This is a genomic window from Paraburkholderia silviterrae (assembly GCF_004353915.1).
Classification (GTDB): Bacteria; Pseudomonadota; Gammaproteobacteria; order Burkholderiales; family Burkholderiaceae; genus Paraburkholderia; species Paraburkholderia silviterrae.
Genome location: NZ_SMRP01000001.1, coordinates 57,672 through 109,593 on the forward strand (window position 1 = coordinate 57,672; position 51,922 = coordinate 109,593).

Below are 51,922 nucleotides of genomic sequence, written 5' to 3' on the forward strand. Positions count from 1 at the left end.
GAGCCGCTCGAGCGCGCGCAGCACCGTGTTGTAGCTGCCGCCCTGCACCGCGATGCCGATATCGCGTGCATCGGCCGAGAAAAATTCGTTGAGCTGCCGCTCTTCGATGAACTTCACGGCGGCCGGCCAGCGCTCGTGAATCTTCTCGCGCTCATGCAGGAAGCTCGCGGGCGGCAGCACGATGCGCTCGACGTCGCGCTTTGGGTGTTCGAGCGCGTCCTTGATGGTGAAGGCCGAGCGGCGGTTCTCGGACGCCACGAACTGGCCGTGCACATGGCAGGCGCGAATGCGCAGTTGCAGCATGACGGGCGTGCTGCTCGCCTCGGAGAGGTCGAAGCCGTCCTTCACCGCCTGCACGATCGAGGGCAGATTGGGGCGCGGATCGAGCAGCCAGATCTGCGACTTCATGGCGAACGCGTGGCTGCGCTCCTGCATGATCGAGGAGCCCTCGCCGTAGTCTTCGCCGACGATGATGAGCGCGCCCCCGGTCACGCCGCCCGAGGCGAGATTCGCGAGCGCGTCGGACGCGACGTTCGTGCCCACCGTGGCCTTGAAGGTGACCGCGCCGCGCAGCGGATAGTTGACGGAGGCGGCCAGCGACGCCGCGGCGGTGGCCTCGCTCGCGCTGTTCTCGAAGCGAATGCCATGGTCGCTCAGGATGTCCTGCGCGTCCGCGAGCACGTCCATCAGATGCGAGATCGGCGCGCCCTGGTAGCCGGCCACGTACGCCACGCCCGATTCGAGCAGCGCCTTCGTCACGGCGAGAATGCCTTCCCCGCTGAACACCTCGCCCGCGCCAAGGCGCAGCTTCTTCACTTCCTCGACAAACGACCGCTCTGCCATGACCGTCCCCTTCGATGATCTGTCTCTGCCGCCCGGCGCACCCATGCCGCGCGTCAGGTCAGTATAGTTTAGAGCTAAATATTTCCAAAATCATAGTTAACCCGGCAAGACGGCGTCTGGCGGGACGCGCCGGCGCGCCCGGTTGCGGGGACGGACGCGCGGCGTGGGAAGAGACGGCAAGCCTGCAGGGCCTGCTATTAGCGTGAACAGGCCCTAGATCACCAGCCGCGAGACTTTCACGCCTTCGAGCGAGACCCCGGCCATCAAGCCGGCGTTGGTCAGCACGAACGCTTCGACGGGGCTGGTCGCCGTCGAGGTGTCGATATTGCCGTTCGCCCCCACGGTGACGAGCGCGACCGTGGCGTCGGCGCCGGCCGACCAGCCCTGGCTGTTCACGAAGTCGTTGAGCGCGCCCTGGTTCATGAACGCGAAGATGATGTCCTTGGACTGCGCACCGATCTGCAGGCCGAACGAGCCCCCGAGCGTGCTGTAGTAGCCCTCGGTCCGCCCGTTCACGCGCAGCGCGCCGGTGCCGTATTGCGCGCCGATCCAGAATCCCGCCGCGATCACGCCCGGAAAGACGAGCACGCCGCTCGACTTCGAAAGCAGCTCGCGCGACCCGGTCACCGTGCTGTAGAGGCGCGTGAGCGTGGCGTCCACGCTCGCGTCGATGGAATTGCGCTTGGCCGCGTTCTGGGCGGCGCTGCTTCCCGAACCCAGCGGGGTCGTCGTACAGCCGGCGAGCGCAAGCCCGCTCGCGGCGAGCGCGGCGCTGGAGTTGAGGAGAAATTGACGTCGGCGCATTGAGGTGTCCCTGTCAAGACGAATCCGTGAAGAAGATGCCCGCGCACAAATACTGCGCGAAGCGCGAAAGGATAGCGTGCGTGGTCGCCGGCCGCTGCATCGGCACGCCTCGCAGGCCCCGCGCGGGCAGCCACGGCGGCCATGCCCGCCTTCCCCTGGCGATATAGGACAATGCGCCGCGCATCGAGTTCGCGCCGTCCAGCCGAAAATCCCCGGCGCCCTCGCCTGCTGCAGCGCAATACTGCAACGCAGCATATTCGTCTCAGTTCATCTTGCGGTGTCCGACTTTTGCGTGCGCCGATCTCATAGTTTCTCGAAATCGTCCGATTTTTTCTGTCAGCCCAAATCGATACAGTCAAGACGTGGGGGCGCTCAACGCCTCTGCTCCCTACCATCTTGAATCCGATATCGCCATGCCCGTAGCCACCCCCCTTCGTCGGAATCGATCCGCTGCGTCATGGATCCTGAGCGCTTGTGAATGGGCGAGCGGCTTGGGGGTCTACCTCCTGCCGGTCTTCTACATCGCCTTCTTCGCCGCGCTGTTCCTGCTCTGGCGCGAGCCCCAGTCCACCTTCTGGCTGATGGCGGGGGGCGGCGTACTCGGCTGCACGATGACGGCGTGGGCGATCGTGTTCTGCCTCGCCAGCGTGAGGTCGGCGTCCGCGCCCGTGCGTGGCCGCGCGGAACCCGCCCACGCAGCGCAGCCGCGCATGCGCCCCGAGCCGCAGCGTTTCGCGCAGATGCTCACGCGCTCGTGCAACGAGGCCTGCGCCACGGCGTCGGGCAGCGAAGCCAGCTTCTCGGTCGCCTGCTTCCACGCGCGCTGCCCCGCGGCCAACACCAGCGATGCACCCAGCATCGTCCGCGAGCGGCCGCAAGCCGATCGATAACGCACGGCAGACGCTCACACCCGAACGCACCGTGTCAATGCTGAGAACCCACCGCAGTCCTACATGAAGCATCGTGACACCCTACAGGAGGCCAAATAAATCACTGACATATAATGAGATAGCTATCCGGTATAGCCGCGGGGCATACGGCCCGGCTCCAGGCGGCCTCCTTCAGACTGCGAATCCAGGCAATACGCACACGCACATGACGAACGCAACACAAGACCTGCGGATCGTGGTGGCCGACGACCATCCTGTCGTGCTCACGGCTGTCACCGACTACCTCGACCAGATTCCCGGACAAAAGGTCGTGGCGACCGCCGGGTCGGGCGCCGATCTCATCGAAACATTGCGCAGCACCCCGTGCGACCTCATCGTCACGGACTTCTCGATGCAGGGCGAGATCGAGGACGAAGACGGCCTGCGCCTCATCGGCCGCCTGCGCCGGCTCTATCCGGACACCCCCGTCGTGGTGTTCACGATGCTCACCAACGGCGGCATCCTGCACGAGCTCGCCGAGCTGGGCGTGGCCGGTCTCGTCGGCAAGGACGAGCCGATTCCGACGCTCGCGCAAGTCTGCCAACGCGCGCTCGTCGAGCCGGGCACGACGCTCTCCGCACGCATTGCCGAGCGGCTCGCCACGGAAGGCTCGACCGCCGACGAATTCCGCCGCACCAATCCGCTCTCGCCGCGTGAGCTCGAGGTCGTGCGGCTCTTTGCGCTCGGCCTGAGCGTCACGGAAATCTCGAAGCGCCTGAACCGCTCGGTGACGACCGTCGCCACGCAGAAGCGGGCGGCCATGCGCAAGCTCCATCTCGATTCCAATGCCGATCTGATAAGCCACGAAAACCCGTATAAGCAACACGAAAGTGATGTAACCGACTGATTTTTATTGAAATAAAGCCCGCGCCGGTCAGCTTTGGGCTTCTCATGGTCAGAGACACACTTTTCAATGTTTTCGGACTTCTCCCGAAGGCTCGAAACCGATTGTGGGCACAAACTGGTCACAGGTGCCAGTGCTAGAATCCGTCATTTCGTCGCAACAGAAGGTAAAAAATGGGAGACAAATCAGGAGCGCAGCGCATCCTTCATCTGGACGGCATACGCGGCTTGCTGGCGCTGGCCGTGGCAGCGAGCCACATCTACGGCTCCATCTACCACTGGGGACCAACCCGGCCCTTCATCGGCGCGTATCTGGCCGTGGACTTCTTCTTCATCCTCTCGGGCTACGTGCTCTCCTACACGCTCGCCAAAGGCGACTCGTCGTCGTGGGGCAAGTTCATCGCCAAGCGAGCCTTTCGGCTCTGGCCTCTGCATGCAGTGTGTCTCGTGGCGATCATCGCTGCGGTGAACAACAATGCACTCACGCAGCAGTACGTGCCCGAGTGGTGGGACGCTCTCACGCAGCGCCAGCTGCTGGCGAACGTGCTGTTCTTCCAGAACGTGGGTTTGGGGAATGTGCCGGTGATGAATGACCCGTCATGGTCGATCTCCATCGAGTTCTGGGTGTCCTCGATGCTGCTTTTTCCCATCGCGCGCCAGAAGCGCGCCTGGGTGCCGGCGCTCCTTGCACTCGCCGCTTGGGCGTTCATCTTCGCGCTGCACGGGCCGAACCTGCTCACGCAAAAAAACTACGCGCACTACGTCAACTTCGGAGTCATGCGCGGCGTGGGCGGGATGCTCCTCGGAAACGTGCTCTTCCGGCTGCGCGCGTCTGGAGTCGAGCGCCTGAGACTGCTCGGCTCGCTGCCGGCGCAGGCGATCTTCGTGGCGGTCGTTGCGTGGGCGGTCTTCTATCAGGACGGGCGTGCGTGGCTTGATGTGCCTATCATTCTCGCCTTCGCGTGCGTGGTGCTCTTCATGGATGCTGAGCGCGGCCTTGGGCGTGTCTTCTCGCTCACGCCGCTCGTGTGGCTGGGGGAACTCAGCTTCGCGGTCTACCTGTGCCACTCCGCGGTGATTCTCGCGATGCCGCCGCTTTACTACGACAAGGAGTTTGGCCTCTATGCTCCTGCCGTTCTGATCGGCGTGGTAATCGTCATGGCGTACATGCTGCACGTGGCGATCGAGCGCCCCTCACGGCGTTTCCTTTACGGTCTCGTGAAAGCCAAAGAGATCGCGCCCGAGCACGTCGCAGCGAACGACAATCACTGGTACTCGTAGACGATGATTTCGCCCGCGGCGCCCGCGGCGCCCGCGACGTTTCCTGCTGAGATGCCGTTGATCTGGGCGCCAGCACCCGATCCTAGGCCATAGCCTGTTTGCGCGCCTCCTGCTGAGACATACCCGACACCCATGGCCGAGTTTCCGCCGGCACCAAGGAAACCCGTGGTGCCGGTGAGCGCATAGCCACCCTGTCCGCGACCGCCAGTGACGGCATCGATCGTTGTGCCGCCGCTAATCGTGCAGGCCAAATTGGGCGTCGGCGCGCTTCCCGAAACGCCTGCCGCACTGACTGCTGCGCCACCACCACCACCGTTTCCTCCGGGACACGAGACGAGCGACCCGAAGGAAGTGGTGCCGCCCGTACCGCCCGCGTTCGCGCCCGCCGCTCCAGCTGCACCTACCGCACCGATCGTCACGGTTTGCGTAGAGACGGAGGTGTAGCGCACCTCGGCATACGATCCGCCGTTACCCCCGCCACTGACTGCGACCTGAGAGGCCGTGGTGGAGGCCGCGCCGCCACTCCCGCCGCCGGGTGCTTGCACGCGCACGATGATCGAGGTCGCGCCACTCGTTGGCGTGTAGGTTCCGCTCGAAGAGAAGACCTGAACGTTGAGCAGGCGCCCCGGTACACCGTTGATCGAGCCACCCGTGACGGACAGGCCATTCGAGGTGGTGAGACCCGCAGTGAGCACCGATCCATTGACTTGCAGATAGTCGGTACCGTCGTCCGTCGTGGTGTTGACGAGAATGCGACCGCTGTTCGTGATGCGTGCGCGCTCAAGCGGAAACGCACCACCGACCGGCATTGTCCAGAACACGAGACGAGCCGGTACCGAAGTAGTGCTGATCGTCGCGGAATCCACCACCGAGTTGATGAAGGCGGCTTTAACTGGCCCTGATCCGCCATCAGGCTCGAAGTCGACTTCGCCAATATCGTCACCGTTTTGGACGACAGCGCTCACGCCCTTCGTCGCACTGCGGCTCTTGTAAATGAAGATGCCTGACGAGCTCGTGTCGTTCGAGTACTGCATGAACGCTGGAACACCGCCGGCAAAGGATCCTGCTCCAGCGTCCTGAATGTTGGCGTACTGAAGATCGCCCAGCGTCACGCGCGATGTGAGACCAATGAGCAGCACGCTACTGTTGCGCTGGAATTGCATCTCGACCGTGCTGGGTGCGCCCGCGTCCGTTGCGGACTGCAGGTAGAAGTTGCTACCCGCGTTGCCCCCGCTCTCCGTGTCGGCGTTCTCTCCGACAATCCAGCGCAGCGATCCGGACGTTGCAAATCCAAGCGTGCGGTAGCTTCCGGCCACGCCATTGATGACCGCGCCGCCCGCAATCGAGGAGACAGCACCCCACGCGGGCGCCGAGGATGTGCCGTTCGAAACGATGGCCTGGCCAGCGGTCGAGCCACTTGGGTTCAGCAGTGTGATCGGTGAAAGCGTCGCGCCAAAGGCGACGGACGCAACGAGCGCGAGCAGCGCAGCGAAGATCTTTTTCATCGTGCGATTTCCATTTTTGATGGCGTAGTTAGATGCCGTATTCGGCTTTGACGTAGGCGGTCACGGTCAAGCTGCCCTGGTTGAAGATCGTGACGGCGCCTGCCGTGTTGTTCGTGATCCAGAGCGGATTACTCATCACCGAGCTGGGTGAGGCGGGCGTAACCTGAACGATCGGAGGTGCCGGGAAGGGGTAAGGCCATGTGACCGTGGCTGAAGCATTCGCGCCGATGTTTATCTGACCGAGCTGGTTGAACGTATCGAGATAACGAGTCGGTCCACCGCCCGCATAATTCAGGCGCACTCGAGTAGTTGGATTGGGCGTACCCGCGATGCCGTCTCCAGTCGACGTGTAACCATTGAGCTGGACGTCGTTGCTTCCACTGTCTTGCGCGGTGAAGGAGGCGGCATACGAACTGCCTCCCACCGTCAGATTGATAAAGTTTCCACTTACGACGTCGCCCGTCGTCGTGCTGAATTGCAGGCCGACAGGCACGACCTGAGATCCGCCATTGGGCGTGCCGCCCGCACCGAGAAAGCCCGCGATCTGGTTGGAGTTGCACTGGCCACCGAGATAGATGTTCGGGCCGTTGAACGAGGCGTAATAGCGAGTGGATGGATCGAAAATCCATTCAGACGAAAAGAGTCCGAGGTTCGCGGTATAGGCGCCCTCGATCTGGCTACCGCCGGTGACCTCACCAACCGATCCCGGACCGCAGTACCACGAATAGCGCATGCGCAGGGAATTCTGGCGACTTGAGGCGTGGCACGAAACGAGGCGACCCGCGAAACGCGGGCCGAAATTAAATCCCGCGTAGGAGTTGTTCGCAGCTTGACCCGCATCGAGAATCGTCACGTTCAACGTTTGCTGATCGTGCGGTCCGTTGTTAAACCATCCGTCCAGACCGGTCGTGTCGATGCGGATGTCATCGAAGGTCGATTCGAACCACGACTGGTTGTAGTCAACGAGTGAGTCCAGGTACTCGGTGCGCATCCCGTAGCCCGCGCAGTTCTTGACGAAGATATCGCGCAGCGTGCAGCGGTCTCCCCACACCGAGTAACCGTTACCCGTGGTATTGCCTGTTCCTGAGTTCCAGTTCCCGTCGAAGCTAAAACCCGTGATCGTGAAGTTGTACGGAAAATTCGCGGGCGTACCGCTTCCCCAGTTCAAGTTCGAATTCGCACCGTAGATCAGGTCCTTGTTCGAACCGATGATCTGGCGGATGGTGGTGGAGTTGCGCCCCGCACCGATCCAGTTCGAATTGATGTTCACCACGAGCTGGCTCGCCATGTAGATACCAGGCGGAAAATAGATCTGCGCCGGGGGCGTCTGCGCGATGGCCCACGTGTCGGCGGCCTGAATCGCCGCCGTATCGTCAGTGCTGCCGTCTCCTTTTGCGCCGAAATCCTTGACGCTAACGAAGTCCTGGAGCTTGTTCTGGAGAGTTCTGCTGACGGACCCAACGGAGCCTTGCAGAAAGGCGATCTTCGAACTGTTGATAGCCGCCCCAGGAGCGACCGTTGCATCGGTGACGGTGCCATTTCCGGGGGTGCCAATCGTGAGAGCGGTGCCGCCCTTCACAAAAACCTTGTTCACGCCCACCGGAATAGGCGCATTGAACGTCAGCGTCTCGTTGTTCGTTCCGCCGATAGAGAATGAGTCCGCGCCCTGCTCAGCAGCATCAAAACTCACCCAGATATTCGACGCAGAGCCATAGTTTTGCGAAAGCGTCAGCGTGGTAGTGGTGCCCGGAGTGAAATCAACATTCGCCGCAAATCCTGGCGTGCCGCCACTGCCCTTTTCATCCGTCATGTTCCCCACGGCAACCGGGGCGGGCGCTGCGACGTTGTCGACCGTCCAGAATGGATTCGTCGGCGGATCAGTATCGGTCGAGGGAGAGAGGATGAACTTGTAGTAGACCGTAGGGTTGAGCCATACCGAGGCCTGCCCGTTCGAATCCAGAATGACCGGGTTGGTGTTTGGCGTTTGCCCCGTCGAATCCGTGTAGCTCGTGGCCTTGGTCGTTGTGCCCGCCAGATAGACAAAGAGCTTGCCGCCGGCCAGGGGTATGCCGTTCTGGTTGAACTGCTGCTTGACCAGCGGCATCAGGGTCGTTGTCATGGGAGTCCCGTAAACGGAAAAAGCCGCCCGAAGGCGGCCTTGTTTTTGAGTTATGTCTGGGGCGGTTAAAGCGCTGCGCTCGCGTGCGCAATGGAATCGATTCGGGCCTGATACAGGTCCATGTCGTGATCGGCGAAGACCCAGCCACCGGGCCACAGGTCACCCAGGACCATCTCGAAGACGCACACGTCCGAGCTGTGCAACCAGATGTGTTCAAGCGGTGGCCGATCCTTCCATCGCGGGTCGAACCACGGCCAGCTCGCCCAGCCGTCGCGCCCGTTGAGCACGCAGACCATGCTGGCCAGCGCATCGCCGTGCGCGTGATAGAAGTCCGCGGCGACGAACTTGGGGGCGGCGAAGGAATGCAGCGCACCGATGCGTGCGGCAGGCAGGAAAGCGGGTGTCAGGTGGGTGCGCGACGCGCCCAGGCTATGGCCGCAAACCGAGATCGGGTTGGCGCCCGGCACGGTCTGGAGCACCCAATCCCAGAGCGCCTGCATGCCATCCGAGACGCCCGCCGTTACCGTACCGCCGGCAAGAGAGACGGGTATTAGCCGCGCATCCGCCCATACGTCCGCGAGCTTGCCTTCGCTTGCGCGCGTGCCGCTGATGCTCAGGTGTGTCTCGCCAGCCGCGGTGACCGACAGCACCGCCTGATGGCTGGCATCCTGATACAGGTCGATCCAGTCATCTCCCAGAGACGAAAAAGCCGCCCTTGAGGCGGTCTTGTCTTCGAGGTATGCCGCGTTGGCGCGGCGCGCGGCAAGCGCGATGGCCTGCCAGTCCATCATTTGCTCGCGGGTACGGCGGCGGGCGTGGAAGCGGGAGCGGATGCGGCGGCCGGAGCGGATGCCGCTGCTGCCTGCTGTGCCTGCACCGTTGCGAGTACCTGATTGAGGATCGGCTGTGCGAGCGTCAGGCCGAGCAGAATCGCGGGCTGGTTGGGAATCATCGGGAGTGCGCCGACGAGCCCAATCAGAGCCGGGAACGCCGTGTTGTTCAGCGTTTCCAGATTCGTCACGTCGATCGTGCCGCCGGCCGCGCACACCGCATTGTTGATTGCGATGATTCCGGGCTGGGATGCGTTACCCGGCACGCCATTCAGCAGTTGTTGCTGGGTTGCATTGAGGAGCGGCGATGCGGCAAGCACCTTGAGGTCAGCAGTGACGGTCGGGCAAAAATCCGTCACAAGTTGCTGCGGCGTGACGATGAGCTTGGGCGCGGTGCCCGGCGCCGCGCAGCCTGCAAAGAGTGCGAGCGAGACAAGGCCTGCCACGAGGCATAGTTTCTTGAACATGGAGATTCCTTCGAGATGTGCCGCGATCGCGGCGAGAGGGTTACTGCTGTGCTGCGGGTTGTTTGCCAGCGGCGTACTTCTGGCTGAGCCAGTGCGTGCCCGCTACCACCAGCACGACGATGGCGTTGCGCACGTCAGAGGTGAGCGCCATGTGCAGCGCCGTTGCTACCTGATCGACTACCGGAACAATCAGCGCGGCCGCGCCGGCTGCAATGGCGGTATGGGTGGGGGTGCCATTCATTTCGACTTCTCCTCATCGGGTGAAAAAACGAAGTCCGATCGCTTGATGGCCTGCATCAACCAATGCGGGTAATCGAGCATGTGTATGCCATGATCTTTCGCCCGGTGATGCTTGGAGCACAGCACGAGCATGTTGTATTCGGAGTCGATGAAATCGGACGGCTCCTTGAACGTCGACCAGTCAAAGTGCGGGTGCAGCACTCGCATGCGCTCCCAGTCGATGCCGTCGCTATCCGCCCACTCGGCGTGAAAGTGATGCACCTCGCGGTTTTCCTTCGTGCCGCACACCCAGCACGGCGTATCAAGCACAGCGACGAGGTGATGCTTCGTCTTGCGAAAGAGCGCCGACTCGGTGCGCGGCGGGTGATCCGGATAGAACACATCGATCGAGATCGTTTCGTGTTGCTCGTGCTCATGCGCGACCTTCTCCATTCCTTCGGCATTGCACTTGCTGCATGGCTGTTCGAGCGGAACATCGTGGCTGCATCGGGGCATTGCTGGCTCCAGAAACGACAAAACCGCCCGGAGGCGGTTTCAGGTGAGAGGGTTGGGAATTCAGGCGATCGCGGGTTCGTCGGGCATCACATCCGTGCGCATGGCTTGCGCAAGGCGCGTCGCGCGCGCGCCGACTTGCTTGGCCCACAGCGAAGCGAGCATCCCGCTCGCCGCGGCGGCGTAGTTTCCGGCCTGCATGGCGCCGAGGGTGTTGTGAAAACCTAGCAACTTGCCGATCCCCATGTTGAAGCACATGTTCGCGATCACGCGCTGGCGCACGGCATCCATGCTCGACCACCATGGCAGGTGCAAATTGAGCGCTGCGAACGTGGTCGACAGGTCGTAGTTCAGCAACGAGTTGATCTGCGCATCGGTGAGTGGAAACGACCATCCAGAAGGCAAAGGAGATGCGTTGAGGTTGTGCCCCACTCCGCACGTCGGATTGCCTTGCGTGTCGGTATAGACGGTGGCGCTCACGCCTTCGTCGCGGCGCAGCTCGGCGTCGAGCAAAGAGAGGTTGTCTGGGTCCATTATTTGTCCGCCTTCGTGTCGAGCTTTTCATCGATACGCTCAAGCTTTTTGAACACGGCATCGATGGAGCGGTTGAACGAATCGATCGCCTTACTCAATTCGTTGCTGGTGACGTAGCACTCGGCCACATGAAGCTTGTACGCAGCTAAGTCGGTCTTCAGGCTGTCGATATCGGCCGTGTTCTTATCTACCGTCCTGTCTCTGGCGGATTCAGAGCGACGCCACAGATAGGCGAACACTCCACTGATACACGCAAAGACTGCGCAACCAATTTCAACTACGGCGGTGTAGTCCATTCGATCCCCGGGCGTAAAAAAGCCCGCTCGAGGCGGGCTGTTGATTTGTGTTTTAAAGAGACTTCAGGGCACCATCCGGGTAATTGGTCGAACAATGATGCCCATCAGAAGATCGCATTCCTCGTTGCATTGCTTCACATTGGCGCGCATGAGCCATAGTGCGAAGCGCTCGAATCGAGTACCCCACTTGTGTCCCAGGCGGTATGGACATCGTTTGTCGAAACCTGCCTCAACGGATCGCGGCCACAGGCCCGCGTCGTATTCCTGTTCGAACAGTTCGTCGAAGGCGTCGCATTCTTCGGTTGTGACGTTCCGAGCAATGCAGATTGCCGCCTCGATCAACTCGTGGAAGATGACGGCCACCTTGTTCTGCCAGCAAATCTCACGGGAAATCTGGATCGTCAGCGTATCGTCTTCAACGAACCAGTGACCAATCGTTGTGAATCGATGCTGCTTGTGAGGTATGAACTCGATCTTGATGTCCACGGCTATTCCTCCATAAACGGAGTCAATGAAGAAAGACGATTGGGGATAGACGACTTGTAGGCGTGCGAGAGGAAATCAAACTTGGGGCGGTAGTACAGATTTTCGAAGGTCACAGTATCGACAACGTCATACACCTTCTCTACTGCCGTCTCCATTACATCAGACGCCCCCGTAGCCACACCCAGAAGATCAAAACGACCAACAGAAACAATGCTCCCGGACTTTTTCTTGATTCCATACCAGAACAGATTGTTCTCGGCAGCATCTTTCCATTTCACATCGATATCGTCGGGAGACTTGTCGGTTTTTTCTCCACCCCCTCCAATATTGAACAGACGGACGCTGGCACCGTACGTATTCACTAGAGGATTGCGTCCGTTGGCGATATCCGTGAAGTAGTTGCCAACGAAGGGAGATCCATCGTCTCGCATGACCATCTCGGAAAACAAACCGTCCCATCCATACCGCATGGCGCAAAATTCGGTGAAGTAAAAGTCCTCGCCGTTATACAGAAGACCTACATCAAAGATCGCCAGACCCGGTTGCTTTTGTGCAAGTTCGTAAACGATCTCAGGGAATGCCACTTCGTTGAGTCGGCAACCCAGATCTGTTTTGACGCTGAGTGCCAGATTTCCGCCCTTCTGTATACCAATGTCGCCCGCGCCGAACGACTTGCTCTCGAACTCGGCCAGCGAATATACGGGTTCTCCGTCATAGAAGACCATGACAGGCGTCACTTCCTGACAGTTTGGGATCTTCTCCTCAAGCAGGAATCCGCCTGCCTCATAGGCAGACTTTTCTTTCGTTAGGGCTTCAATAAGAAGCTCTCGTCCTTCTTGCGGATCATCCGTTCTAGGTACCTTGGTGCCACCGCTGTTGCCATTACTCTTCAGAACATAGACGCTTTCAGATTGCTGAAGAAACGTGATTCCATCCTTGGCCGATTTGAAGTTCCTGGCTTCCGCCACTTTCACTAGCGGGTAGTGCTTCTTGACGAACGACTTGGCGAGAGCGCGCTCCTTCTCCATCCGGTAGTACCACTCAGTCGGAAGAAGGCCGTTTCGATATCCCATCTTCACCAGACGCTCGGCGATTGGGTACATGTTGTTGTAGTCGAAAAAAATGAAGTAATCGTCGCGCTGGGACCTCGGAACCATAGCCAACATCTTGATGACCTCTTCGGCCGTTTTCCTCTCCATGAGACCTTGATAGGTTGAGTGACGCTGATACCTCTCATCCGATTTTTCTTCGTCCTTAACACCCGGAAGATTGAGATAACTGAGTGTCGGAACCACACCGAGGATGACGTCGTACCCTTCCATTCTGAGATGCGCAGCAAGAGGAAGGGGGTAGCAGTCGTAGAAGAAGAAGACGAACTTCATGCAAGAAGCCTCTCGATTGTTTTTTGCCCGGCATCAACGAATGCCGAGTTTTCCAGGACGGGCAATTCAGTGCACCCGAGAATCACCTTCTCAGCCCCCCGAATGCGAAGCTCGTTTGCGATGTTTCTCAGCGCAACTCTGTCCGCCACCGTGTAGCTTCCATCAATAACGCGCTGTATGAGCAGGTCTATCTTTTCTTGCTGCGCATCATTCGCTTCTACCGGTTCGACACCATGACGGCGCAGCGCCTCTCTATATAGACCCACATCTCGAGTAGAACGCGATCCCAGTACACCGACCGCGCGACACTCCTTCACCGACGATGCAGCAACGTCGACCATATCGATGATTTCCGACGAGGTTCTCGTACGCAGGAAGGGAAGGTGAACATGGGCTGTATTGCAGATAATGACGACCGTTGTGCACCCTATACCGGAGAGCAATGCAACAGACCTTTCCAATTCGCTCCTGAGGACCATCTCATCGGCGATACCTTGCTCATTGAGTGCGGTGCAGGAAAGGTTGTGCAGGACGATTTCTGGAAAGTCCTCATCCCGAGTCGCACCATGCGCCTGGCACGTATCAATGAGGCGACGGTAGAAGTGCGCGCCGGCCAGCGCTCCGAGTCCGCCAATCAAGCCGATCATTTCTTGCCCTTGTGCGTCGCCGTGCGAGAGCCGCGCTTGGGCATCTTCTCGGGCATCTTGCCGACCTTCTTGCCGTGCGTCGCGTCGACCATTTCCTTTGCCACCTTCTGCGGCACGCCGGTTTTCTTGGCGACCTTGGGATCACGCGCGGCCGCCCGCATGAGGCGGTTTTGCGCTTTCGATTTCACTGTCATGTAGTGCCTCCTTAAATCACGGGAATCTTTCCGGCTTTCGGCTTCGCGCGCTTCTGCACCTTGCGCATTTCGGCGCCGAACGTGCCCTTGGAAACCGACGAGGACGGCTTGGCTTGTTTCTTCGGGGCTTTGGGCATACTCTCTTTGGGCGCCTTGAGTTTTGGCACCTTCACACCGCTGATCTTTTTCACCTGAACCTCCATGAAACCCGACGACTACTATTCCGAATGGGACGACGCCAAATTCGGACTTGGCTTCCCGCTGCTCATCCTCGCGACGGTCGGCTTCTTCGCGTACGCCATCATCAAGATCTTCATCTGAGCGCCGCCGCGTACTGGTTGGCGTCCTGCTTCACGTCATCAGGCGCCGATTGCATGCTCCGCGCGAGCGAACTGAGCGCCGCGGGCACGGCGGCCGGCGAGATCTTCGTGGACTTCGCGAGCCACTGCACGAACGGCTGGTAGGTCATCAGGCGCGCGGTGAGATTGGCGCCCGCAGCGCCGCCCAGAAGACCCGCAGCGACCCCGACGTGACCGGAAGCGATCGCACCCGCCACGCCACTCACCAGACCGATCTGCGCCGCGGCGTGGCTCGTGCCAGAAGGGTTGGAGAAAACCCGGCTACCCGACTTGATGGATTCCGCCGATTTGGCGATCTGGTCTAGCGCGACGCGAAGCCGTCCGTCCTGGCCAGAGAACATCACCGACTTCGCTTGCGGCGACATCTTGTTCCAGTTCGTGAGGAAGGTTTGCGTCGAGAAGCGCTCGCCCTCGGCGCCCTGCTGGCCGGCGCTCGCAAGACCCATGCGGCGGATATAGGCGGACTTCACCACGTCTCGCTCGGCGGGCGTGAGGCTCTTCATGATCGAGCCGATCTTCGTGGCGCCAGCCTGCATGTCGGCGGCGTTCACAGCCGACTTGAAGACCTTTTCGGGAATGTCCTGTTTGGCCACCTTGTCGAGGACGTCTTCGATGCGCGCGTAACCCGCCCGGCTGAAGGTATTCGCGCGCTGCATGGCCTTCACTGCGGCGGGGTTACCCGTGGCCTTCGCTGCGTCGTCCAGATCGCTTGAGAGTGCCGCATAGAGCGCCTTCCACTTGCTGCGCGGCACGTCGCTCGCGAGCGAGTTGTTCGAAATCTCGTCACCTACCAGCGTGCGCAGTTTCTTGAGCGCCTCGTAGGGCAGCCTGTCCGCCTGCTTGACCGTCATACCGGCGGACTGCGTGGAGCCCGTGTCATCCTTTAGCGCGCGCTCGATGTCCTGAATCTTGCTGTTCTTGAAAAAGCGCGAAAGGTTTTCAGCGCCCGGAATGTCCTGATTCATCGCGGCCAGAGCCTGCTTGGTGCGATCTACCTTGACCGCGGTATTGGGCTTGATGAACTGGTCGAGCTTGTTGTAGAGCGCGGTTTGTCCCTGCTTGAAGCGATCCACAAAGCCGCCGGGCCCAGACAGCCCCTTCTCGATCGTGCGGCCAGCAACAGACGGCGTGGCGTTTGGCGAGAGGTCGTCAGCGATCTTCGTGGCCCGCGTGCCGATTTCCTCGGCTTGCTGCTCGGCTTTCTTGGCCATCTGGCCAGCGCCCCCGGGCGTCTTGGCGAGCAGGCTCTCGAGCGCCTGAGAGTTTCGGTTGCCTGTGACCTGTCCCACGCTCGGGGTGGTAGATCCGGCCTCCTGGAACGTCTTCATGCGATCGAGCATGTCCGGGATGTTCTCGGCCGAGCCGCGCAGCGCGTTGCGCGTTGCCGCCGCGCCGCCGGCTATCGTTGCCGAGGGCGCCAGACTGCCAAGCAGGCTGGCCGCGAGCTGCGCACCCGGGCCGCCGCCTTCCTCGCGCGTGATGCCCGCCGCGCCAGCGCCTGTTGCGGCAGAGAGCGCCTGCATGCGCGGACGGTCGGCGAGCTGCGCGAGCGCGTTGCGCGCCATGGGATTCGCCACTGCGCCGGCGGCCGCGCCTGAGAGTCCAGCGCCAGTCAGCGCGCCAGCCGCGCCGGCCTGAATGTCGCCCAGCACTCGCTCCGTGGGCGTGGCCGGCTGCGGAAGGCCGGCGCTCGTGAGCGCGTTATTGACCGTCTGGGAAGGCAGCGCGAGCTGCGGGATGCTCGCGCCGGTGAGCGCATTCACGCCTCGGATGCCAAGGTTCACGCCGCGGTTCAGCGTGTCGCCCAGGAACGTGAGCGGACTCGCCGCGCCTTCGGCCACGTTGCGCACGCCAAGTCCCAAGCCGCGCAAGTCCTGCTGCGCTCGCGTGGGCTCCGGTTGGGCGGGTTGCTGCGGCGTTCCCTGATCGGACGGCGCGGCATCGGCGGCCACCACCGGCGCGGCCTTCCACCAGTCGCTGTCGTCAGCCGCTGGAAGACGCCCTGTCACATCGTTTGCGTACTGCAGCGTGTTTGGCGCGTTCGGGTTTCGCGGGTCGCGCACGGCGATCCCCGCACGCGCTTTCGGGATAGCCCCCTCTCCACCGTAATAGCCCACCGAGATCAGGTGCGCATCGCCTCCGGTCTTGTCCGAGAGCGACTTGATGTAGCGCACCGCGGCGCGCGCGTTCTCCTCGGGGTTCTCGATCGACCAGCCCTTGTCGGCAAAGCGTTTGAAGGTTGCGGGCTTCATCTGCATGCCGCCCACAGCGCCAGCGTCCGACGTCGCGGTATCGGCGCCCGCGCTCGACTCCTGCGTGTAGATGCTGCGCGCCAGGTCCGCGAGCTTGCCAGTGACGCCCTCGGCCTTCAGCGCCCGGTCGAGTGGCGACCCGCTGCCTTGCGACGGCGCCGCATCGACCACCGCCGCGTCATCCCACCAGTTGGCCATTACGGCTTCCTCCGGCGCGAGCCGTCGGGCGCGATGAACTCAGTCCCGGACGGCAGCGCGTCATAGTCCGCTTTCGAGGCGATTTTCTTCGCCGCGCCTCCCTCCAGACCGCGTGCAGAGGGCGACAGGAACCTGTCGAAGTCGTCACGCCCAGTCGATTGCTCGTACTGGCGCTTCAGGCCGTTCAGTTGCCCCTTGAGCAGTTGCTTGACCTGCGCGACAGCTCCCGCCAACTGGTCGGGGCTCTTGACCTTGTCAAAGATGGCCTGCGCCTTCTCGCGATCGCCCACGCCGCCACCAGAGCCGAGAATGCCCTTCACGACTTCGTCCGCGACGATGCTCTTTGCCGCTTCGAAGTTGGTGGGCACCGCAGAGCCGGTCTGCTCGGCAAGCGTCTGGGCTAGCCGGTTGAACCCCTGCAGGTTGCCGTTCTTGAGCGCCTGCCCGGCCTGCGTGAGCGTATCAAGGTGATCGAGCGAGACGCTGAGAGAGCGCACCGTGTCGCCCTTCTTGCCGTACTCGAACTGGCCAATCGCCGCCTGGCGGTTCTTGAACTCCTTCGCGTCGTACTGCGGATACTTTTCCGCCAGACGAGACATGACAGCCTGCCCCCATGGGGATCGCAGTGCCTGCGAGGCGAGCGGCGCCATATCGTACTTGCCGATCTGATCAACGACGGCGTCAACCGACTCCGGATCAAAGCCCTTGGTCTTGTTCTGCACCGCGGCGTCACGGTCCTTCTGCGAAATCTTGCCACGGGAAAGGTCGTAGTCGAGTTTGCCGACATCCGACACCGGCAGGTTTTCCTGACGCTCCTCGCGCTGCTCGGCGATATCGGCGCGGCGCTCCTGCGTCTTTTCCTGCCTGGCCTGACGCTGCTCGTCGAGCACGCGCTTGTACTGCGGCGACCCGGTCACAAACGCCTTGTTGATGTTCGGATCGAACGGGAGTTGCAGCGCGCGAGACTGATCGGACGTCAGCATCCCTGATTCCTGCGCGTCGGTGATCGCCTGATTGCGCTCCCGTCCGACGATGCGCGCGGCTTCATCCTTGGGCGTGCCGCCCGCCACGAGGTCTTCATAGCGCTGTTGCGCAGACGTTGCGATATCGACCAGACGGTCGTGCTGCTTGTCGGCGATGTTCATGCCCAGCAAACGTTGATTGATCGAGTTGCTGATCGCGCGCTGCTTGTTCTCTTCGATCGTCGCCAACTGGTTCTGGATCTTGAAGCCCGCCTCGGGGTTGACCTGCGTGATGCGGCCAATCGTGGCTGGCGTAGGCAGGCCATTGTCGCCAAGCGCTCCGGGCTGCTTCAGGATGCCGAGCAGCGCGTTGTTCTGCTGCTGCGCTTGCTGGGCCTGCTCGACCTGCATCTGGGCGAGCTGGTTGCGGTAGGCGAGCTGCTGCAGCTCTTGCGGATTCGCCACCGCGAGCGGGATATTTGCGTCGACGGGCATCGTTTATCTCACTGAAGAGCCGGTTCATTCGACATAGCCGGTGTGTTGTAGGGGGAATAATTTCCACCACCACCGCCACCATTGAACGAATTTAGGAACGCCTGGTTGCTCAGGAGACTGGTCAGGCTGCTGGCACCGCCAACCAGACCACCAGAGAGGGCATTGGCCGAACCCACCGTGCCGGCCGCCTGCGCGTTGCCAGCGCCGATGATGTTGTTGCCAATCGACTGGCCCGTCTGGATCGCCGCGTTGCCCACGCCCGCCGCCGCGTTCTCGCCAAGCGAGGCCGTGTTGTACAGGCGGCTGAAGATGTTGTTGAGGTTCGAATTCCAGGTGTTGAAGTTCGTGTTGTACGAATTCAGCGAATTGTTGAACTCGCTCTGGTACGAGCCGAGAGCTGTCTGCTGGCCGTAATCGGAAAGCGCCTTCAGTGTCGCGCCCGAGTTCACGCCACCCAATGCCGAAGCCTGGCTCGTGATCGCGTTGCCGCCCTGCTGTAGCAGGAAGTTGTACTCGGGATCGCTTGCCGGGTTGTAGTTGAACGAGAAACCCGGATATTGCTGCTGCCCTGGACCGTTGTTGAAGCTCTGCAGCGACGTGAGCGCATTGTTGCCCGTGTTCATATACGGCTGCAGATCGCTCTGCGTCGTATTGAACATCGCCAGTTGAGCGGCCGTGGCATTTCCGGAAGCTGCTGCCTGCGTGTCCGCGGCACTTTGGGACGCATTGGATCCAATGACAGCACTGCCAATGCTGCCTGCCAGCCCTGCTCCTGCTATTGCAGCAGCTACGCACATGGCTCACCTCGCGGAAGGTCTTTGAGTTTGAGTTCCATCACCACGTCGTCGGCTATATAACCGCGTCGCTGGAGAATCTCGTACATCTTTCCGGTCCTCGTGACCGGCCAGCCAATAATGCTGACGCCTCGCCCGCGAAGCGTGTCCTCGATCTGGGACATGAAGCGCGGCATGGAAAGACGATGATCTGGCTGCACATAGAACGTATCGACGTTCCCGCACAATTCGGTCTTCAGATGCAGGCTTCTATAGAGGATCAGCAGCGCATACCCGCGCAAAACATTTCCCTCGTCACGCAGCGTCATTGCGATCAATGAATGGTTCTCGGCCAGATACAGGTACTGGTCAATATCCGGATCAATCGGAAGGCCGCGCTGCCCGTGATAGGCGCAGGTGTCTTTCTTGATCTCCGAACATTCATCCCAGCTTTGCTGGCCAAGCGGAACAATCTCGTCCGCAAGTTCTCGAGTGAAAGATTCGATGGCGATCTTCATGCGACACCTACCTCCCCTTCACCTTCGATTACCAACGCTGTGGCAGCAGAGGCCAGGCCAGTGAGGAAGTCCGCCACATCAAGCCGAACCGCTCCGTACCAGTCGACGTAGTTCCCCGAGTTTCCGTTTGCCGGAATGCTCGTGTTGTTGAACGCAAATTCGGTCCCTGCGGCAGAGGCGCCGCTCGCGCCGATGTAAAGCGAGGCGCTCGCTGCGTTGGCGGATTTATTGACGACGCGAAGATGGCGGATGATCACGTAGGCATTCGAGTTCGTTCCCGAGAGCCCCGCGCCCCCGCTGAGGGTTGGCGGATTGATGAGGTTTGCCGCGGACGTGCCAAGGGCCACCGGACCGAACCGGACCACTTTGTTCGAAGCCATGGGGAATCCTTACTGGGGCATGAGAAACCCTTTGACGTAGACCTTGCCTACGCCAACGGGAATTGCCGAAGTGAATGAGAGCGTCTTGCCGCTTAAGGAAAACTGGTCAGCGCCTTGCCACGCGCTATCGAATGTCACGATCAGGTTGGCCTGCGAGCCATAGCCCTGGGAAAGCGTGAGACTCGTGGTGGTGCCGCCCGTGAAATCGACGCCACTGGCAAAACCGTACGTACCACCGCTACCCTTCTCGTCAAACCAGCCGCCTGGAGAAACCAGGCCGGCGCGCATCATCGGTTCGTCTGCGTCCGCGATATCGAGCACAAGCGCGGGGCCGGGGGCACCCTGCAGGCCTTGAGGACCCATTGGACCCACGGGCCCCGGAATGACTAGCGCATCCCCGTCTCCACTCTCGTCTGAAAAGAGGACTGGCAGACTTTGGGACTGGGAGGAGATTTCGTTCAGGAAATCCCCGGGCGCCGCTCCCGTACGGTTGAACAGCAGCTGCAGCAGATACATGCCGTCCCGGGTGAGACGGCCATTCGCATCAGTGAACGGAGCCGACCAGTTCGGGAAGCCACCCTGAATCGGGTACGTCATGAAGCATCCACGTAGGCGCCAATGATCTGGATCGGTACCGGGTCGATGCCGGAGAGTTCGAAGACGCGGTCATACGTGCCACCGCGCTTTGTCGCGCCCAGGCGCTGGTAGATGATCCGCGGGTTCGTCGCGCCCTGAAGGTTATTGTTGGTCCACATCTCGTTGGACCAGTTGTAGCCCCCATCGTCGGACCACCGCAGCATGTACTGGGGTAAAGCGCCCGGCGGCACATTGATGCCCGTGCCCATGTCGATTTGCAGCGAGTTGAACGTGAGCGGGCTTTCCGAGACCTGATCGGGAGGCAGCGCGCGCCACGTACGCAACCACTTCCGCGTGTTGCCGTTGTCGGTATAGACGTTCCAGTTCAGCGAATAGATGTTGCCGCTCTGGTAATCCCCCACGAGGTGCTGGCCATACGCAAACGCATGACAGTTCGCCTGGTGGCGGCTGAAGACTCCCTGCGAGAAGTACGCTCTCTCGTGCCAGAGTCTCGTGGTGCCGTCATAGCAGAACGTGCGCCCGGCAGTCGGGAAGATGAGCCAGTAAAACCAGTGCTGGTTGGTCTGCTCGACAAAGCCGATCGCATCGCTGATGACGGGCATTGCCTGAATCACTTCGGCGATGAAGTGCGTGGAGATCGGCACGGCCTGATAGACGTTGGAACGGTAGACGATGCCGCTGCCCTGCTCATCACCTCCGAGCCACACCAGACTGTCTCCAATGCGCGCAACCGAGTAGGGAGCTGCGCACCCCACCGGAATCTGCACGCCCTGAAGCCGCTGAAACAAAAATCCATTGAGTCCACCATTGACCCACACTTCAATGACCTTTTGTTTGAACAGCCAGACCTCACGGTGAAGGTCGAACATCGAAACGATTGGGTCGGGCGTCGAATCGGCGCTCGAGAAGTTCAGCGCCTGAATCGTCGAAAGGTCCCCCAGATTCGTCTGGTACCACTGGTTGGTGCCCGTGTAGTTGATGACCGCTACGCCGTCCTGGTAAGCGAGCACCGCGGGCGTCACACCCGGCACGCCAGAAAGTGCGTTGGTGAACGCACCAGTTTTGGTGTTCAGGCAGTAGGCGGCGACTCCATCAACGAGCAGGAGCTGGTTGTTCGTGCCGTTATCGGTCATCTGCGCCGGCCCGCTCGTGCTCGTGCTCAGGCTCCCGCGCGTCGTGCCCGCACCGGACGAATTGACGCTATAGAGTTCGTTCCCGCTGAGCGCGTAAAGCGCGCCATTCGTGGCGGTGTAGAGCGCGCGCAGTGGGCCGCTGCCTACCGAGCCAAATAGCGTGTAGCCGGGCGCGCCGTACATGCCGCCCACGGCCTTCCCGTCCTTCGTATCGACCAGCTCCGGGATCAGGTTGATTGCCCGGTTGTAGGCGATGTCGCGCGTGGGCGCGATGAACTCACCGCCAAAGATGGGGGACTTCACTGCGCGATGCCCGAGAGCTTCTTGATCTGCGCCTTGGCCGCCTGCTTCGCGGCGCGGTGGCGCGTCGGGTTGCGTTTGATCTCGTCAGCGCGAGAGAGCGTGTGCACGTCCATGTGCGGGTCGTGCATCTCGCCCACCATCACGGCGGCCGGCGCTGGCTTGCTTGCGCGATCTTTGGCGTAGCGGTCCATTGCCGTTTTGGGCTTTTCGGCCTTTTTCTCGGCCTTGGGCTTGGCGGCTTCCTTGCGCATTTGCATGGGGCTTTGTTTCTTCATGGCTAACCTCTCGATGAAGACCACGAATCGCTGTAGATGTTGTACGTCCCGTTCGCGCGATCCGGGAACAGCTCCGGATCCATCTGCGCCTTGTTGTTGCGCTTGTTCGCGCGCTTGACCGTTGCGAGCGACGTGCGCGCGTCTTTCTCGATGTAGGGCGGCAGGGGCTTGCCAACAAAGCAGAAGGGCCATAGGCGCGGCGCCAGACAGTCCTGAATCGCAGCCTCATATCCCGGGGGAAGCGAGAAGTTCACGGTGAGCGACGCCATGTCCGCGAGCTGCAGGTACGAGTCGAAGTACATCGTGTAGCCGCTTGAGTTCGGCTGCGGCCACAGGTTGATCAGCCCCAGCGGCATCTGCGGATCGTAGAAAAGCACCGTGGGCAGGTTCGATTGAGTGAGTCCGCTGCGGTTGCCGATCTGGTTCCAGTCCTGGCGCGTGACCACGCTCACCGGGAAGTTGTTGCCGTTCGAGTCCTGCACGTAGGCCGCGCCGGGGCCCTCGATCACGCGAATGGGGCGAGTGGCGTTCACGTCCGCACCACCTGATGTGCCGATGCTGTACTGGGACTTGCCCGTCTGGATGGCGAAGCTCTGCTCGGTGATCGCGAAGCACGCCTGCGGCTCGTTGCTCCACTGGTCGAGCATCATGTTCAGTTGCTGCAACCCAAGCGCCGAGTCAGCGGCCGTCATCGTTTCGGTGGCCGCGTAGTAGCCGATCTTCTGGTACGCAGCGAGGATGAGCGCCTGGGCGGTGGACATTACGCGACCTCAGGATTCTTGCGCGGACGGCCACCCTTGTTGCGCGGCGCTTGCTGTTCTTCCAGCGGTGGCACGTCGGGGTTTGTCGGCGGATCCTCGGGAGGCAAGTCCTCTTCCTCTTCGAGATCTGCGCCAGTCGGAGCAAGCGCCGCTTCAGCGGCATGCATGGGCGTCTCGAACCACTCGCCGCGCAGCGCCTTGTGAGCGGCCTCGTGATTCACGAGCACGCTGCGCACGGCAACCGTATCGGCGCCCACGGAAACCTCGTGCTCGCCGCTCGCGTGCGGCTGGTACAGGTAGCGCGGATACTCGTGGTGCTGGTGACCGGCGGGTTCTTCGTTGTTCGTCATCGCGCGCCGGTACGCTTCCGGGTCCGAGACACCGTTGGGCACGTAGCCGAGTGCCGCGTACTGCTGCTCCTGATCGGCGTTGTTCACGAACACGTCGGGGAACTTCTCGGGCGAGCCGGGCGGGGCCTTGATGATCTTGCCGTTCACGACCTCGTCTTTCGAGAGGACGGCGGCGCGGTGCGCGGGGTGCTTCATAGCCTTGGGGTATTCAGAAAAGGACATGCACTTCTCCTAGTGTGTTTCTTTGACGAACGAAACGATGTGGGCGTCTCGCCAGCCCGTAATCTTCTTGCGCAGAATGGCGAGGTTGGTCTGCTCGCAGAAGTCCTCGAGCGGCTCCTGACGATCCATCGCGGGGCCGATGGGGATCTCGTGGCCCGCGTCGGTGTCCATCACGTGGACCTGAAAGAGGATGACTGGCTTGTCTTGGGTCATGACGTGAGCTCCACGTAGGCGCGCAGCAGCTGCTCGGCGATGTGCTGAATCGAGTAAGCCTCGAACTCATCGCCGGGGTTCTTCTCGCCGATGTACGAGAGGCACTCCTGATAGATGTGCACCGACTCGTGGATGATGGTCGACGCGATGCCGATGCCGTCTTTGCCTTCCATCTTCTTCAGATCGACGCAGACCATCGCGTACGTCATGCCCGTCGTGTCGTTCTCGAAGTAGTGGCAGCACGCATTCGAATCGTTCGGAACGAACGCATCGGCGCCGTTAATCTTCAGGCGCCGGCACTCGCGAAAGTACGCATCTGCGCTCACGAACAGCGCGAGGTGAATGGGCATTGGCATCAGCGGACGCATGCAGCGCTTCATTCCTGCACCCCAAACACCGAGTCACGCTTGATGATCGTGACCTCTTCGCCGTCGATCTCCTCGCGGTGCGCGAGCACGGGCGAGTAGCGGATCGTCTGGCCCGCTTCGATGTCCCACATCGAGTCACGCTCTCCGCTTGGCAGGCGCGCGCCGGGGCCCACAGCGAGCACCACGCCTGTGACGCCCTCTTTCACAAAGCCACCATCAAGCGGGGCTTCGCCCAAAAAAATGCCGCCTTCAGAAACCGTCGGCGGCTTGATCTCCAGGACCGCGATGCGGTCGTTGAGCATTCGTAGAGTCATCTTGTGGATTCCAAAAGACCCGACCGGGAGCGACCCGGCCAGGTGCGGCAGGCTGCGCCGCAGTGGAGAAGACCGGTTACGACTTGAGGATGCCCAGCGTCTTCAGCGCGGCGACGAGGTCGCCAACCGTGTAGGCCGTCGACCCGATCGAGCCGTCATAGGTCGTGTTGACGTATGCAGCGGTCGTCGTGCCGGGCGTGGGCGTATGGACGTTGCCTGCCGGCGCACCGTTCTGTGCGACGGGCGTCGCGCCGAAGAAACCGATCTTGTCGCTCGCCGCAGCGCCGAGTTGCGTGCCCAGCGAGTTCTGGTCGGACAACTGCTTGGGCAAGTCAGTACCAAAAGTCATGATGTGCTCCTGAAAAGCGAAAACCCCGCGCGCGGCGGGGCCTCAAGGTCAATGGACGGTGGGGATCAGTTCGTGAGGCGGACGGCGAGCTCCGGATAGAACGTGGAGACCCCGTACAGGACGTCGACGCGGCACGGCGCCACATCGTTGTTCACGTCGTACGCCCGGATGATGCGCAGGCTGATGCCCTTGTACTCCTGACGCGCCTTGAAATCGACGCCGTCAAAGAGCTCCATCGGGACCGTCACGAGACCGAACGCATCCTTCACGAACGCGAGGTTCTGCGCGTAGGTGGTGTTGGCCGTGCCCTTGACCGTGATCGCCGCGCTGTTGGCCGGCGAGTTGGACACCGTCTGGTAGGCACCCGTGGGCGTGATGGGCGGGTAGATCGAGATCGTGGAGTTGCCCGAGCCGTCCGAGTTCGCCGTGGCCGTCACCACGAAGTTCTGCAGCGCGCCCGTCGACTGACGGTTCTGCGGGTTCACCGCAAACACGCCGGCGATCGTGAACACGTCACCCACGTTCAGGAGGCCCGTGATGCTGGCCGTCCAGCCGTTGGTGACGAGCGAGGAGCCCGTCTGGCTCGCGCCGTTCACCACACCCGAACCGGCGTACGCGCCGACGGTCTGGTTCTGGATGTTCTGGTCGAGGTAGATCTCGAAGTTGCCGATCTTGGCCAGATAGCCCTTCAGAGCCGGCTCGGACACGGACTGCACGTACAGCCCCACGAGACCTGCCGCCAACGACCAGTACGCGGCCGGGTTGAGAATCATCACACGCCCCGCTTGCGGCACGGCGCCCTCGTCCATGCGCTGGCCGACGGGCTGGATACCGGTGGCGAAGCTGTTGGGCAGCGTGCCCGGAGTGCCAACCTCGTTGAACACGCTCGGCCAGTTGCCGATCACGTCGTAGTCGATCTGGTTCGCCAGAGGCTCGACAGCGGGCTTCAGGTAGCGCTCGGAGAACTCCTCGATCACGAGCGTGAGTTCCTGCGAGCTGAACTGGAAGTCCACGTGCTTCTGGTTGCTGATGGTGATGGACGTCGACGGCTCGACCGAGTCCTGAATCTGCAGACCCGGGCCCGAGGTGACCTTGTAGCGGTTCGGCTTGCGCACGGTGAGCGTGGTGCCGATCTTGGCGAACTGGTTTTCGAACTGACGGTTGACCTTGCTGGCCGCGACCAAATTGTTCGAGAGGATCAGCAACGTTTCCTTGCTGATGATGCTCGGCGTGAGCACCTGGTTATTGCTCATGATCTAGTTCCTTGAATCGCGGCCGCAGAAATGCAAAAGCCCCGCTCGGATGGCGGGGCTTTCTTGCTTCAATAGACCGCAGGTTTAGTGGGTTTGTCGCGACGCCGCGTACTCCTCCATCGACATCTCGTCGGCGGACTTGCTTTGCGGCGTGCCCGCGCCGGCCTGATGCTTGATAGGCGGGGGCGTTTTGGAGACTGCGGGCGCCTTGGGAGCGGTGATCTGCGCTTCGAGCTTGCCCATCTCCATCAACTGCAACGCGGGCGCCATCCTGGAGATGCGCTCCGCGACTTCCGGGTGCTGGCCGAGGTGGTAAGCGAGCTTCGGTCCGTTCTCGCTCGAGGTGATGGCAATGGCCATCGTTTGGGACACGTGCACGGCGGGGTTTTCAGCGACTTCGGCGTAGTCGGGCATCTCTTCGAGCGCCTTCGTGCGCCGTCCCTGCCAGGCTTGCGCGTGCGCGGCCGCCGCTTCCCGATTCGACTTCTCGGTCGCTTCGGTCTGGCGGCGCACTTCCGCTTCGCGCAACTGCATCTTCACGGAGCGTTCGGTGACCTTGCGCGTGTACTCAGCCATATCGCGCTGGTACTGCTCGGGGTCGATGAACTCGGGCGGCGTTGGCTCTGCGCCGATGTCATCCGCCGGCGCCGTTTTATCGGCCGGCGCATCCGGCTTCTTGCCGCCGTTTGCACGCTCAAGCGCCTCAAGCGCGCGACGCAGGTTATCGTTCGCCTCGCGCTCGCGCCGCGCCGCCTCGTCACGCTCGCGCGTGATTTTGGAAAAGCGCTTGTTGACGTCATCTTCGGGTTTGGGCTGCGCAGCACCAGAGCCTTCACCTGCACCCTCGCCTGCACCGCCTTCACCCGCGCCCGATGCGCCACCACCCTCACCGCCTTCGTTACCCGCTGCGCCGCTTGCGCCAGCGCCTTCGCCTGCTCCTTGACCACCCTGGTCAGCACCCGTTGCGCCGGTTACTTCCGTGTTCGTCAGCTCGGCACCCTCGCCGCCAGTCGAACCCGCTTCACCTGCGCCTGCTACTGCATTCACATCGCTCATTGCATTGGCTCCAGACAACAGGAAGCTCACCGGGCGTTGCCAACGCTCGGCGCCATGACCTGCTGGGGTTGTCCGCGAAGATCCGTCGCGGTGTCGGTTACTGCGTAAAACTGGGTTGTCCCACTGGGCTCACAGGAAGCGCGGCGGGATTGTTGGGAAAGCTCGGCGCGCCGTCGGCAGCGCCACCGCTCGATGCGGAGTCGGGCAACATGGATTGCGCCTCGATCTCCCGCAGATGGCGCACGTCTTGCGCACCAATGTCGACAAGCTTCGTCTTTGCGTCGGAAAGCACCTTGAGAAGCTTGGCCTCGAAGTCCTTGTTGATCTTGTCCTGCCTGACCGCCCGGTCCGCGCGCTGGTCGGTGAGGTCGCGAAGCATCTGCACCTTCTCGACCGTCATCTGGCGAAGCTGCGTCATGAGCGACTGGATCATCGCCGCGGCCTGCGGCGGCATGTCCTTCATGTCCGGCGCCTGCAGGTTCGGCGGCAGCGCGCGCGTGAGCACGCGATACGCCTCGTCGGCGCCCGGCCAGTCGCTGTACTTGGCGATCAGGTGCGCGATGAGCGCGCCCTGCTGCGGGAGCGCCGCAGCAAAGCGCAAGAGCTGCTCGACCGCCTCGATGCGCTTGGTTGCGTAGCTCGGGCCCGTGGTGACCGTCACGCCATACTCGCCCACCGATGGATCGAAGATAAAGCGCGCGTACGGCTGCTGCGCCTTCTGGTTGCGCATCACCGGCTTGCCCATTTCGGGGTCGAGCGTCACCTGCTCTTCGGTGTCGTCCTCGCGCAGGATCGTCACCACGCGCTTGACGTCGTACACCTTGGGGATCAGGTCCACGAGGATTCGCCCTTCGTGGCGCAGAGAGCGGCAGAAGTTGTCGGTAAAGTGAAACGAGCCGATATCGGTGTTGCGCCGGATCTCGTGCAGCGCCTTGCCCGACTCGTCGTAGATGCGGTCCGCGGCGCTCGCGTTGTAGCGCACGCCGGTGGTTGAAAGCAGATGCTGCTGCGCCGTCTGCTCGGCCTCGACAATGCCCGCCGGCACACCCGCCATCGGCTGGCGCTGGGGCGGGGGTGCGATCGCGCCGCTGGTGGGTGCCTCAACCATCGTGTATTCGAGCACCGCGAGGTTCTGGCGATGCGCGTTGTCCCACTCGTACTCGTGGCCTTCTTTCTGTCCTTCAGCCATCACCCACGGACTCTTGGGCGCAAGCGCAATGAACTCGGTCTTGGCGCTGTTCCAGTAGTTGATCATGCGCTGCGAATCCTTCGCGTTGCGAATGATGCCGCTGCGGATCACCTTGCCGTTCACGTCCAGCTCTTCGCCCACCACCTCGATGATCGGAATCCAGCGTCCGGGCCAGGACTTCGTTTCAAGCACCTCAAGCCCCGTGATGCGCCGGAACACGACCTTTTGCACCTCGGCTTCGCGCTCGTTGAGGATCTCGATCTTGTCTGATTCGATAGCGGCCTTAACGCTCTCGTCCAGATCGTCGTAGAACCCCACGTGACCCGTGGATAGCTGCACGAGGCGCTTCATCTCGTGCTCGAGCGTCCAGTATTCGGCGATGCGCACGTAGTCCTTCTGGATCCACGGCTGGAGCTCGTCGCCAATGCCCTTCTCGGTCCAGCCAAGCGGGTCGGCGTCGGGGTACTTGTCCTTGTACTCGTCGCGCGTAATGAGGTCCGTCTCAAAGCACCAGCCCATGTCCGAGCCATCCGGCTCCTGGCGCTCGGGGTCCGCATACACGCGAAACGGATTGCGGATGCGCTTCACGCGGATGATCTGGTTAAAGCTCTTCGAGCTTTCGTACTCGGTGTCGATGCGCCAGTAACCGAACCCGATATTGACCGCGCTCGTTACCGCGGTGTCGTGCGCAATATCGGCTTCGCTCTTGCGCTGGATATCGCGAATCATCCCCGCAAAAGCTTTCGCGCCGTCCTTGTCGGCCGCTTCGCCCACCGGGCTGATGGCGACCGCCGGCCGGTTCTGGCGAATGTCGTTCGACACCTGATGCACGAGCGTGGGAAGCTCGTTGATCGTCAGGCACGGGCGCTTGTCGTTCGCGCGCTGCTGCTTGATGTCGTCGGGCCACTGCTTGCCGGCGAGAAACTCCAGATCCTCGTTCGCCGCCTTGCGGTTCTCGCTCTCGCGGTCCATCGAGCGCTTGAAGCGCTTGCGCGCGGTTTCGAGGATCTTGCGCTCGTCCTCGCGGCGCTTGCGCGTCTCGGCCGCCTTTTCCTGAGGCGTGAGCGTGCCCTTGGCGTTCCCGGGCGGCTCCATCGTGCCGGCCATGTTCTTCTCGTTGCCCGGGACGTTGGAGGGCATGCCGATGGCGTTCTCAGCCATGCTTGATCAAGCCTTGGTCCTGAAGCCACTTGAACGGGACACAAACCTTGCCGAACTCTTCGACGTAGGGCGCCTGAGGCTTACCGTTATCGTCGTATACGTCCTTCTCGGCTGGTGCGTCGGCGATAAACCGTCCCCACCACTTCCAGCGCAGATCGTCGATGCAGATGTCGTAAGCCAAAACGGCGTACTTCTTTTCGTGCAAAACGGCGAACACGCGCTCATCCTGATACAGACTATTCCTCGATCTAATCTCATCCAATTCATTCTCGAGCTCCGCGCACAGGGCGTAGACCTCGTCGACATGATGGGCCGAAATTCTATCGCTCTGAAGCTGGTCTTCCCACTTTTGCTTCAATGCATCAGTTCTACGCGACATTGATCACTCCCGGTTGCTCTTCAGCATGTCGACCACATCAATCGAGGTTCGATGAAGAAGAGCGGCGCAGTCCTGCTCCTCGCCACCAACATGCTGCACAAGATCAACATGCATGGAGCCGTCGGTGAAACGCACCTGGTCTTTTTCATCGTCAGGAACGAGCAGCAGGATCATCGTGTACTTCGTCATACGCTTACCACTCCCGGTTGCTCGCCCGCGTCGATCGCATCGGCAATCGCTTCGAGCGCGCGCTGGCGATCGAGCTTGTTCTGACGCGACGAGCCCTCCATCGGCAGGATCACGAAGAACTCACCGCCGTGCTTGTCGTACATGGATAGGCGCTCCGCCTGGCACCCATGGATAGGCGACCAGAAACGAAAGGATCTGTATTGCATCGCAATAGAAAATGAAGTGTTTTCCCGGGAAAACTCGAAAGAATTTGCTGCGCTGCGCTATACAGCGAGCCACCCATTGCCACCACCACCCGTCTGGATCGTGGTGCGCTTGAACTCGCGCTTGGGCTTCTCGGCCCGCGTCATGCCCGGGAAGAGTTCCGTCATCGCCCAGATCATCGAGTCCGCTCGGTTCGGCGATGAGCCGCCCGTGTAGCCGGTGGTGGTGAAGGCGCAAAGCTCTTCTTCGAGCTCGGGAAACCTGCCGGCGAAGTTGATCTTGCCTTCGTCGGTGAGCACAGAAATCGGCTCGGCGCGCACGACCTTGCCGCGGCTTGCGGTAACCATCTTGAACGGCACGCCGGGCTTTGCAGCACGCACCACGAACTTGACCATCCCGCCACCAAAGTTCGTCTCGCCAACGATCAGGTCTGCTGCGTGCCGCTCGTAGGCGGCCGTTGCGACCTTGCCCCAGGTAGTCGGCCCCTCGTTGATCGTCAGGTCCTCCAGCACGTAGCCTTCGCCATCGGTGCCGAGGCCACAGACCATGATTCCGATGTCGTCGTGCTCTCCGGGCTCATCATCGTCAGCGCCCGAGGGGTCAATCGCCACAACGATGCGCTGCATCACCGGCACTTCCTCGACGCGGCGCTGCTCGATGCTCTCGATGTTCCACAGCGCGTTGGCCGTGACGCTGCCGTACTGCCCCTCCAGAAAGCGCAGGCGCATGCGCGCGGGCATCTTTTCGAGCGTCTGGATGTATCCCGCGGCGAGGTTCTCCTCGTTGTCGCGCGGGTTCATCTGCAGCTTCGCGTAGTCCTGGCCGTTCACGGGCTGCTTCGAGATAGGATCGAAGTTGCGATGCCAGAGCTGGTACGTCCAGTGCGCCTGAGACGGCGGATTGCAGTCGTAGAGCATCTTCAGGCGCAGGGACTTCTCCACACCACCGACCTTGTGCGTGCACTTCTGCGCCAAACGCGTGATCGCCAACTCGCGCGAGGCCTGTGGAATCTGCGAGCACTCGTTCAGGTAGATGGTGGCGAACTCCATACCGAGAATCTTCTCGGTGCGGTCCTTGTCGTCCAGGCCACCGAGCCAGATCTCCGAGCCGTTGGGGAGCCTGAAAACCCAGTCCTGCTTGTCGAGCTTGTACTCGACCTCAGGAAAGCAGATGCGGAAGACCTTGGGCAGCGTGTCCAGACCGATCGTGGCCTTGCAGGCGTTCAGGCGGAACCGGAAGATCGCGTGGCGTGAGCCGGCGGCGGCGAGTGCCCGAACGACGATGGCGCGGCACGCGATGAACGTCTTGCCGCTGCGGCTCCCGCCCTCGAGCAGGATGTGAAGCGCGTCCGAGCCTATTGTGCGCAGCGCCTCGGACTGCTTGGCCGTCGGCTTATAGGACGCCTTCGTCGTCGCCATTGATCGAGACGTTGATATCGCCGGTGCGCTGGCCTGAATCCAGACCCCATGCCTTGCGCTCGCCGTCCTGGCGAATCTTCAGGGTCTCTGCGGTGATCTTCGCGAGCTTGGCTTTGCCAAAGTCCTGCTCGGCGATCGCGTTCGTCACGAGCTGCTTGTGGTCGTCCCACTCGTCACGGTGCCGCGTGACAACAGCGGCGGTGCGATCAGCGGCCTCATCGAGCGCAGCAGCCTTTTTTTCGGGGCTGCATCCTGCTACTACGCCTGCTACCTTCTCTGCCACTTTGCGCTGAATGACGGGCGTCACATCTTGCGCCCAGCCTTCTGCGGCAATGTGTTTCTGGATAGCACCCCTGCTGCAGCCGTGCTTCTTCGAGAGTGCTACCTGACTGCTACCTGCTTCGTACTCGGCACGGATGGTTTCCCAGTCGAAATCAGCTCGCCGGGACATCTGCCTTTTCTCCGATGGGACGCAGATACTCGACGCTCTTCACCTCGGCAATGCCCGCGTCCGAATAGTGCGGATCGTGCGCGAGCTCGCCTTTGCTGTAGATCACCGCGTGGAGCACGCCTCGCGGGGACATGCCACATGCGAGATAGAACTCAGGCAGATCGGCCACCGGGTGGCCATCCAGACGCACGCGCTCAAGCCCGTGCGCCTTCGCGAGCCATTCATCGATGCGTTCGTACCATTCGCAGCGTCCGAACATATCTTCGAACGGCGGCACCATCCAGAGCGGCAGTTCGAGCAGTGATGCGTAGGCGGCCGCGAGGCAGTTCCCGTTGTGGATCGCATCGGGCGTGTACAGCTTGCTTTGCTTGACGGGTTTCATCACCGCTCCACCGAGTAACCGCCAACCGCCCGGTCAAACCGTTCGCGCCGCTCGATGGTCGACTCCACCGCTTGCGCCATGATCTTGCGGCCCGGCTCGGTCTGGCTGGCCACGATCCATTCATCGAACGTCATGAAGCACGTGTCGCGCTTGTAGAGCGCCCACAGGCGCTCGACTTCGGCCTTCAGGGGCGCGGGCAGGCGCTCGATCTTGAGATGCTGGGTCATAGTTTCGCGAGATCGAGGGTATGGCTGTTCGAAAGCATCAGGCGAAAGCCGTGCCGTTCGCCAAATTCGTCGCGCTCCCGGACAGACTTGCGCCATGCCGAACTCAAGTCATCGGCCGGCTGGCCGGACCGAATGGCCTTGTCCATCGAAGCTGCGGCATCCAGTTCGCACTGGCAAAGCCGCAGCCATTCATCGCGCAGACTCACTTCAGCGCCCCTTTGGTCTTCCGGCCGTCCAGCCCGCACTGGTCGCGCGGCGAGCTCGTCTCGATCGGAATGCGCGAGCGCGTGGGGCGCGCGCCGCTGCCGACCGACGTGTTCTGGCTCATGCTGGAGCCCTTCGCGCCGCCCATCGAGCCCTTGCCCGCGTCATGAATCAGTCCGCCACCTTTCTTGGCCATCACAATCTCCTGGTTTTTGCCCTGGGATCGGGGAGCGCTGGGCGGGCTTTCCAGTGCTCGTATGCTTGTTGCGGGGTTGCGCCAAAAACCGTCCACCCGAGGCCCTGGCAGTACCACTGGCCGCTCCACAGGAACAGGTGCGGCCGAGGCCTCCACGGGTCGCGAAAGCGGCCTCGCCACGGGTTTTGGGTCATTGGCGCTTGAAGAGAAAACGCCCGCGCAACCATTGCTGGAAGGCGGGCGTGAAAATCGGACGAAGGGTCCGACATGGAGACAACTGGAGCGGGCTGCGAGAATCGAACTCGCATGGACGGCTTGGAAGGCCGCAGCCTAGCCATTCGGCCAAGCCCGCAAAAGCAAAAAGCCCCGACAGCTTTCGCGGTCAGGGCTCTAGGGACATTGGTCCAACGTATCGAAAAAGGATCATATGACACGTTTTTGTTGTCGTCAAGCTGTCGCCACGGCGTTCACGTCGATGAGCATCCCCTTTTCCTCAAGCGCGGCGGTGAGCGCTTCCCAACCCTGGTGCTCAAGCGTCCTGAGAAAATCCTTGATCTTCGCGTGCTGGCGCGCCGCGGTGGATTTGGACACTCCCACCTTTTCCGCCACCTCGTCGAGCGTGATCTTCGCGTCGAAGACCTTCTCGGTCGAGGCCAGGCGCAGGCGCCGGTTCGAGAGGTGACCGGAGAGCGCGGGCGCCACGTGGTCGCACAGCTGGCTCGTGGTTTCGCGCCACAGCTCGTTCGCCCGCCAACCACAGCAACACGGAGCCCCGCACTTGCAAGGAAGGCGGTGTACCGTGCAACGGGCGATGAGCGCGAGCGCCTGAAAGTACGGCAACTGCGTAATCTCGGCCCACAACATCCCGGCCTGTCCCGCGCCATCCAGACCCTTCAGGCCACGCCCCGAGCCGGCGTTGGTGCGTTTGAGAAACGCTGCCATCGGCGATAGCGCATACTGCTGGTCGCTGTAGTTAAGCGCAAACACCATCGCCTCGCGCGCGCTTCTCATGATTCCCGGGTGCTTCACCGTCGGTTTTTGATCCTTCTTTCTCACTTGGTGCTCCCGTCTTCGAAAAGTTCACATCTGCGCGTCTTCTCGACGCTCAACTCCGCTTTCCTCTTTCGCTTGTGGCACGCCACGGCCGTCGTGTTGAACAGCCTGTCGGTCTTCAGGTAGGCGCAGCCGGCGCATGTTCTCGATTCGCGTTTCAGGAGGATGCGCAGCGGGTCGCCCTTTTCCCATCTCGGCTCATCGGTGAGGCTTTTCGGGATGCGGGCCATGCTCAAAACCCGTTCGTGAATTCGACCGCATGTTCCTGCGCGGCGTTGCTCTGCACGCGCGTCACGTACTCGGCGAACTCTTTCTGGCCCATCTCCGAGGTGGATTTACGCCGCGTCGCAATTTCCCCGGTGGGCAGCACGAACTCGACCTTAGGGCAGTACAGGCCCGCGTAGTACTCGTGCCACGTGTCGGCGTCGAACTGGCGATCGTTCACCCACGCCTGCTCGGCGATCGAGCGCAGCACATAGCCCCAATAGTGCGCGTTAGCCTCTACACTGCGTCGCCGCTCTTCAGTCGTGAAGATCACGCGCAGCGGCGTACCCCGCTCGATGTATGCCTTCGCGTGCTCGCGCACGAGCTCTTTCACGAGCTGCCAGACGGCGGGCCCGGAGAGAACGAATTCTTTGTAGAGGCGTGCGCTCATCCGTGCGCTCATCGGCTCGTCTTAATCATTGCCAGAGCTATGTCGCGCAGCGCTCGCGTCTCTTCGATAGTCGGCTTTCGTGAAGCCGGATAGATCATCTCCTTTTCCTTGGCGACATAGACCTGTGACGTGCTGCGCGTATCGGAATACTGAACCAGTCCCAATAGAGTCGGACGGGAAGAGGCGATCAGAGTATGAATCTCTGAAACGTCAACCCAGTATTCACTTCCAACCTCATGAATTTCCTTGTCCACAACGCGCAGGCCGGTATCGCTCTCAAACTCGCACGCGCGAATCTCCGGCACGTAACGAGAGCGATGCCAGTAGTTTCCTTCGCACTCTTCGAATCGAAGGTGGTAGATACATCCCGAAAGCACAGTGCTTTCGAAGGCGTATCGGTGCGTATGCGGCGTGACGAGAAACTCCCCCGGCGTTCGCGGAATTGTCTCTGGATCGATGAAGTACAGCTTCACCGTCATCTTGTCTGAGCGATGCAGGCACAGGTAATCGAGACCGTTCACATGGTGGTTGCGCACAGAGTGAAGCCGCATTTCAACAGGATCGAGTTCGAGCAGGAGAGTTTCGAAGTTTCGTGAGTTCATAGCTCAATACCCTTTGTGCGGTTCGCGTTTGGCTTGCTCGGCTGCTTTCTCGCGCTCCACGCGCCAGCGCCCCTCCCGAGCAGTTTCCTTGCGCGGCTCGGGTTTCTTCTCGGACTGCTCGCGAATGGCGCGTGACTGTTCTCGCAGAGTGTCGGCGGTTGAGTTCACGCTGCCTTCCTCCGATCTTCCAGTGACTCACCGGTCATGTCTTGCTTGAATACGCGTCCAGTGGGGCCGGTTGGCTCATGCACCCTGCCATTCAACTGCTTCACGATGCCGTCGAACGGATTTCGTCTTGCGGACCAGATTTCCCATCGGGTTCGATCCTTCCTGCGCTTTTCATCGAGAGATTGACGCGCTGGCTTCGGTGCATCCGGAAGGTCGCCTATCGACCACCGTTCGATCTTGTGACCAAGGTGGACGCGCCACGATGACACATAAAGCCCCTTTCCATGATGGCGACGAATGAGTCTGGAAAGATGGTCTTGATTGAATCCGGTTTTCTCGGCCAACTCAGCGATCGTCTGGCCGGGATTCTTTTCAAGCTCAAGCAGCGCGATCGAGATCGCGACGGACGTATTGCCGCGCTTCTTGATCCCGTTTCCGACTGATGAAACCATGTACTTGATGCCGTAGAAGGGGCGACCCGGCAACAGGTGAGCCAGTTCCTTAACGGTTTTGTCGCTCTCGTGAATCATCTTCGCTATCGCGAGTTCTTCTTCAGTCCACTTCGGTGCGCCCATCGTTTCCTCTCCATGTTTCCGGTTCCCCGGGGTCTTACGCGCAACCTCCGCCGCCCCAGATCGTCACGCGCCGGGTTATGCGTTGCCCTTCGCTGCTTCTAGGGCTTCTGTCTTTGCCGCTTGGCCTTTCTGGTACGGCATCCACTCGGCGTATGGTCCGTTCGTCATAACGCTTTCATCGCCTTGATGCAGGAAGACCGAGGTCGCGGCGTATTGCTTTCCATCCTGATCGAACACGGAGAGGTTCACGAGCGTGTCGCTCCACACGTACGTCACAATCGCGGCCAGCGGTTGCGTCTTGTCGTGCTGGACCAAATGCGGATAGCTCTGTTCCGGATGAAACCAGACGATGCGGCCAATGGTGGGTTTGATCACGAGATGCTCCTATGCGAAAGCGTCTTCAGGACGCTCGGTTGAAAAATCGACCTATTTCTTTTCTGCCAACTCACAAATTTTGAAGATGATCGACACGAGAATTCCCGCAGGCATATAGATCCAGTAAAGCAACCACATCACATCCGTGGCGTGCATCATGGCGAGCATCTTGTAAACAAGGACGTACCAGATAGGCATCGAAACACACAGACCTACAATTGCAGCGAATGCCTTGAATGCTTTCACGCTTCCTCCAGTTCGATAGTTTCTTTCTTGAGCCGCCTAATTTCGGCACGGTTTAATGCCTTCATCTCCGAGGTCACGCAAAAGCATCCTCGGAATCGCAGGTTGAAAAATCGAATCCATCCTGTTGTGCCTGCAACGGCTCGATCAGGATCTCGGTGCGAGGGTTGTTTCGGTCGATGGCGTGAAAGATGTGCTTCTCGCGCACCTGACGATCGTTTTGGTAGATGCCCTTCTGCACGAGTTCTCGCCGCTTCGTCTCTCCCTTGCCCACCGTCTTGTACCGGTCCTGCAGCACGTCCAGCACCACCGACTCGTCAAGGTCGGGCCGCTCGCTCGCGTAGAAGATGCGCAGCGTCACGCACACAGGGCCACGCAACTGAAGGCGAAACTTCGGCGGAATTTGTTTCAGCGCGTTCGCTTCGTAGTTGCGTGCCTTCTCGCTTTTGATGCTCGACGGACGACCGTTGATCGTGACGATCTTGCGGCTATTAGCCTTTGAAGCGGCTTCACCGAGGATCACGAAGGCGATGGGTTCAGTGGCCATAGAGCAATTTCCCGATGGTTTCGTTGAGCACCGACAACTCGTCCTTTTTCATCACCGACCAGATCCGCTTCTGGCCATGGATGCCGTTGAAATCGCCCATATGGCAATCGCGGCACAAAGGCAATGACGTGAACCAGGCACCCTGCACGATCTCGTGCGCGTCGCTCGGTCCGGGAGCACCACACACGCCGCACGCCATCTGCTTGATCGTGGCGATGTGCGCTCGCTCGCGTGCGGTCGGTGCGGGTTTGTTTTTCGACTGCATGGCTCACTCCTCGAAACCGCGGCTTGCGCGCGGCTTCGTGCGCGGCACCGGGATGTATCCGCCGGCGAGATCAGCGAAACGCGCCTGCTCGTGGATAAACGCCGTGTATGCGGTTCCGGTCGGGCCGTTGCGTTGCTTGGCGATGTTGATCTCGGCCACGCCCTTGTCGGGCGAATCCTCGTTGTAGACTTCGTCCCGGTACAGGAACAGGATCGTGTCGGCATCCTGCTCAATCGCCCCCGAGTCGCGCAGGTCGGCCATAATCGGCCGCTTGTTCGGGCGATTCTCAAGCGCGCGGTTCAGCTGCGAGAGCGCGATCACTGGCACGTCGAGTTGCTTGGCCAGCGCCTTCAGGCCCGCCGAGTAGCTGCCGATACGCAGGTCGTGCCGCTCATCTGGGCCACCCGTCATGAGTTGCAGGTAGTCGACAATGATCATCTTCAGCCCAGCCTTGCGCTTGAGCGCGCGACTGCGGCTCGCAATGTCCGCAAGCGTGAGGCCCGCGCTGTCATCGACGGCCAGAGAAAGCTCCGAGACAACTTGCACGGCGTGCGTGAGCTTGGGCCACTCGGCGTCCGACATGCGCGAGCCATTGCGCAGGACATGCAGTGGCATGTTGCCGTGGCGTGCGAGCGAGCGGCGCGTGAGCTGGTCGGTGGGCATCTCGAGCGAGAACACTGCGACCGGCAGCTGATGCTCGATGGCCACGTGCTCGCCGATCTCCATCGCAAGCGCCGTCTTACCCATCGAGGGACGACCGGCCAGAACGATCAGGTCTCCGCCGTTCACGCCTCCGCCGAGCTTGAAATCGAGATCCTTCAGGCCCGTGGAGATCGCCATCGGCTCTTCGCCGTGATACTCGCGATCCAGACGCTCGACAACGCGCGAGAGCGACGGCCCGAGGAACTGCGGACCCTCGGCGCGGTCTTCCGACAGCGGCTCGAACTTCTCCTGTGCGTAGGCGATCAGCTCGTCCACGCTCTTGCCGTTGCGATGGAACACTTCGGCCGTCACTTCGTCGGCCGCCGAGATCAGCTGGCGCATCTTCGCTCGGTCGATCACGATCTGCGCATAGCGAGCGATGTTCGCCGCACCCGGCGTGCTGCCCACGATGGCGTTGAGGTACTTGAGGCCTCCGGTTTGCTCAAGCTTGCCAGAGGCACCCAGCGCCTCGTACACCGTCATCACGTCTGCGGGTCGGTTGCTCACGATCAGCTTCGCGATCGCGTCGAAGATGATGCGGTGTTCGTAACGGTAGAAGTGCTCGGCGCGCAGATTCATGATCACGTCGAACGCGTCGTTCTTGAGCATCAGCGCGCCGAGAACGGATTGCTCCATCTCGAGCGAATGAGGCGGCACGCGCACGTTGCCTTCGTCGAAGTTTTCGGGGGCGTTCATGCGGCGGTCCTCGTGAACTGACCGCCCTTGACCTTCGTGAATCCTTCGCGCCCGATGAGCCACTCGAACCCGCAGCGCGGCGGAACGTCGACATTCTCTGCAACCCACGGGAAATAGCGCCGCCAGAATTCAGGGTCTTTGCGGCTGAAGGTCAGAAAGTCGTCGATCAAACTCGCGCGGTCTTCAACGAACACTCCGAGATCGACATTGCCAAGTCGCTCGCCAAGCGAAGCGTTGAACGCCTCGATCACCTCGAGTTGCTTCGGCGAATAGTCGACCGTCAGTTCGTCTTGCCAGCGGGCGTTGTTGATCCATGTTGACGCATGCGGAACAAATTTTTTCTGCTTCCACTGCTCTGTGCGGCTAGCCCTTCCGAGAGCGACGAGAATTTCCTCCAAAAGCGAGTCATCAGGACAGAGCTTGTCGAAAGCCTTCTGCGCGCTCTTCTTTTCGACCTTCCTCGGATACAGAGACCAGAAAATGTCGAATCGCTCGCGAAGCGAGTGAGGGAAGGTTTTTGTCTTTTGGTAGTTGTCTTTTGAAGGGTTGTCTTTTGTGGTTACCGATTCGGTAACGGTGGGGGTTACTGATTCGGTAACCCCAGGGTTACTGATTTGGTAACCCTCTGAGGGCGTTTCTGGGGTTACCGATTCGGTAACGGTGGGGGTTACTGATTCGGTAACCCCAGGGTTACTGATTTGGTAACCCTCTGAGGGCGTTTCTGGGGTTACCGATTCGGTAACGGTGGGGGTTACTGATTCGGTAACCCCAGGAGCCTGAGCTTCGTCCATTTTTTGGTCGGAAATTTCGATGGTTTCAGGGGCATTAAGGGTTACCAATTTGGTAACCCCCTCATCTCCCGTGGACGCCTTTGGAGTTACCGATTCAGTAACCTCAACCCATGTCTGATAGCGTTTGTTAACGCCGATGTGATGGCCGAACTTTCCCACCTCTCGAATGAGGATTCGCCGATCGACGAGGCCGCGCACGGCGACGCTGACGTGAGCTTTGGCAAGACCCGTCATTGACGCGAGCTGCGACAAGCCAATGTCGTCGGATTTTTTGTTGAAACCATACGTCTTTCGAATCACGGCCATAAGGACGGCCCACTGCCGCGCCGTGAGACGAGCCCCGATTAGAGCGTCCATGAGTTCGTTTGCCAGTCTTGTGTAACCGTTCTCGAGTTGCGGCGACTCGTCTTGCACATCGTCACCTTATTCTTCGAATCCGCGACATTGGGGAGGCCAAAAAATCGGGTCATGGTTTTGGCTATGGAAATGGCTCAGAAGAAAGTCCCTCTTCGCATCTGCCTCGGCGTGCCACATATAGACCGCGTATTCCACATGACAGACGTCATGCGCATACGCACGGATCGTGTCCCCGATTTCCTCAAGCGGCGCCCTGAAAAACTCTCGCGACGAGTTGACCCGATACTTCGCAAGGTCACCGTGTATCCCCGCCTCGACTTCCCTGGGATCAGACACCTGGGCGTACATCACCAAGTCGAAAGGAAGCGGAACCGCAGTCGCCTTCGAGAGTTCATCCATGCGCTCGCGAGGGGCGCGATCCGTCATACCGATCTTGTAGATTCCGGGCATTGCGTCATTCCCAAGGACATAGACGAATCCGTAGCTCATTGACGGGTTTCTCCCTGTTTTTTGACGTACTCGCGCAGCAGAACAAGCGCATCGCCAGCCTGCCAGCGCGCGACCTCGAGCGACTGCGCGTCCATAATCCGGTGAAGCAGTTCAGACACGCCGGCCAGGAACGGATCGTCAATCGGTAGCGCGATGACGAGCTTCGCGTGCTCAGAGCGCGCGGCGAGCGCAGCCTCGTCGTCTGAAAGTGGTTTGTCGCGTTTCATACGAGCGCCCCGATAACGCAAAGCACGGCGCATACACCCAGGAGAACCATCCCGAAGAGCGTCATAGGAACCTCCAGCCGCAGCCAAACCAGACGGCGAGTAACGCGTAGAAAAATCCGTCTATGAAAAAGTCAAGCATGCTAGACCCCCTTCCAACTTTTCTCGGAAGAAACACGGCAGATGGTCGATGAACTCACGCCAAACCGTCTGGCAAATTCTCTGCATCCCCATTGATGTCCGGTTTTCATCGCATACGCACGACGAATTTCGTCGACTTGCGCTTGCGTAAGCTTTGCCAAATGATGGGTTTCTCCACAGTAGTAAGTGCCGTTTGCTTTCTTGTCCTGCATATTTCCGGCTTGGGTATCCCACCGGAGATTGGAGTCATTGCTGTTCGACACGTCATTGTCGTTATGGCAAACGACTTGTCCTTTCAATCCTCGTCCGATCCATGCGAGTGCCACACAGCGATGAACCCAATGGGCCTTGCCGAGCGCGATAAACTTGAAGTAACCGCGGTACGGCTGGGGCGTCATTTCCCACATTCCATTAGGCCTTCCAATGCGCTTAACATTGGAGAAAACGCGGCCATCACGAGAGACGAAATATCCGGGCAAGCCGGGAATCGCTCTAAGCTCCGGCACATCCAACATCACCCTCTCCCGTGCAGGTAGTCGCGCACATACGCCACGGCGAAAATTGTGGCAATGCCGGCGCCCACGATCAGGCCCACCCAGAACTGGTTCATATGATCGATTCCGTAAAGACCACGAAGCGCCACTTAGTCAGCCTCGTCGGGGGGAACGCCTGCCACCACCGCGAGGCGTTGCCTGTGTAGCCTCACTACATGTTCTCGACCCCAGACACGCACCATGAGCATCTCGCGGATCATTTCTGATAGGCCGAGCCCTGCCTCGTTAGCTAGGCGCTCAAGCTCTTCTTTCGTGGCGTCGTCGATCCGAATCTTCGGAACCTCCGCCGTCAGTTGCCCAAACGGGCCTGTTCGTCCGCGTGCCATGCCATCACCGATTCGGTTGTCGTTCAAATTTCCCCCGGTCCAGACGTGTTTCCCCATGCAGATTGCCGGCACCTTGTGGTGCTCTCGGTTTGGGAGACAGCGGTCAGGCGGGCGCTTGTACGTCCTCAGACTTCTCGTTGAGACCCTCGAAAACATCTGGGCGCACGAGCCTCAAGAACTGCAGGCGATATTTCGGGATGCCGTCGGAGCGCCATCCGTGCACGGATGGCGGCTTGATATCGAACAGCTTGGCGACAGCGGTAGTCCCGCCCAAGCGGTCGATGATGGTGTTCGCTTCGTCGTTCATCGCGGAGTCCTCGTTGCCTCTAGGCTTCATTTTAGGCGCACCTAATATCAAAAAGCAAGGTACACCTAACAGCAAATGTATTAGGCTAGCCTCATGAAGACATGGAACCAACGACTGAAGGATGCCCTCGCGGAAAGCGAGGAATATCAGGGCAACGCGAACCGGTTTGCCGGGGATTTAGGCGTCTCTGCGCCAACTGTGGCTGCGTGGATAGCGGCCGGGAACATCAAACCGGCGCAGGACATTCGCGCTGCGCATCTGATCAATGCATGCGGTCGACTACACGTGACGCCCGAGTGGATTCTGTTCGGTAGAGCACCAAAAAATGCATCAGGCATCGTTGTAAACCCTGATGCAAACGTTACCGGTTCAAATAGTGAGGCGGTAATTCCGGTACTAATCAAGCGCTTACAATCCATTCATAAAGAGGTTCAGGAAATCCTCGCAGTTGCTCAGGGTTTGCCCGTAGAATCCATCCCGCCTGAATCACCACATGATATGAGCATTGCTTCGGTCATACATGACGTCGAGGCAACGAAAGGGTTGGCTGGCGGTATTCGACAAGAGGGCAAAGAACATGGGCATGGCAGAAGCAGACAATCGCGCAAGCGTAGTGGCAAGACTTGATGACTACCGGCCACGTCCGGAACCGCCAGGGAGCCTCACATTGGCGGACTACCAAAAGGCGCTCGCCGATCTGGCCGCCGCTGCAAACAGCATCTTGGCTGTCACCCAAATTCTTGCCCGAATAGGCCCGCCGCCGCACTGATCATCTGATTCCCTTAGCCCGCTTAGGCGGGCTTTTTTGCGCCCTCGGTATAAGGTCGGCCTAAAATATCTCTTGACTGTTAGATTAGGCGCACCTAAGATTTATCTCATCAGCACCACAACACGGCACACGCCGGGACACATGGAGAGCGAGATGGAACACGGAACGGTTCGCGATATCGACGCAGGCACCGAGCACGCGGGCGTGCTGCGCGATAACCAGACGGTTGCCTTTGTCGTCGGCAAGCTCACGCGCTATGTGGCGCTTGAAGACTTCGCTGAGCTCGGCCTGAAGTGGAAGCCCCTTTCGACGCGCGGCGACATGGTGCCGCCCGAGTGCCGCCGCGAGCCCATCGACTCCCCGCAGTTCTTCCGCACCTAAACCGCCACCAAAGGTATCGGGGATGCAGGTCTATTCCTGCCGCCCCGCCAATCCACAAAGCATGGAGAAGATCATGACCACCGAAATCACCGATTTGACAATCAAGATTCCCGATCTCGCAGAAGGCGAGATCTATCTGGGCGGTTTCATCGACGGCGCAGGTCGCGTGACGCACACGATTCTCCTGCCGGGAGACAACGACGACGCCAAGTGGCAAGCGCAGCTCGACTGGGCGCAAAGCATCGGCGGCGACTTGCCCACGCTAGTGGAACTCGCCGTTGCGTTCGAGAAGCATCGCGATCAATTCAAGCGTGATTGGTATTGGTCGAACCAGGAAGACGAGGACGACACCGCGTGCGCCTGGTATCAGAGCTTCAGCTACGGCGATCAGGACTATTACCGCAAGGACGTCAGCTATTGCCGCGCGCGTGCCGTCCGCAGATTGTCAATTTAGTTATTCAGTCATTCGAAAGAACCCACAGGCGAGAAGCCGCAGCACCCACGCGAGCAGTCGCAGGCGTGGGCCTCTTGCCGACGGAGGGGTCGTCGGCCACCTGCCGAAGAAGTTGAACACACTCGGCTGCGGGACGCGAGTAACCCGCATCTTCAAAAGTGATCGTTTGTCGTCACCGGCCGGGCCCCGGTGAAACGCTTCTCCTGACACGTAAAGCGCGGCGCAACGTTGCCTTATACGAGCGTCAAACGGTCACCTCTGAGGATGGAACATCCTGGCAACGGAGATGGTCATGCGAGTCCAACTTTGGGATGAATTGACAGTGCCAGACGTCGAGTATGTGCCGCGTCTTTACTGCCCGGAGTGCCGACGCGATACGCGCTACCTCTATGACGCATTCGATATTCCGGAATGCCTGGAACACACGCAAGACGAGGTCGAATCATGAGACTGCACAACTGGATAGTCGTGCTTGACTGCGCGTACATGGAATACACAACGTGGCTCGGAAAGAACGTCTACCGGCGCACGGTCGATTACGGCCGGGTCGTGTGGTGCTGAGATGAAGCCGCACATCTATAAACGCGGTCGCTGGCACGTGCGCGTGGCTTCTTCGTTCTACGTGACGTTCAGCTTCGCGAGCTTCGAAGGCGCCTGCCGCTGGGCCAAGCGCATTGCTGATTAACGGGGTAACCATGAACCACATAACCGACGAGCGCTTTCTAGTCTGCGAACCGTTCTATCTGGTTTTGGCATTCGTCGCGGGATCGTGTTTCGCGGGATCACTCTTCGTTCTTCTTCTCCTCTCCGGGAGTTTGGCATGTCAGTGAACCTGAAGATGTTCGATGCGGCTGAAGTGCAGCGCAAACAGACATTGCGCGAGTGGGCCGAGTATGTCGACAGCGTCGAAGAGCGCATTGCACGCGCCCGAGAACAACTCGGCGACCGTTATCTGCTTCATCCGTCGAACCGTGTTGTGCGCCGTGTTCGTCCGTATGGAAGTGTGAAGTGAAGGACTTCGGCCAATGGTTTAACGACCAGCGCCCCGCAGAAAAGACACGCGCTAATCACGAGGACGATCTGCAGGAAGACGGAACGGCTTGGCAGATGGCGGATGGCACGTGGCAGGTCCGTTGCTGCTGTTGCGATGAGGATTTCGAACTGCCTGTCGACACGATGGAAGTTGTGTGCGGTCAGGAATTTTACTGTGGTGGTTCTGAGAGGTGCTGTCCATGAAAAACTTTCTGAAAGGAGCGGGCCAACTCCTGCTGATCTGGCTGGCCATCATCGCTCTGGTTGTATCCACCGCTGCGATTCTCGCTGCGACCGATCCGCTGAAGGACATTCCCTATGTGAGCACGAGGGGTGCGGTGTGAGCAACCTCACCATCCGTGCTTCGGCATTCGGCGGATTCTTCGATTGCGCCTACCGTTTCGAAGGCACGTATCTCCTCGGCATGAAAAACGCTGCAGGTGTACGCACGCTGCTTGGCAGTGCGACCCACAGCGGCACCGCCGCATTCGACGCGGCCCACCTGCGCGGCGAGGACATTACGCCTGACGATGCGGCCGGCGTGTTCGTGGACGCTCTGCGCAATCCCGAGTACGACGTGGATGTGGCTGGCGACGATCTCTCGCTCAAAGAGGCGGAACGCATCGGTCTGACGCTCACCGCGAAATACTGCACCGAGATTGCTCCGCAGTTCCAGTACACCGCTGTGGAGATGACGCTGACGCCGCTTGAGATCGACTGTGGAGGCGGCGTGACGATCACCCTGACCGGCACGATGGATCGAGCGCGCGCCGCCGAGACTGACGCGGGAACGATCATTCCGGATGTGAAGACGGGTTCGAAGGTCGTGAGCAACGGCGTGGCGAACATCAAGGCACGCTCGGCTCAGACGGGAACGTACCAGCTCATGTACGAGCACACCATGAAAGAGCCCACAGCAGGCGCGCAGATCATCGCGCTCGGCACGAGCTCAAAAACGCCGGTTGCAGTGAGCCCCGTGTTTGATGCGCGCCGCGTGCTCGTCGGAAACGAGCAGACGCCGGGTCTGATTCAACTGGCGGCAGACATGTTCCGCGCCGGCACTTTCCCGCCTAACCCGAGCAGCGTGTTGTGTAGCAAGCGCTATTGCGCCCGCTGGTCGCGTTGCATCTACCGAGAGGATTGATATCCATGAATGCCCCACAAGCCGCGCGCACGCTCGCCGATGTTGCGCAAAAACCCGTCTCTGGTGTCGGAGTATCCGACATCACCGTCAGCATGTTTTCGGCGCAAGGTTTCGCGCTCGCACAGCGCATCGCTACGGCGTTCGCTTCAAGCGACGCGGTGCCCGCCCAGTTCCGCGCGTACAACCTCAAGCGCGGTGCGAATAACGTCGAAGAGTGGGTCGAGAACCCTGCGGCCATTGGCAACTGCCTGGTGGCGATTGAGGTCGCTCAGGCCGTCGGTATGTCGGTGACTGCGGTCATGCAAAACGCCGACATCATCGAAGGCAAACTTCGCTGGTCGGGCAAGTTCGTCATCGCCGCGATCAACGCCTCGCGCCGCTTCACGCCGCTGCGCTTTGACATCCAGAACTTCGGGATGATCAAGGCGACGTACAAGGAAAAAGGTGCGTGGAACAAGGAACTGAAGCGTTACAACATGACCGAGAAGGAAGTTCAGGTCGAGAACCTTCAGTGCATCGCGTGGGCCATTCCTGCGGGCGTCCCAATGCCCGCTGGTGTGTACACCCTGGCGCAGGCGCGCACGGCTGGCCTGCCCGTCATTGAGTCGGCCCCGGTATCGATTCGCATGGCGGTCGAGGAAGGCTGGTACGCGAAGTCCGGCAGCAAGTGGCAGACCGAGATGAAGCACCTGATGCTCCAGTACCGTGCCGGCACGTTCTTCGGCAACATCCACGCGCCTGACATCGTGATGGGCATGGGGCGCACGAGCGAAGAAGAGCGCGACGTTGTCGACCTCACGCCCCAGCCCGATGGCTCTTACGCGGTCGATCTCGAAAAGCTTCGCCAGAACGGCAACGCGACACCGTCGGAGACTCACCCCGAGACTCCCAAGGCCGACGTAACCGACGTGAACGCGAAGGAAACGCCGAAGACCGATGACAAGCCTGATGAAGGCGCGGATAAGTCGACGCAGCAGACCCAACAGCAGTCCACCGGTCCGCTCAACGAAGCCCAGCTCATCGAGCGCATCAAGTCCGTTGCGTCGATGAACGAACTCGAAGGCTTGCGCGCCTCCATCGACGAAATCCCCGATCCGGACTCCGAGACTCGCGTTCTGGCCGTCTTTGTCGAGATGCAGCAAAAGTTCTCGCGCGCCAACCAGCGAGCCTCGCGCGGCAACCGGCCTTCGGCTGAGTAATTCCCATTTTTCGTGAACAGGAGTACGAGCATGGCATTCGAGTACGAACGGCAGTTGACGAAGCTACTTCACGTGAACCTGAGAACCGAGAAGCACGGCGATCAGGAAGTGCCCGCAATCGACCTGCGGTTCCGATACACGGCCAGCAACAACTCGCTCGTGATGTTCTCGCCAACGCTCAAGTCCTCTCTGTTCGAGAAGGAGGATTCTCCGCAAAAGCAGATCAATCCCGACCCGGACCACCTGACGGTGGTGAAGAACCCGAAGATGGGCCCGGTGCGCTGGGACGAGACCTATGAATGCGCGCGAGTCGTGATCCACATTGGAGCAAGCGGCAAGGAAGATGTGGTTCTCAACGACTGCAAGGTCAACAAGTGGCTCATCGAGGTCAAGGCAGGCGGCACGGTCATCTACGAGTACCGCGTGCAGGCGAACGCGAACGAGAAAGAAATCGCGAAGATCGCCGGTCTTTTGAACCACGAAATCTTCGTCACGCTCGATCCGGAAGGCGGCGAAGCCGAAGAGGAAAAGCCCGACACCGGCAAGGGTGCCAACGAGATCGCCGAGGAGCTGCGCGCAGCGAGGTCTCGCGGCGGGCGTGGCCGTCGTCAACTTTCGATGGTGGAATAGAACATGAAGATCAACCATATTCGCGCGAGCAACTTCGTGGGCGCGCGCGCAATCGACTTGCCAGTCGAAACGCCTGTGGTCGTTGTATGCGGCGAGAACGGCGCTGGAAAAAGCAGCCTTGCAGAGGCGATCAGCGCTGCACTGACGGGCGATATCTCGCGTGTGTCGCTCAAGAAGGAGTACGGCTCGATCGTCACCGAAGGCAAGAAAAAGGCCGAGGTCGTGCTCTCGACCGATCACGGCGATTGCAGCCTCACGCTTCCCGACGGCAAATGGCAGGGACTTCCGATCAACATGGACGCCCTGCCCTACGTGCTTCGCCCCTCACTTTTCGCGGAAAAAAAGGACACGGAGCGCCGCACGTTTCTGTTCGGCCTGACCGGCATCACCCTGAACGGTGCGACGGTCAAGCAGCAACTGATCGAGCGCGAGTGCAACGAAAAGAAGGTCGACACGGTGCTGCCGATGCTGCGCTCGGGCTTTCCCGCTGCGTGCGACTTCGCGAAGGACAAGGCCAAGGAAGCCAAGGGCGCCTGGAAGGGGGTGACTGGCGAGACATGGGGCAGCGACAAGGGCGACGGATGGGAAGCCGAAGTCCCCGAGTACGACGCGAAGCGCCTTGCTGCCGTCACTGAGCAACTGGCGACGGTCGACGGCAGGATCGAGGAGCACTCGAAGACGGTAGGCTCACTGAGCGCCAAGCGCGACGCGTACGTGAAGCATACCACCGCCGCTGAATCGAACGCGACGAAGGCCAAGGAACTCACGCGCCTGACCGAGAAACTGGCGTTCGACGAAGCGGAACTGGCCAAGGCCAAGCAGGCGCTTGCCGAAGCACAGCAGCGCGCCGGTACCGCGCCGCGAGAAGGCCTTGTGCATGATCTGGCGCGCGGCGTCGATTACCTGCTCGCCTTCATGGATGTGGATGGACAGTCCGACGAAGAGCGCGAGGCTCGCGACGCACTGGCCGCCTACGAGAAGCAGTACGGCGCCCTCAATGGGGCCGTGAACGATCCCGAAGCTCGCGCCGCGATTCCCGCACTCACTCAGGCGCGCGACCTGATGGCGCGCTCTGTGGCGAACGACAAGCGCCTGATGGAGGACGCCAAAGCCGCCGCCGCGGCGCTCGAACTCTCAGCCGACGTCGAGAAGGTGACCGACGAGGATATCGGCGCTGCGCAGCGCTCGCTCGACGCCGCGCGCCAGCAACGCGGCACGCTCACCGCCGAGCAGGAGAAGCTGCGCAAGCAAAAGCTTGCCGCCGACACCGCCGCTGAGACGACGAAAAAAGCCGCGCAGCACCACGCCGATATCTCCGAGTGGCTTGTCATTGCCGACCAGCTCGCAACGGACGGCATCCCGGGCGAGATGCTCGCCAATGCTCTGAAGCCCATCAACGCGCACCTCGAAGAGTCGTCGGTCTCCACCACGTGGCCCGCAGTGACGATCGACTCCGACATGACGATCCGCTATGGCAAGCGCCTCTACTCGCTGTGCTCGGAAAGCGAGCGCTGGAGAGCGGACGCGATGATCGCTGTGTCGATCTCGTGCCTCTCTGGATTGAAGCTCGTGCTGCTCGACAGGATGGACGTACTCCAGATTTCGGCTCGCGGTGACCTGCTCGCGTGGCTTGACGAGATGGCCGATTTCGGTGATCTCGACACCGCGTTTGTCTTCGCGACGCTCAAGCAGTTGCCGACTGGATTGTCCGAACGAATGGCTGCGCATTGGATCGAGAGCGGCGCGATTGCGGTTGCTGAAGCTACTGCCGAGACCGCGTAACAGATTGATATTTGGGAAACCTCCATGGAACTCCTACTCGTATACGACACTGAGACGAACGGACTCCCCTTGTGGAACGAACCGTCTGAGGCTCCGGGACAACCGCACATCACGCAACTCGCCGCCGAACTATGCGACGAGAAAAACGGCAACGTGATCGCGACGATGGACACGCTGATCAAGCCTGACGGCTGGACCATCCCTGACGACCTCGCTCAGCTTACCGGCATTACCACCGAGCGCGCCCTTGCCGAAGGCATCCCGATCGAGGACGCGCTGAAGCAGTTCCACGACATGTGGGTGCGCGCCTCGCTCAGGGCCGGTCACAACGAAAGTTTCGATGCCCGAATGATCCGCATCGAGTACTTCCGGCAACTCGACGCTGACGACCCGTTTCACGACAAGTGGAAATCGGCGCCCGCTTTCTGCACCCAGGGCAAGAGCACGAAGATCATCAACCTGCCGCCCACCGAGAAGATGATCAAGGCTGGCCGCCGTCATGCGAAGTCGCCGAACCTTGGCGAGGCCTACAAGTTCTTCACCGGCAAGGATCTCGAAGGCGCGCACAACGCGGCGGTCGATCTGATGGCCTGCAAAACCGTCTACTACGGGATCAAGGCGCACGGCTCGAAGGTGGCAGCGTGAGAGCCGATATCGAAAAGTACCTCGCGACGGTACAGCATTCGACCTCGAAGACGATCGCCGACAGGATCGGCATCGAGCGCGGCGAGGTATGCGCGGAGCTAAACCGCATGCACTCCGAAGGCGTCATTGAGCGCGGCAAGAAGCCGGGCGGCGGTAACGAGTACCTGTACTGGCTCATGCGCAACGACGACGTTGAAAGGCTTGAGGCGGCCATCGGTGCTCCGACCATGCCTGCCGTTCAGAGCGAAGCGTCCCAGGATCCTCAGGTCGAAATGGAAAAACCGGAAGCTGCTCAGGACGAACTCGACCGCGTGCTACGAATCGCCGAACTCGAAAAGGAGCGCGACGACCTGCGCACGAAGATTTTCGACCTCACGCGTAGCGGCGCCAACCGTCAAGACAAGATCGGCTCTCTTGAGGCGAAGGTCGAAACGTTGCGCACCGAAGTGGAGGCCGTCACCGGGCAGCGCGACGAACTGCGTCGGGAGAACCAGAGCCTCTCCTCCAAATGCAGAGTGCTCCAGGCTCAACTCAACGAGTACGACGAACGCCATCGCTTCGAGATGTGGTTTCACGCGCACCCCGAGTGGCAAGGCGAATCGGAAACCATCAAAAACCGGATGCTCGAAGCGTGGCTTGAGCGCTCGCGAGTTCTGGAGGTCGAGGTATGACGGTCCAGCAAGACCTGTGGCAGATCCTGAGACGCCTGGAACACGCCGACATTCCTGCAGAGGATCGCGAGTCTCTGCGCCCCGCGTTCGCTGCGCTGCATGGCTGCGAAGCGGTACCTCTGGACGAAGCCAAGATTGCACGCATTCGCGCGCTGGACGCGTACCTGGGAGAGTAATCAGACACATCGATTCTCGACAAAAGTACCGCTTGACGTATTGACCTCATGTTTTCCATAGACGGAGAAACCATGCAACAGATTCAATTGCCCCCTCTCTCTGAAGGCGAAGTTTATGTCGGCGCTATCGGCGACAAGAACGGCGACTACTACCACGTCATTCTGCTTCCTGGCGACCACGAGTGCGATACGCACGCGGGTGCGAACGATTGGGCAAAGAGCATCGGCGGCGATCTGCCGAACCGCATCGAGCAGTCCATGCTGTGGGCCAATTACCGCGATCAGTTCAAGCAGGACTGGTACTGGAGCAACGAGACGTATCACCGCAACGACGCGTACGCCTGGTATCAGATCTTCTTCGACGGCAGCCAGAGCTACCGCCACAGGGACAACGTCGATTGCCGCGCGCGTGCCGTCCGCAGATTGCCGATTTAATCCTTTATCCATTTTCAGGGTGCTTCAATGACGATCACGCTCGAATCTATCAAGGCTGAACATTCTCGAATTTCCGACATGATCTCGGAGTTCGAAAAACAGCGTGCCGAACGACCTGCGCTGTACTTCCCCGAAACGACCATCAGCCTGCGTCCCGGCGAGGAATACGCAGGCCTGATTCTCGGCGAAGACGGCAAGCCGAGCTACCACCTGATCTTGATCCCGGGCGACGTCGACGGTAAGTCATGGTCGGACGCGAAATCGTGGGCTGCTGAGCAGGGAGGTGAGCTACCTACGCGTCGCGAGCAATCGCTGTTGTTCGCGAACCTCAAGTCGAATTTCGAAGCGCGCTGGTATTGGTCCGCGGAGGAATACGAAACGAATGACGCGTACGCCTGGTATCAGTACTTCTTCGACGGCAACCAGTACGGCAACCACAAGGGCGACTACTATTGCCGCGCGCGTGCCGTCCGCAGACAGACCATCGAGGCGTAAATGGCGACGATTGAAA

At 60.6% G+C, this 51,922-nt stretch carries 79 protein-coding genes and 1 tRNA gene (2 of these 80 only partly in view); 21 read left to right on the forward strand and 59 right to left on the reverse strand.

What is annotated here, in order from left to right:
* A protein-coding gene (locus EYW47_RS00235) for a thiamine pyrophosphate-dependent enzyme (protein WP_133192886.1) crosses the window boundary here: on the reverse strand, positions 1 to 843 show its 5' end (the start). 1,416 nt of this gene lie to the left of the window's left edge; 843 of the gene's 2,259 nt are visible here — the first part of the coding sequence; the start codon lies at positions 841 to 843; its stop codon lies off the left edge, out of view.
* Between the two features lie 213 nt (positions 844 to 1,056).
* A complete protein-coding gene (locus tag EYW47_RS00240) occupies positions 1,057 to 1,647 on the reverse strand; it encodes a BPSL1445 family SYLF domain-containing lipoprotein (RefSeq protein ID WP_133192887.1) in 591 nt (196 codons plus the stop codon).
* A 491-nt stretch (positions 1,648 to 2,138) separates the two neighbouring features.
* Here EYW47_RS00240 and EYW47_RS00245 point away from each other — a divergent pair, with 491 nt between their 5' ends.
* The 3 genes from EYW47_RS00245 (at position 2,139) to EYW47_RS00255 (ending at position 4,700) form a co-directional block, all read left to right on the forward strand.
* Positions 2,139 to 2,537, forward strand: coding sequence for a hypothetical protein (locus EYW47_RS00245; RefSeq protein ID WP_133192888.1), 399 nt, complete (start codon positions 2,139 to 2,141; stop codon positions 2,535 to 2,537).
* A 205-nt stretch (positions 2,538 to 2,742) separates the two neighbouring features.
* Positions 2,743 to 3,423, forward strand: a complete 681-nt coding sequence (locus EYW47_RS00250) for a response regulator (protein WP_133192889.1) — start codon at positions 2,743 to 2,745, stop codon at positions 3,421 to 3,423.
* Between the two features lie 170 nt (positions 3,424 to 3,593).
* Positions 3,594 to 4,700: an acyltransferase family protein gene (locus EYW47_RS00255; protein WP_133192890.1), complete on the forward strand. Its 1,107-nt coding sequence runs from the start codon at positions 3,594 to 3,596 to the stop codon at positions 4,698 to 4,700.
* Here EYW47_RS00255 and EYW47_RS00260 read toward each other — a convergent pair.
* From EYW47_RS00260 to EYW47_RS00530, 57 genes are all read right to left on the reverse strand, one after another.
* Positions 4,685 to 6,205, reverse strand: coding sequence for a hypothetical protein (locus tag EYW47_RS00260; RefSeq protein WP_133192891.1), 1,521 nt, complete (start codon positions 6,203 to 6,205; stop codon positions 4,685 to 4,687). The genes EYW47_RS00255 and EYW47_RS00260 overlap by 16 nt on opposite strands.
* A gap of 28 nt (positions 6,206 to 6,233) precedes the next feature.
* Positions 6,234 to 8,324, reverse strand: coding sequence for a glycosyl hydrolase family 28-related protein (locus EYW47_RS00265; RefSeq protein WP_133192892.1), 2,091 nt, complete (start codon positions 8,322 to 8,324; stop codon positions 6,234 to 6,236).
* Between the two features lie 65 nt (positions 8,325 to 8,389).
* Positions 8,390 to 9,115 (reverse strand): hypothetical protein, encoded by a 726-nt coding sequence (locus tag EYW47_RS00270; protein WP_133192893.1) that lies wholly within the window; start codon positions 9,113 to 9,115, stop codon positions 8,390 to 8,392.
* Positions 9,112 to 9,621, reverse strand: coding sequence for a hypothetical protein (locus tag EYW47_RS00275; protein WP_133192894.1), 510 nt, complete (start codon positions 9,619 to 9,621; stop codon positions 9,112 to 9,114). The genes EYW47_RS00270 and EYW47_RS00275 overlap by 4 nt, the downstream gene beginning before the upstream one ends.
* A 40-nt stretch (positions 9,622 to 9,661) precedes the next feature.
* Positions 9,662 to 9,862 carry a hypothetical protein gene (locus EYW47_RS00280; protein WP_133192895.1) on the reverse strand — a complete coding sequence of 67 codons (201 nt, stop codon included), beginning with the start codon at positions 9,860 to 9,862 and terminating at the stop codon, positions 9,662 to 9,664.
* Positions 9,859 to 10,356, reverse strand: a complete 498-nt coding sequence (locus EYW47_RS00285; RefSeq protein ID WP_165976453.1) for a hypothetical protein — start codon at positions 10,354 to 10,356, stop codon at positions 9,859 to 9,861. The genes EYW47_RS00280 and EYW47_RS00285 overlap by 4 nt, the downstream gene beginning before the upstream one ends.
* A gap of 60 nt (positions 10,357 to 10,416) precedes the next feature.
* Complete coding sequence (locus tag EYW47_RS00290; protein ID WP_133192896.1) at positions 10,417 to 10,887, reverse strand: glycoside hydrolase family protein; 471 nt, start codon at positions 10,885 to 10,887, stop codon at positions 10,417 to 10,419.
* The gene (locus EYW47_RS00295; RefSeq protein WP_133192897.1) at positions 10,887 to 11,183 is read right to left on the reverse strand and encodes a hypothetical protein; all 297 of its coding nucleotides are present in this window, start codon (positions 11,181 to 11,183) and stop codon (positions 10,887 to 10,889) included. The genes EYW47_RS00290 and EYW47_RS00295 overlap by 1 nt, the downstream gene beginning before the upstream one ends.
* A 63-nt stretch (positions 11,184 to 11,246) precedes the next feature.
* Positions 11,247 to 11,669, reverse strand: a complete 423-nt coding sequence (locus EYW47_RS00300; protein ID WP_133192898.1) for a hypothetical protein — start codon at positions 11,667 to 11,669, stop codon at positions 11,247 to 11,249.
* 2 nt (positions 11,670 to 11,671) lie between these two features.
* Positions 11,672 to 13,051: a hypothetical protein gene (locus EYW47_RS00305; RefSeq protein WP_133192899.1), complete on the reverse strand. Its 1,380-nt coding sequence runs from the start codon at positions 13,049 to 13,051 to the stop codon at positions 11,672 to 11,674.
* Positions 13,048 to 13,698 carry an aspartate/glutamate racemase family protein gene (locus tag EYW47_RS00310; RefSeq protein WP_133192900.1) on the reverse strand — a complete coding sequence of 217 codons (651 nt, stop codon included), beginning with the start codon at positions 13,696 to 13,698 and terminating at the stop codon, positions 13,048 to 13,050. Before EYW47_RS00310 ends, EYW47_RS00305 begins: the two co-directional genes overlap by 4 nt.
* Complete coding sequence (locus tag EYW47_RS00315) at positions 13,695 to 13,892, reverse strand: hypothetical protein (protein WP_133192901.1); 198 nt, start codon at positions 13,890 to 13,892, stop codon at positions 13,695 to 13,697. The genes EYW47_RS00310 and EYW47_RS00315 overlap by 4 nt, the downstream gene beginning before the upstream one ends.
* An 11-nt stretch (positions 13,893 to 13,903) precedes the next feature.
* Entirely contained in the window at positions 13,904 to 14,083 is a 180-nt protein-coding gene (locus EYW47_RS00320) for a hypothetical protein (protein ID WP_133192902.1), read from the reverse strand.
* Positions 14,084 to 14,205: 122 nt separating this feature from the next.
* Positions 14,206 to 16,701, reverse strand: coding sequence for a lytic transglycosylase domain-containing protein (locus tag EYW47_RS00325; RefSeq protein WP_133192903.1), 2,496 nt, complete (start codon positions 16,699 to 16,701; stop codon positions 14,206 to 14,208).
* Positions 16,701 to 18,158, reverse strand: coding sequence for a hypothetical protein (locus EYW47_RS00330; protein WP_133192904.1), 1,458 nt, complete (start codon positions 18,156 to 18,158; stop codon positions 16,701 to 16,703). Before EYW47_RS00330 ends, EYW47_RS00325 begins: the two co-directional genes overlap by 1 nt.
* A gap of 8 nt (positions 18,159 to 18,166) precedes the next feature.
* Positions 18,167 to 18,817 (reverse strand): DNA transfer protein p32, encoded by a 651-nt coding sequence (locus EYW47_RS00335; RefSeq protein ID WP_133192905.1) that lies wholly within the window; start codon positions 18,815 to 18,817, stop codon positions 18,167 to 18,169.
* Positions 18,818 to 18,945: 128 nt separating this feature from the next.
* Positions 18,946 to 19,449 carry a hypothetical protein gene (locus EYW47_RS00340; protein WP_133192906.1) on the reverse strand — a complete coding sequence of 168 codons (504 nt, stop codon included), beginning with the start codon at positions 19,447 to 19,449 and terminating at the stop codon, positions 18,946 to 18,948.
* On the reverse strand, positions 19,446 to 19,829 hold the full coding sequence (locus EYW47_RS00345; RefSeq protein ID WP_133192907.1) for a hypothetical protein: 384 nt from the start codon (positions 19,827 to 19,829) through the stop codon (positions 19,446 to 19,448). The genes EYW47_RS00340 and EYW47_RS00345 overlap by 4 nt, the downstream gene beginning before the upstream one ends.
* 9 nt (positions 19,830 to 19,838) lie before the next feature.
* Positions 19,839 to 20,426: a hypothetical protein gene (locus EYW47_RS00350; RefSeq protein WP_133192908.1), complete on the reverse strand. Its 588-nt coding sequence runs from the start codon at positions 20,424 to 20,426 to the stop codon at positions 19,839 to 19,841.
* Positions 20,423 to 21,862 (reverse strand): packaged DNA stabilization protein, encoded by a 1,440-nt coding sequence (locus tag EYW47_RS00355; RefSeq protein ID WP_133192909.1) that lies wholly within the window; start codon positions 21,860 to 21,862, stop codon positions 20,423 to 20,425. Before EYW47_RS00355 ends, EYW47_RS00350 begins: the two co-directional genes overlap by 4 nt.
* A complete protein-coding gene (locus tag EYW47_RS00360) occupies positions 21,859 to 22,137 on the reverse strand; it encodes a hypothetical protein (protein WP_133192910.1) in 279 nt (92 codons plus the stop codon). The genes EYW47_RS00355 and EYW47_RS00360 overlap by 4 nt, the downstream gene beginning before the upstream one ends.
* A gap of 2 nt (positions 22,138 to 22,139) precedes the next feature.
* Complete coding sequence (locus EYW47_RS00365; RefSeq protein WP_133192911.1) at positions 22,140 to 22,898, reverse strand: hypothetical protein; 759 nt, start codon at positions 22,896 to 22,898, stop codon at positions 22,140 to 22,142.
* Complete coding sequence (locus tag EYW47_RS00370) at positions 22,898 to 23,470, reverse strand: hypothetical protein (RefSeq protein ID WP_133192912.1); 573 nt, start codon at positions 23,468 to 23,470, stop codon at positions 22,898 to 22,900. Before EYW47_RS00370 ends, EYW47_RS00365 begins: the two co-directional genes overlap by 1 nt.
* Before the next feature lie 9 nt (positions 23,471 to 23,479).
* Entirely contained in the window at positions 23,480 to 23,683 is a 204-nt protein-coding gene (locus tag EYW47_RS00375; protein WP_133192913.1) for a hypothetical protein, read from the reverse strand.
* Positions 23,680 to 24,051, reverse strand: coding sequence for a hypothetical protein (locus tag EYW47_RS00380; RefSeq protein ID WP_133192914.1), 372 nt, complete (start codon positions 24,049 to 24,051; stop codon positions 23,680 to 23,682). The genes EYW47_RS00375 and EYW47_RS00380 overlap by 4 nt, the downstream gene beginning before the upstream one ends.
* Positions 24,052 to 24,059: 8 nt before the next feature.
* Positions 24,060 to 24,353: a hypothetical protein gene (locus EYW47_RS00385; protein WP_165976454.1), complete on the reverse strand. Its 294-nt coding sequence runs from the start codon at positions 24,351 to 24,353 to the stop codon at positions 24,060 to 24,062.
* An 88-nt stretch (positions 24,354 to 24,441) separates the two neighbouring features.
* Positions 24,442 to 24,714: a hypothetical protein gene (locus tag EYW47_RS00390; RefSeq protein WP_133192916.1), complete on the reverse strand. Its 273-nt coding sequence runs from the start codon at positions 24,712 to 24,714 to the stop codon at positions 24,442 to 24,444.
* Positions 24,715 to 24,779: 65 nt separating this feature from the next.
* Positions 24,780 to 25,967 carry a P22 phage major capsid protein family protein gene (locus EYW47_RS00395; RefSeq protein WP_133192917.1) on the reverse strand — a complete coding sequence of 396 codons (1,188 nt, stop codon included), beginning with the start codon at positions 25,965 to 25,967 and terminating at the stop codon, positions 24,780 to 24,782.
* Between the two features lie 84 nt (positions 25,968 to 26,051).
* The gene (locus EYW47_RS00400; protein WP_133192918.1) at positions 26,052 to 27,023 is read right to left on the reverse strand and encodes a hypothetical protein; all 972 of its coding nucleotides are present in this window, start codon (positions 27,021 to 27,023) and stop codon (positions 26,052 to 26,054) included.
* A gap of 97 nt (positions 27,024 to 27,120) precedes the next feature.
* Complete coding sequence (locus EYW47_RS00405) at positions 27,121 to 29,373, reverse strand: portal protein (protein ID WP_133192919.1); 2,253 nt, start codon at positions 29,371 to 29,373, stop codon at positions 27,121 to 27,123.
* Positions 29,366 to 29,752, reverse strand: a complete 387-nt coding sequence (locus tag EYW47_RS00410; RefSeq protein WP_133192920.1) for a hypothetical protein — start codon at positions 29,750 to 29,752, stop codon at positions 29,366 to 29,368. Before EYW47_RS00410 ends, EYW47_RS00405 begins: the two co-directional genes overlap by 8 nt.
* Positions 29,753 to 29,755: 3 nt before the next feature.
* Entirely contained in the window at positions 29,756 to 29,941 is a 186-nt protein-coding gene (locus EYW47_RS00415; RefSeq protein ID WP_133192921.1) for a hypothetical protein, read from the reverse strand.
* Entirely contained in the window at positions 29,938 to 30,084 is a 147-nt protein-coding gene (locus EYW47_RS40660; RefSeq protein ID WP_165976455.1) for a hypothetical protein, read from the reverse strand. Before EYW47_RS40660 ends, EYW47_RS00415 begins: the two co-directional genes overlap by 4 nt.
* Before the next feature lie 120 nt (positions 30,085 to 30,204).
* Positions 30,205 to 31,563 (reverse strand): phage terminase large subunit, encoded by a 1,359-nt coding sequence (locus tag EYW47_RS00420; protein WP_133192922.1) that lies wholly within the window; start codon positions 31,561 to 31,563, stop codon positions 30,205 to 30,207.
* Positions 31,538 to 32,014 (reverse strand): hypothetical protein, encoded by a 477-nt coding sequence (locus tag EYW47_RS00425; RefSeq protein WP_133192923.1) that lies wholly within the window; start codon positions 32,012 to 32,014, stop codon positions 31,538 to 31,540. Before EYW47_RS00425 ends, EYW47_RS00420 begins: the two co-directional genes overlap by 26 nt.
* Positions 31,998 to 32,396, reverse strand: a complete 399-nt coding sequence (locus EYW47_RS00430) for a hypothetical protein (RefSeq protein WP_133192924.1) — start codon at positions 32,394 to 32,396, stop codon at positions 31,998 to 32,000. Before EYW47_RS00430 ends, EYW47_RS00425 begins: the two co-directional genes overlap by 17 nt.
* Positions 32,396 to 32,623, reverse strand: coding sequence for a hypothetical protein (locus tag EYW47_RS00435; RefSeq protein WP_133192925.1), 228 nt, complete (start codon positions 32,621 to 32,623; stop codon positions 32,396 to 32,398). The genes EYW47_RS00430 and EYW47_RS00435 overlap by 1 nt, the downstream gene beginning before the upstream one ends.
* Positions 32,620 to 32,829, reverse strand: a complete 210-nt coding sequence (locus EYW47_RS00440; protein WP_133192926.1) for a hypothetical protein — start codon at positions 32,827 to 32,829, stop codon at positions 32,620 to 32,622. The genes EYW47_RS00435 and EYW47_RS00440 overlap by 4 nt, the downstream gene beginning before the upstream one ends.
* Positions 32,826 to 33,023 (reverse strand): hypothetical protein, encoded by a 198-nt coding sequence (locus EYW47_RS00445; protein WP_133192927.1) that lies wholly within the window; start codon positions 33,021 to 33,023, stop codon positions 32,826 to 32,828. The genes EYW47_RS00440 and EYW47_RS00445 overlap by 4 nt, the downstream gene beginning before the upstream one ends.
* A gap of 278 nt (positions 33,024 to 33,301) precedes the next feature.
* Positions 33,302 to 33,375: transfer RNA gene (locus EYW47_RS00450), tRNA-Gly, on the reverse strand.
* Positions 33,376 to 33,470: 95 nt separating this feature from the next.
* Positions 33,471 to 34,079 (reverse strand): hypothetical protein, encoded by a 609-nt coding sequence (locus tag EYW47_RS00455; protein ID WP_133192928.1) that lies wholly within the window; start codon positions 34,077 to 34,079, stop codon positions 33,471 to 33,473.
* Positions 34,076 to 34,306, reverse strand: a complete 231-nt coding sequence (locus EYW47_RS00460; RefSeq protein WP_133192929.1) for a hypothetical protein — start codon at positions 34,304 to 34,306, stop codon at positions 34,076 to 34,078. Before EYW47_RS00460 ends, EYW47_RS00455 begins: the two co-directional genes overlap by 4 nt.
* A 2-nt stretch (positions 34,307 to 34,308) precedes the next feature.
* A complete protein-coding gene (locus EYW47_RS00465; RefSeq protein ID WP_133192930.1) occupies positions 34,309 to 34,731 on the reverse strand; it encodes a recombination protein NinB in 423 nt (140 codons plus the stop codon).
* An 8-nt stretch (positions 34,732 to 34,739) separates the two neighbouring features.
* Positions 34,740 to 35,333 (reverse strand): hypothetical protein, encoded by a 594-nt coding sequence (locus EYW47_RS00470; protein ID WP_133192931.1) that lies wholly within the window; start codon positions 35,331 to 35,333, stop codon positions 34,740 to 34,742.
* 3 nt (positions 35,334 to 35,336) lie between these two features.
* On the reverse strand, positions 35,337 to 35,501 hold the full coding sequence (locus tag EYW47_RS40665) for a hypothetical protein (protein WP_165976456.1): 165 nt from the start codon (positions 35,499 to 35,501) through the stop codon (positions 35,337 to 35,339).
* Positions 35,498 to 36,076, reverse strand: coding sequence for a MarR family transcriptional regulator (locus EYW47_RS00475; protein WP_133192932.1), 579 nt, complete (start codon positions 36,074 to 36,076; stop codon positions 35,498 to 35,500). Before EYW47_RS00475 ends, EYW47_RS40665 begins: the two co-directional genes overlap by 4 nt.
* 75 nt (positions 36,077 to 36,151) lie before the next feature.
* Complete coding sequence (locus EYW47_RS00480) at positions 36,152 to 36,451, reverse strand: hypothetical protein (RefSeq protein WP_133192933.1); 300 nt, start codon at positions 36,449 to 36,451, stop codon at positions 36,152 to 36,154.
* A gap of 51 nt (positions 36,452 to 36,502) precedes the next feature.
* Positions 36,503 to 36,697, reverse strand: a complete 195-nt coding sequence (locus tag EYW47_RS00485) for a hypothetical protein (RefSeq protein ID WP_133192934.1) — start codon at positions 36,695 to 36,697, stop codon at positions 36,503 to 36,505.
* A gap of 73 nt (positions 36,698 to 36,770) precedes the next feature.
* Positions 36,771 to 37,217 (reverse strand): RusA family crossover junction endodeoxyribonuclease, encoded by a 447-nt coding sequence (locus EYW47_RS00490; protein WP_240763472.1) that lies wholly within the window; start codon positions 37,215 to 37,217, stop codon positions 36,771 to 36,773.
* Positions 37,218 to 37,230: 13 nt separating this feature from the next.
* Positions 37,231 to 37,506, reverse strand: coding sequence for a hypothetical protein (locus EYW47_RS00495; protein ID WP_133192936.1), 276 nt, complete (start codon positions 37,504 to 37,506; stop codon positions 37,231 to 37,233).
* Positions 37,507 to 37,509: 3 nt separating this feature from the next.
* Positions 37,510 to 38,904 (reverse strand): replicative DNA helicase, encoded by a 1,395-nt coding sequence (gene dnaB, locus EYW47_RS00500; RefSeq protein ID WP_133192937.1) that lies wholly within the window; start codon positions 38,902 to 38,904, stop codon positions 37,510 to 37,512.
* Complete coding sequence (locus EYW47_RS00505) at positions 38,901 to 40,109, reverse strand: replication protein (RefSeq protein WP_133192938.1); 1,209 nt, start codon at positions 40,107 to 40,109, stop codon at positions 38,901 to 38,903. The genes dnaB and EYW47_RS00505 overlap by 4 nt, the downstream gene beginning before the upstream one ends.
* A 9-nt stretch (positions 40,110 to 40,118) precedes the next feature.
* Positions 40,119 to 40,541, reverse strand: a complete 423-nt coding sequence (locus EYW47_RS00510; protein WP_133192939.1) for a GIY-YIG nuclease family protein — start codon at positions 40,539 to 40,541, stop codon at positions 40,119 to 40,121.
* Complete coding sequence (locus EYW47_RS00515) at positions 40,538 to 40,768, reverse strand: hypothetical protein (RefSeq protein WP_133192940.1); 231 nt, start codon at positions 40,766 to 40,768, stop codon at positions 40,538 to 40,540. The genes EYW47_RS00510 and EYW47_RS00515 overlap by 4 nt, the downstream gene beginning before the upstream one ends.
* Positions 40,769 to 40,908: 140 nt before the next feature.
* Complete coding sequence (locus EYW47_RS00520) at positions 40,909 to 41,421, reverse strand: HNH endonuclease (RefSeq protein WP_133192941.1); 513 nt, start codon at positions 41,419 to 41,421, stop codon at positions 40,909 to 40,911.
* 128 nt (positions 41,422 to 41,549) lie between these two features.
* Positions 41,550 to 41,942, reverse strand: a complete 393-nt coding sequence (locus tag EYW47_RS42610; RefSeq protein WP_133192942.1) for a ribbon-helix-helix domain-containing protein — start codon at positions 41,940 to 41,942, stop codon at positions 41,550 to 41,552.
* A complete protein-coding gene (locus tag EYW47_RS00530; RefSeq protein ID WP_133192943.1) occupies positions 41,890 to 42,093 on the reverse strand; it encodes a hypothetical protein in 204 nt (67 codons plus the stop codon). Before EYW47_RS00530 ends, EYW47_RS42610 begins: the two co-directional genes overlap by 53 nt.
* Before the next feature lie 93 nt (positions 42,094 to 42,186).
* On the opposite strand from EYW47_RS00530, the gene EYW47_RS00535 reads away from it, so the two are divergent.
* From EYW47_RS00535 to EYW47_RS00600, 18 genes are all read left to right on the forward strand, one after another.
* Positions 42,187 to 42,720 carry a hypothetical protein gene (locus tag EYW47_RS00535; RefSeq protein WP_133192944.1) on the forward strand — a complete coding sequence of 178 codons (534 nt, stop codon included), beginning with the start codon at positions 42,187 to 42,189 and terminating at the stop codon, positions 42,718 to 42,720.
* A gap of 295 nt (positions 42,721 to 43,015) precedes the next feature.
* Entirely contained in the window at positions 43,016 to 43,243 is a 228-nt protein-coding gene (locus tag EYW47_RS00540) for a hypothetical protein (RefSeq protein WP_133192945.1), read from the forward strand.
* 73 nt (positions 43,244 to 43,316) lie between these two features.
* The gene (locus tag EYW47_RS00545) at positions 43,317 to 43,697 is read left to right on the forward strand and encodes an Lcl C-terminal domain-containing protein (RefSeq protein ID WP_240763473.1); all 381 of its coding nucleotides are present in this window, start codon (positions 43,317 to 43,319) and stop codon (positions 43,695 to 43,697) included.
* 292 nt (positions 43,698 to 43,989) lie between these two features.
* Positions 43,990 to 44,145, forward strand: coding sequence for a hypothetical protein (locus tag EYW47_RS40670; protein WP_165976458.1), 156 nt, complete (start codon positions 43,990 to 43,992; stop codon positions 44,143 to 44,145).
* Between the two features lie 114 nt (positions 44,146 to 44,259).
* Entirely contained in the window at positions 44,260 to 44,382 is a 123-nt protein-coding gene (locus tag EYW47_RS42355) for a hypothetical protein (RefSeq protein ID WP_276322920.1), read from the forward strand.
* A 135-nt stretch (positions 44,383 to 44,517) separates the two neighbouring features.
* On the forward strand, positions 44,518 to 44,709 hold the full coding sequence (locus tag EYW47_RS00550) for a hypothetical protein (protein WP_133192946.1): 192 nt from the start codon (positions 44,518 to 44,520) through the stop codon (positions 44,707 to 44,709).
* Positions 44,706 to 44,933 carry a hypothetical protein gene (locus tag EYW47_RS40675; RefSeq protein ID WP_165976459.1) on the forward strand — a complete coding sequence of 76 codons (228 nt, stop codon included), beginning with the start codon at positions 44,706 to 44,708 and terminating at the stop codon, positions 44,931 to 44,933. The genes EYW47_RS00550 and EYW47_RS40675 overlap by 4 nt, the downstream gene beginning before the upstream one ends.
* Positions 44,930 to 45,073 carry a hypothetical protein gene (locus EYW47_RS41555; protein WP_165976460.1) on the forward strand — a complete coding sequence of 48 codons (144 nt, stop codon included), beginning with the start codon at positions 44,930 to 44,932 and terminating at the stop codon, positions 45,071 to 45,073. The genes EYW47_RS40675 and EYW47_RS41555 overlap by 4 nt, the downstream gene beginning before the upstream one ends.
* Positions 45,070 to 45,873 carry a RecB family exonuclease gene (locus tag EYW47_RS00555; RefSeq protein ID WP_165976461.1) on the forward strand — a complete coding sequence of 268 codons (804 nt, stop codon included), beginning with the start codon at positions 45,070 to 45,072 and terminating at the stop codon, positions 45,871 to 45,873. Before EYW47_RS41555 ends, EYW47_RS00555 begins: the two co-directional genes overlap by 4 nt.
* A 5-nt stretch (positions 45,874 to 45,878) precedes the next feature.
* Entirely contained in the window at positions 45,879 to 47,072 is a 1,194-nt protein-coding gene (locus EYW47_RS00560) for a hypothetical protein (protein ID WP_133192948.1), read from the forward strand.
* Positions 47,073 to 47,102: 30 nt separating this feature from the next.
* Positions 47,103 to 47,702 (forward strand): hypothetical protein, encoded by a 600-nt coding sequence (locus tag EYW47_RS00565; RefSeq protein ID WP_133192949.1) that lies wholly within the window; start codon positions 47,103 to 47,105, stop codon positions 47,700 to 47,702.
* 3 nt (positions 47,703 to 47,705) lie between these two features.
* Entirely contained in the window at positions 47,706 to 49,484 is a 1,779-nt protein-coding gene (locus EYW47_RS00570) for an AAA family ATPase (protein ID WP_133192950.1), read from the forward strand.
* A gap of 24 nt (positions 49,485 to 49,508) precedes the next feature.
* Positions 49,509 to 50,129, forward strand: coding sequence for a 3'-5' exonuclease (locus tag EYW47_RS00575; protein ID WP_133192951.1), 621 nt, complete (start codon positions 49,509 to 49,511; stop codon positions 50,127 to 50,129).
* Positions 50,126 to 50,800: a hypothetical protein gene (locus tag EYW47_RS00580; protein WP_133192952.1), complete on the forward strand. Its 675-nt coding sequence runs from the start codon at positions 50,126 to 50,128 to the stop codon at positions 50,798 to 50,800. Before EYW47_RS00575 ends, EYW47_RS00580 begins: the two co-directional genes overlap by 4 nt.
* Entirely contained in the window at positions 50,797 to 50,976 is a 180-nt protein-coding gene (locus EYW47_RS00585) for a hypothetical protein (RefSeq protein ID WP_133192953.1), read from the forward strand. The genes EYW47_RS00580 and EYW47_RS00585 overlap by 4 nt, the downstream gene beginning before the upstream one ends.
* Positions 50,977 to 51,048: 72 nt before the next feature.
* Positions 51,049 to 51,411 carry an Lcl C-terminal domain-containing protein gene (locus tag EYW47_RS00590; protein WP_133192954.1) on the forward strand — a complete coding sequence of 121 codons (363 nt, stop codon included), beginning with the start codon at positions 51,049 to 51,051 and terminating at the stop codon, positions 51,409 to 51,411.
* A 27-nt stretch (positions 51,412 to 51,438) separates the two neighbouring features.
* A complete protein-coding gene (locus tag EYW47_RS00595) occupies positions 51,439 to 51,906 on the forward strand; it encodes an Lcl C-terminal domain-containing protein (protein WP_133192955.1) in 468 nt (155 codons plus the stop codon).
* A protein-coding gene (locus tag EYW47_RS00600) for an HNH endonuclease signature motif containing protein (protein ID WP_133192956.1) crosses the window boundary here: on the forward strand, positions 51,907 to 51,922 show its 5' portion. Its footprint extends 437 nt past the window's final position; 16 of the gene's 453 nt are visible here — the first part of the coding sequence; the start codon lies at positions 51,907 to 51,909; the stop codon falls past the right edge of the window. It begins immediately after the preceding gene.

Coding starts and splice junctions, on each gene's coding strand:
- EYW47_RS00240 (WP_133192887.1), bottom strand. CDS start 1,647: ATGCGCCGACGTCAATTTCTCCTCAACTCCAGCGCCGCGCTCGCCGCG.
- EYW47_RS00250 (WP_133192889.1), top strand. CDS start 2,743: ATGACGAACGCAACACAAGACCTGCGGATCGTGGTGGCCGACGACCAT.
- EYW47_RS00255 (WP_133192890.1), top strand. CDS start 3,594: ATGGGAGACAAATCAGGAGCGCAGCGCATCCTTCATCTGGACGGCATA.
- EYW47_RS00260 (WP_133192891.1), bottom strand. CDS start 6,205: ATGAAAAAGATCTTCGCTGCGCTGCTCGCGCTCGTTGCGTCCGTCGCC.
- EYW47_RS00265 (WP_133192892.1), bottom strand. CDS start 8,324: ATGACAACGACCCTGATGCCGCTGGTCAAGCAGCAGTTCAACCAGAAC.
- EYW47_RS00270 (WP_133192893.1), bottom strand. CDS start 9,115: ATGATGGACTGGCAGGCCATCGCGCTTGCCGCGCGCCGCGCCAACGCG.
- EYW47_RS00275 (WP_133192894.1), bottom strand. CDS start 9,621: ATGTTCAAGAAACTATGCCTCGTGGCAGGCCTTGTCTCGCTCGCACTC.
- EYW47_RS00280 (WP_133192895.1), bottom strand. CDS start 9,862: ATGAATGGCACCCCCACCCATACCGCCATTGCAGCCGGCGCGGCCGCG.
- EYW47_RS00285 (WP_165976453.1), bottom strand. CDS start 10,356: ATGCCCCGATGCAGCCACGATGTTCCGCTCGAACAGCCATGCAGCAAG.
- EYW47_RS00290 (WP_133192896.1), bottom strand. CDS start 10,887: ATGGACCCAGACAACCTCTCTTTGCTCGACGCCGAGCTGCGCCGCGAC.
- EYW47_RS00295 (WP_133192897.1), bottom strand. CDS start 11,183: ATGGACTACACCGCCGTAGTTGAAATTGGTTGCGCAGTCTTTGCGTGT.
- EYW47_RS00305 (WP_133192899.1), bottom strand. CDS start 13,051: ATGAAGTTCGTCTTCTTCTTCTACGACTGCTACCCCCTTCCTCTTGCT.
- EYW47_RS00310 (WP_133192900.1), bottom strand. CDS start 13,698: ATGATCGGCTTGATTGGCGGACTCGGAGCGCTGGCCGGCGCGCACTTC.
- EYW47_RS00315 (WP_133192901.1), bottom strand. CDS start 13,892: ATGACAGTGAAATCGAAAGCGCAAAACCGCCTCATGCGGGCGGCCGCG.
- EYW47_RS00325 (WP_133192903.1), bottom strand. CDS start 16,701: ATGGCCAACTGGTGGGATGACGCGGCGGTGGTCGATGCGGCGCCGTCG.
- EYW47_RS00330 (WP_133192904.1), bottom strand. CDS start 18,158: ATGCCCGTCGACGCAAATATCCCGCTCGCGGTGGCGAATCCGCAAGAG.
- EYW47_RS00335 (WP_133192905.1), bottom strand. CDS start 18,817: ATGTTCAATACGACGCAGAGCGATCTGCAGCCGTATATGAACACGGGC.
- EYW47_RS00340 (WP_133192906.1), bottom strand. CDS start 19,449: ATGAAGATCGCCATCGAATCTTTCACTCGAGAACTTGCGGACGAGATT.
- EYW47_RS00345 (WP_133192907.1), bottom strand. CDS start 19,829: ATGGCTTCGAACAAAGTGGTCCGGTTCGGTCCGGTGGCCCTTGGCACG.
- EYW47_RS00350 (WP_133192908.1), bottom strand. CDS start 20,426: ATGACGTACCCGATTCAGGGTGGCTTCCCGAACTGGTCGGCTCCGTTC.
- EYW47_RS00360 (WP_133192910.1), bottom strand. CDS start 22,137: ATGAAGAAACAAAGCCCCATGCAAATGCGCAAGGAAGCCGCCAAGCCC.
- EYW47_RS00365 (WP_133192911.1), bottom strand. CDS start 22,898: ATGTCCACCGCCCAGGCGCTCATCCTCGCTGCGTACCAGAAGATCGGC.
- EYW47_RS00370 (WP_133192912.1), bottom strand. CDS start 23,470: ATGTCCTTTTCTGAATACCCCAAGGCTATGAAGCACCCCGCGCACCGC.
- EYW47_RS00375 (WP_133192913.1), bottom strand. CDS start 23,683: ATGACCCAAGACAAGCCAGTCATCCTCTTTCAGGTCCACGTGATGGAC.
- EYW47_RS00380 (WP_133192914.1), bottom strand. CDS start 24,051: ATGCGTCCGCTGATGCCAATGCCCATTCACCTCGCGCTGTTCGTGAGC.
- EYW47_RS00385 (WP_165976454.1), bottom strand. CDS start 24,353: ATGCTCAACGACCGCATCGCGGTCCTGGAGATCAAGCCGCCGACGGTT.
- EYW47_RS00390 (WP_133192916.1), bottom strand. CDS start 24,714: ATGACTTTTGGTACTGACTTGCCCAAGCAGTTGTCCGACCAGAACTCG.
- EYW47_RS00395 (WP_133192917.1), bottom strand. CDS start 25,967: ATGAGCAATAACCAGGTGCTCACGCCGAGCATCATCAGCAAGGAAACG.
- EYW47_RS00400 (WP_133192918.1), bottom strand. CDS start 27,023: ATGAGCGATGTGAATGCAGTAGCAGGCGCAGGTGAAGCGGGTTCGACT.
- EYW47_RS00405 (WP_133192919.1), bottom strand. CDS start 29,373: ATGGCTGAGAACGCCATCGGCATGCCCTCCAACGTCCCGGGCAACGAG.
- EYW47_RS00410 (WP_133192920.1), bottom strand. CDS start 29,752: ATGTCGCGTAGAACTGATGCATTGAAGCAAAAGTGGGAAGACCAGCTT.
- EYW47_RS00415 (WP_133192921.1), bottom strand. CDS start 29,941: ATGACGAAGTACACGATGATCCTGCTGCTCGTTCCTGACGATGAAAAA.
- EYW47_RS40660 (WP_165976455.1), bottom strand. CDS start 30,084: ATGTACGACAAGCACGGCGGTGAGTTCTTCGTGATCCTGCCGATGGAG.
- EYW47_RS00420 (WP_133192922.1), bottom strand. CDS start 31,563: ATGGCGACGACGAAGGCGTCCTATAAGCCGACGGCCAAGCAGTCCGAG.
- EYW47_RS00425 (WP_133192923.1), bottom strand. CDS start 32,014: ATGTCCCGGCGAGCTGATTTCGACTGGGAAACCATCCGTGCCGAGTAC.
- EYW47_RS00430 (WP_133192924.1), bottom strand. CDS start 32,396: ATGAAACCCGTCAAGCAAAGCAAGCTGTACACGCCCGATGCGATCCAC.
- EYW47_RS00435 (WP_133192925.1), bottom strand. CDS start 32,623: ATGACCCAGCATCTCAAGATCGAGCGCCTGCCCGCGCCCCTGAAGGCC.
- EYW47_RS00445 (WP_133192927.1), bottom strand. CDS start 33,023: ATGGCCAAGAAAGGTGGCGGACTGATTCATGACGCGGGCAAGGGCTCG.
- EYW47_RS00460 (WP_133192929.1), bottom strand. CDS start 34,306: ATGGCCCGCATCCCGAAAAGCCTCACCGATGAGCCGAGATGGGAAAAG.
- EYW47_RS00465 (WP_133192930.1), bottom strand. CDS start 34,731: ATGAGCGCACGCCTCTACAAAGAATTCGTTCTCTCCGGGCCCGCCGTC.
- EYW47_RS00470 (WP_133192931.1), bottom strand. CDS start 35,333: ATGAACTCACGAAACTTCGAAACTCTCCTGCTCGAACTCGATCCTGTT.
- EYW47_RS00475 (WP_133192932.1), bottom strand. CDS start 36,076: ATGGGCGCACCGAAGTGGACTGAAGAAGAACTCGCGATAGCGAAGATG.
- EYW47_RS00495 (WP_133192936.1), bottom strand. CDS start 37,506: ATGCAGTCGAAAAACAAACCCGCACCGACCGCACGCGAGCGAGCGCAC.
- dnaB (WP_133192937.1), bottom strand. CDS start 38,904: ATGAACGCCCCCGAAAACTTCGACGAAGGCAACGTGCGCGTGCCGCCT.
- EYW47_RS00510 (WP_133192939.1), bottom strand. CDS start 40,541: ATGAGCTACGGATTCGTCTATGTCCTTGGGAATGACGCAATGCCCGGA.
- EYW47_RS00515 (WP_133192940.1), bottom strand. CDS start 40,768: ATGAAACGCGACAAACCACTTTCAGACGACGAGGCTGCGCTCGCCGCG.
- EYW47_RS00520 (WP_133192941.1), bottom strand. CDS start 41,421: ATGTTGGATGTGCCGGAGCTTAGAGCGATTCCCGGCTTGCCCGGATAT.
- EYW47_RS42610 (WP_133192942.1), bottom strand. CDS start 41,942: ATGTTTTCGAGGGTCTCAACGAGAAGTCTGAGGACGTACAAGCGCCCG.
- EYW47_RS00530 (WP_133192943.1), bottom strand. CDS start 42,093: ATGAACGACGAAGCGAACACCATCATCGACCGCTTGGGCGGGACTACC.
- EYW47_RS00535 (WP_133192944.1), top strand. CDS start 42,187: ATGAAGACATGGAACCAACGACTGAAGGATGCCCTCGCGGAAAGCGAG.
- EYW47_RS00540 (WP_133192945.1), top strand. CDS start 43,016: ATGGAACACGGAACGGTTCGCGATATCGACGCAGGCACCGAGCACGCG.
- EYW47_RS00545 (WP_240763473.1), top strand. CDS start 43,317: ATGACCACCGAAATCACCGATTTGACAATCAAGATTCCCGATCTCGCA.
- EYW47_RS40670 (WP_165976458.1), top strand. CDS start 43,990: ATGCGAGTCCAACTTTGGGATGAATTGACAGTGCCAGACGTCGAGTAT.
- EYW47_RS42355 (WP_276322920.1), top strand. CDS start 44,260: ATGAAGCCGCACATCTATAAACGCGGTCGCTGGCACGTGCGCGTGGCT.
- EYW47_RS00550 (WP_133192946.1), top strand. CDS start 44,518: ATGTCAGTGAACCTGAAGATGTTCGATGCGGCTGAAGTGCAGCGCAAA.
- EYW47_RS41555 (WP_165976460.1), top strand. CDS start 44,930: ATGAAAAACTTTCTGAAAGGAGCGGGCCAACTCCTGCTGATCTGGCTG.
- EYW47_RS00560 (WP_133192948.1), top strand. CDS start 45,879: ATGAATGCCCCACAAGCCGCGCGCACGCTCGCCGATGTTGCGCAAAAA.
- EYW47_RS00565 (WP_133192949.1), top strand. CDS start 47,103: ATGGCATTCGAGTACGAACGGCAGTTGACGAAGCTACTTCACGTGAAC.
- EYW47_RS00570 (WP_133192950.1), top strand. CDS start 47,706: ATGAAGATCAACCATATTCGCGCGAGCAACTTCGTGGGCGCGCGCGCA.
- EYW47_RS00575 (WP_133192951.1), top strand. CDS start 49,509: ATGGAACTCCTACTCGTATACGACACTGAGACGAACGGACTCCCCTTG.
- EYW47_RS00585 (WP_133192953.1), top strand. CDS start 50,797: ATGACGGTCCAGCAAGACCTGTGGCAGATCCTGAGACGCCTGGAACAC.
- EYW47_RS00590 (WP_133192954.1), top strand. CDS start 51,049: ATGCAACAGATTCAATTGCCCCCTCTCTCTGAAGGCGAAGTTTATGTC.
- EYW47_RS00595 (WP_133192955.1), top strand. CDS start 51,439: ATGACGATCACGCTCGAATCTATCAAGGCTGAACATTCTCGAATTTCC.